A 56123-nucleotide genomic window follows, 5' to 3' on the forward strand; every position below is an offset into this window, starting at 1 on the left:
CTTCAGGCGGTCCACCGAGTGCACCCAGTGGAAGTGCTCGGCGATGGGCCGGGTCTTGTTCGACTGGATGGGGCCGATGAAATGCCAGGTGAGCGCCAGGTCGGCCAGTTCCACCTGCTTGCCGAGGGCTTCCTGCAGGTAGTTCTCGCCGAAATCGTCGAGGCCGGCGGCATGGGCTTCGCGGATGTCGGCGGCGGGCTTGGTCTTGCTCACCGCCAGCAGCACAACGCTGCCCGAAGCCCGCCCGCAAGCTTGCTCCGCCTCACGGATACGCTCGCGAACCTTTGCAATATTCTCTGCTATCGTGGACATTACCTGCGCTCTGAGGCCCGGCTGCTGCAAGTTCAGCGGCATTCTACCTGCTTGCATTGGATTGGGGAGTCCCATGGATATTACCGAGTTGCTCGCCTTCAGCGCCAAGCAAGGCGCTTCGGACCTGCACCTCTCGGCCGGCCTGCCGCCGATGATCCGCGTCGACGGCGACGTGCGCCGCATCAACCTGCCGCCGCTGGAGCACAAGCAGGTGCACGCGCTGATCTACGACATCATGAACGACAAGCAGCGCAAGGATTTCGAGGAATTCCTGGAAACCGACTTCTCCTTCGAAGTGCCGGGCGTGGCGCGTTTCCGCGTCAACGCCTTCAACCAGAACCGCGGCGCCGGCGCCGTGTTCCGGACCATTCCCTCCAAGGTGCTGACCATGGAGGACCTGGGCATGGGCGAAGTGTTCAAGCGGGTTTCCGACGTGCCGCGCGGGCTGGTGCTGGTGACCGGGCCGACCGGTTCGGGCAAGTCCACCTCGCTTGCGGCGATGCTCGACTACCTGAACAACACCAAGTACAGCCACATCCTCACCGTCGAAGACCCGATCGAATTCGTCCACGAATCGAAGAAGTGCCTGGTCAACCAGCGCGAGGTGCACCGCGACACCCTTGGCTTCAACGAGGCGCTGCGCTCGGCCCTGCGTGAGGACCCGGACATCATCCTGGTCGGCGAGATGCGCGACCTGGAGACCATCCGCCTGGCGCTGACCGCCGCGGAAACCGGCCACCTGGTGTTCGGCACCCTGCACACCACCTCCGCGGCCAAGACCATCGACCGTATCGTCGACGTGTTCCCCGCCGAGGAGAAGGCCATGGTCCGTTCCATGCTCTCCGAATCGCTGCAGGCGGTGATCTCCCAGACCCTGCTGAAGAAGATCGGCGGCGGCCGGGTGGCGGCCCACGAGATCATGATCGGCACCCCGGCGATCCGCAACCTGATCCGCGAGGACAAGGTGGCGCAGATGTACTCGGCCATCCAGACCGGCGGCGCGCTGGGCATGCAGACCCTCGACATGTGCCTCAAGGGCCTGGTCGCCAAGGGCCTGGTGACCCGCGACGCGGCCAAGGAAAAGGCGAAGATCCCGGAAAACTTCTGATTCTCCCCGGGCCTGGTGCCCGGCCAGGCGGCACGGCACACGCACGGGCGGCCTGGATGACAGTCGAATCGCACAGTGCGTGAACGAATCAGGTTGGATCGATCATGGAATTCGAGAAGCTTCTGCGGCTGATGGTGGAGAAGGGCGCCTCGGACCTCTTCGTCACCGCCGGCGTGCCCCCGTCGATGAAGGTAAACGGCAAGGTGCTGCCGGTGACCAAGACCCCGCTGTCGCCCGAGCAGACCCGCGAGACGGTGCTGGCGGTGATGAACGAGCAGCAGCGCCGCGATTTCGCCGAGCACCACGAGTGCAACTTCGCCATCAGCGCCCGCGGCATCGGCCGTTTCCGCGTCAGCGCCTTCTACCAGCGCAACCTGGTGGGCATGGTGCTGCGCCGCATCGAGACCAACATCCCGACCATCGAGGACCTCAAGCTGCCGGAGATCCTCAAGAAACTGGCCATGACCAAGCGTGGGCTGGTGATCTTCGTCGGCGCCACCGGCACCGGCAAGTCTACTTCGCTGGCGGCGATGATCGGCTACCGCAACAAGAACTCCACCGGGCACATCATCTCCATCGAGGACCCGATCGAGTACATCCACCAGCACCAGGGCTGCATCGTCACCCAGCGCGAGGTGGGGCTGGACACCGACACCTTCGAGGTGGCGCTGAAGAACACCCTGCGCCAGGCGCCGGACGTGATCATGATCGGCGAGGTGCGCTCGCGCGAGACCATGGAGCATGCCGTGGCCTTCGCCGAGACCGGCCACCTGTGCCTGGCCACCCTGCACGCCAACAACGCCAACCAGGCGCTGGAGCGGATCATCCACTTCTTCCCGGCCGACCGGCACCAGCAGATCTGGATGGACCTGTCGCTGAACCTCAAGGCCATCGTCGCCCAGCAGTTGGTGCCGACCCCGGATGGCAAGGGCCGCCGCGCGGTGATCGAGGTGCTGCTGAATACCCCGCTGGCCGCTGACCTGATCCGCAAGGGTGAGGTGCATGAGCTGAAGCCGCTGATGAAGCGCTCTACCGAGCAGGGTATGCAGACCTTCGACCAGGCGCTGTATCAGCTTTATTCCCAGGGGGAGATCACCTATGAGGATGCGCTGGCCTATGCTGATTCGGCCAACGATCTGCGGTTGATGATCAAGCTTGGGTCGGAGACCGATGCCGATCACCTGTCGAGCATGACTCAGGGGCTGACCCTGGAGCTGAGCGACGACGATCCGAACCGTCGTTTCCGCTGAGCCGCTCCCCCCTAGCTTTCTCCCGGAAGGCGAGGGGGGCTGTTCTGAGCGGCTTGTAGGTCAGGCACTGTCCTCCCACCTCCGTCATTCCCGCGAACGCGGGAACCCAGAGACTTTTGGGTTGGGTTCGGTGTAGCGCGCCGCTCCGAGTCTGCGGAGATTTTTTGTTTCGCCCCCTCGGGCGAGTCCCTTTTGTCAAACGCCACAAAAGGAACCAAAAAGGCTTGCCCCAACATACGGGCCTGATGGAGCCGGGCTACCCTCACGAACTCCCCCGCCACGGAGGCCCGCCCCGAGGGTACGTCCCTGTAGCCCACGGGGCTCTCGCGACATCCATGTCGCATGACCTCCTGAGCGCGGGTTTCGCTCGGCCTTCTGAAGGGGCGTTTCGGTGCGCTCGGATGTTTCTCTGGAAGTCCAAGAGTAAACGCGCTTTTGCTTTTGCTTTTCGTAGGAGCGAGCTTGCTCGCGAACCCCGCAGTCACTGGGTTCCCGCGTTCGCGGGAATGACGAGGGTAGATAGGGGTATCAGGATGACTCTGGACTCGCCGTTGGCTCCGAACAGCCCCCTCTCCCTCCGGGAGAGGGCTGGGGTGAGGGAGCGGAGCCAGCCCTGGGCACCTTCGCCGACCCACCGCATCGCTTGAATGAACAGTATTACGTTCTCGGATGGGCTTTTGCCGTCCGCGGCTTTGTATTCCCCACAACTTTTCTTACAGTGGTGACAAACCCGCCGCGACCGCGCCGGTCGAATCCAGGAATCCCCGCCAAGGAGCGCTCCATGCCCAATACCCCCGACACCCACAGCAAGGTCATCGGCTACCTGCTGTGGATCTTCGGCTTTACCGGTTCGCACCGCTTCTACTATGGCAAGCCGGTCAGCGGGACCATCTGGTTCTTCACCCTCGGGCTGTTCTTCATCGGCTGGATCATCGACCTGTTCCTGATCCCCTCGATGGACGACGAGGCCGACCTGCGCTACCGCAGCGGCGCCCTGGACTACAACGTGGCCTGGATACTGCTTACTTTCCTCGGCGTGTTTGGCGTGCACCGCATGTACATGGGCAAGTGGCTGACCGGCATCCTCTACCTGTTCACCGGCGGCCTGTTCTTCATCGGCGTGCTCTACGACTTCTGGACGCTCAACGCCCAGGTTTCCGAGCGCAACGGCCCGCAGCGGCTGTAAGCGTTCCTTGCCAGAAAGCCCGCCCACCGGCGGGCTTTTTCGTCAGCCGGCATGGCGACGGGCGCGTCGCCGGCCTATGGTCAGGAAGACCATAAAGGCGCGCCGCCGGGCGATCCCCGCGGCGCCGACAAGGAGTGGATGCCATGAGCAACGAACTTCGTCCTGCCGTACTCGACCTGATCGGCAACACGCCGCTGGTGCAGGTCAGCCGCTTCGATACCGGCCCCTGCACCCTGTTCCTCAAGCTGGAATCGCAGAACCCCGGCGGCTCGATCAAGGACCGCATCGGCGTGGCCATGATCGAGACCGCCGAGCGCGACGGCCGCCTGCAGCCCGGCGGGACCATAGTCGAGGCCACCGCCGGCAACACCGGCCTGGGCCTGGCCCTGGTGGGCCGCGCCAAAGGCTACCGGGTAGTGCTGGTGGTACCGGACAAGATGTCCAGCGAGAAGGTCCTGCACCTCAAGGCCATGGGCGCCGAGGTGCACATCACCCGCTCCGACGTCGGCAAGGGCCACCCGGAGTACTACCAGGACGTGGCCGCGCGCCTGGCCGCGGAAATTCCCGGGGCCTTCTTCGCCGACCAGTTCAACAATCCGGCCAACCCCCTGGCCCACGAAACCAGCACCGCCCCGGAAATCTGGCAGCAGACCGGCCACGACCTGGATGCCATCGTCGTTGGCGTCGGCTCGGCCGGCACCCTCACCGGGCTGACGCGCTTCTTCCGCCAGGTGCAGCCGAACCTGGAGATGGTCCTGGCCGACCCGGTGGGCTCGGTGATGGCCGGCTACGTGCGCGACGGCACCCTGGGCGAGGTCGGTTCCTGGGCGGTGGAAGGCATAGGCGAGGACTTCATCCCCTCCATCGCCGACCTTTCCAGCGTGCGCCACGCCTATTCCATCAGCGACGAGGAAAGCTTCGCCCACGCCCGCGAACTGCTGCGCGCCGAGGGCATTCCCGGCGGTTCCTCCACCGGCACCCTGCTGGCCGCCGCCTTGCGCTACTGCCGCGAGCAGACGCAGCCCAAGCGCGTACTCAGCTTCGTCTGCGACACCGGCACGCGCTACCTGTCCAAGGTCTACAACGACCAGTGGATGACCGACCAGGGCCTGCTGCAGCGCAAGCGCTACGGCGACCTGCGCGACATCATCGCGCGGCGCTTCGAGGAGGGCCGGGTGATCAGCGTGGGGCCGGACGACACCCTGCTCACCGCCTTCCAGCGCATGCGCCTGGCCGACGTCTCGCAGCTGCCGGTGCTGGCCAACGGCAGGCTGGCCGGGGTCATCGACGAATCCGACATCCTGCTGGGCGTGCACGCCGACGCCAGCCACTTCCGCCAGCCGGTGGCCAGCGCCATGACCACCCGCCTGGAAACCCTGGCCCCGGACGCCAGTCTGGCCGAACTGCAGGCCGAGCTGGACCGCGGCCTGGTCGCCATCATCGCCGACGCCTCGGGCTTCCATGGCCTGATCACCCGTTTCGACTTGCTCAACCACCTCCGGAGAACGCTCCCATGAGCCAGGATTCCAAGGCCCCCCGTGGTTTCGCCACGCGGGTCATCCACGCCGGCCAGGCGCCCGACCCCTCCACCGGCGCGCTGATGCCGCCGATCTACGCCAACTCCACCTACCTGCAGGACAGCCCCGGGGTGCACAAGGGCCTGGACTACGGGCGCTCGCACAACCCCACGCGCTGGGCCCTGGAGCGCTGCGTGGCGGACCTGGAGGGCGGCAGCAAGGCCTTCGCCTTCGCCTCCGGGCTGGCAGCCATCTCGGCCACCCTGGAGTTGCTCGATGCCGGTTCGCACATCGTGTCCGGGAACGACATCTACGGCGGCACCTTCCGCCTGTTCGAGCGCGTGCGCCGGCGCAGCGCCGGGCACGAATTCAGCTTCGTCGACCTCACCGACATCGGCGCCATCGAAGCCGCGCTGCGCCCCGAGACGCGCATGGTGTGGATCGAGACGCCGAGCAACCCGCTGCTGCGCCTGGCCGACCTCGAGGCCATCGCCCGCCTGTGCCGCAGCCGCGGCATTCTCTGCGTGGCCGACAACACCTTCGCCAGCCCGCGCATCCAGCGCCCGCTGGAACTGGGCTTCGACGTGGTGGTGCACTCGACGACCAAATACCTGAACGGCCACTCCGACGTCATCGGCGGCATCGCCGTGGTCGGCGACAACCCGGAACTGGCCGAGCGCCTGGGCTTCCTGCAGAACGCCGTGGGCGCCATCGCCGGCCCCTTCGATGCCTTTCTCACCCTGCGCGGAGTGAAAACCCTGGCCCTGCGCATGGAACGGCACTGCGCCAACGCCCTGGAGCTGGCCCAGTGGCTGGAGCGCCAGCCACAGGTGTCGCGGGTGCACTACCCGGGCCTGCCCTCGCACCCGCAGCACGAGCTGGCCAAGCGGCAGATGAACGGCTTCGGCGGGATGATCTCGATGGACCTGGCTACTGACCTGGCCGGCTCGAAGCGCTTCCTGGAGAACGTGCGCATCTTCGCCCTGGCCGAGAGCCTGGGCGGGGTGGAGAGCCTGATCGAGCATCCGGCGATCATGACCCATGCCACCATTCCGCCGGCTACCCGGGCCGAGCTGGGGATAGGCGATGCGCTGGTACGGTTGTCGGTGGGGGTGGAGGATGTCGAGGATCTGCGTGCGGATTTGGCGCAGGCGTTGGCGACTATCTAGGGGCGGGGGCTTTTTTGTAGGAGCGAGCTTGCTCGCGAACGGTGCCTCCCGGCGATGCTGTGCATGAGGTTACCTCCGTTCCCTCTCCCCAGCCCTCTCCCTGAAGGGAGAGGGGGCTTGTCCGTGCCGAGAGGAGGAATGGTTTCAACTGGAAACCGCCGAGACAGCCGGCTGACGCCAGCACATCCAACTCTGCCCAACGGTCCCCTCTCCCTTCAGGGAGAGGGTTAGGGAGAGGGCGCTCTAAAGCCCAGCCCCGAAAGCTCCCGGCAAGCCCCCTTCGCGAGCAAGCCCCCTTCGCGAGCAAGCCCCCTTCGCGAGCAAGCCCCCTTCGCGAGCAAGCTCGCTCCTACAGGAAAAGAAAAAGCCCGCCAGATGGCGGGCTTTTCTTCATGCCTGGGCAACTCAGATGGCATGCACGATATGCCCATCCACCAACGTGCAGCGCACCGCGCCCGGCAGGCAGTGGCCCATGAACGGGCTGTTCTGCCCGCGGGAGTACCAGGTCTCGCCGGCCAGGGTCTGGCCCTCGGCCTCGAACAGCACCAGGTCTGCCGCCTCGCCCACCGCTATGCGGCCAGCCGGCAGGCGCAGCGCGGCGGCCGGGCCGGTGGTCAGGCGCGCCAGCAGGGTCGGCAGGTCGAGCAGGCCGTCCTGTACCAGGGTCATGGCCAGCGGCAGCAGCAGTTCGACGCTGCTGATGCCCGGCTCGGTGTCGGCGAAGGGGGCGTTCTTGGCGTCCGCTTCGTGGGGCTGGTGGTGGCTGGCGATGGCTTGTATCACGCCGCTCTTCACCGCCTCGCGCAGGGCGTCGCGGTCCTTGCGCGAGCGCAGCGGCGGCTGCACGTGGTAGAGGCTGGAGAAGTCGGCCAGGGCCTCGTCGGTGAGGATCAGCTGGTACAGCGCCACGTCGGCGGTCACCGGCAGGCCGCGGGCCTGGGCCTGGGCGATCATCTCCACGCCGCGGGCGCTGGTCAGCTGGCTGAAGTGCGCGCGCACGCCGCTCTGCTCCACCAGCAGCAGGTTGCGGGCCAGGGCCACGGTCTCGGCGCTCTCGGGGATGCCGGCCAGGCCGCGGAAGCTGGCGGTGGGGCCGTCGTGGGCCAGGCCGCCCTGGGCCAGTTCGGCATCCTGGGAGGTGAAGATCACCGTCAGGTCGAAGGTCGCCGCGTACTCCAGCGAGCGCAGCAGCACGCGGTTGCTGGCCAGCGGCGCCAGGCCGTTGCTGAAGGCCACGCAGCCGGCGTCGCGCAGGGCGGCCAGCTCGGACAACTGCTCGCCGGCCAGGCCGCGGGTCAGCGCGCCTATGGGGAAGACCTTGGCATTGCCGGCCTCGCGGGCGCGGTCGAGGATCAGTTCGGCCACCGCCGGGGTGTCCAGCACCGGCTTGGTCTGCGGCGGGCAGCACAGGCTGGTGACGCCGCCGGCGCTGGCGGCGCGGGTTTCGCTCTCGATGTTGCCCTTGCGGCTGTAGCCCGGCTCGCGCAGGGCCACATTCAGGTCCACCAGGCCGGGCGCGGCGATCAGCCCGGCGGCGTCCAGCTCCTGGGCGGCGTGGAAATCGGCCGGGGCCTGGCCCAGGGCGATGATCCTGCCGGCTTCTATATGGACGTCGCAGACCTGGTCCAGGCCGCTGGCCGGGTCGATGACGCGGGCGCCGTGAATGCTGACGGTCATTGCGCGTCCTCCTGTTCCAGCTGGCGTTGGGCGTTCTGCCCGCTCATGGCCATGGACAGCACGGCCATGCGGATGGCGATCCCGTAGGTCACCTGGTTGAGGATCACCGACTGCTCGCCGTCGGCCACCGCGGATTCGATCTCCACGCCGCGGTTGATCGGCCCCGGGTGCATGACGATGGCGTCCGGCTTGGCCAGCTTCAGGCGCTTCTGGGTCAGGCCGTAGAGCTTGAAGAACTCGCCTTCGCTGGGCAGCAGGCCGCCCTGCATGCGCTCGCGCTGCAGGCGCAGCATGATGACCACGTCGACGTCCTTGAGGCCTTCGTTGGCGTCGGTGAACACCTTCACCCCGTAGACCTCCTCCAGGCCGATCGGCAGCAGGGTGCGCGGGGCGATGACGCGGATGTCCGGGCAGCCGAGGATCTTCAGCGCCAGCATGTTCGAGCGCGCCACCCGCGAGTGCAGGACGTCGCCGACGATGGCCACCGAGAGGTTCTCGAAGCTGCCCTTGTGGCGGCGGATGGTGAGCATGTCGAGCATGCCCTGGGTCGGGTGCCCGTGGCGGCCGTCACCGCCGTTGATCACCGCCACTCTGGGGCTGACGTGCTCGGCGATGAAGTGCGCCGCGCCCGAGTCGCTGTGGCGCACGACGAACATGTCGGCGGCCATGGCCTCGAGGTTGCGCAGGGTGTCGGTGAGGGTCTCGCCCTTGCTGGTCGAGGAGGTCGACACGTTCAGCGTGATGACGTCGGCGGACAGGCGCTGGGCGGCCAGTTCGAAGGTGGTGCGGGTGCGCGTGGAGTTCTCGAAGAACACGTTGCACACGGTCTTGCCGCGCAGCAGCGGGACCTTCTTCACCGCGCGCGCGCCGACTTCGAGGAAGGAGTCGGCGGTGTCGAGGATTTCGGTCAGCAGCTCGCGGGGCAATCCGTCGAGCGAGAGGAAGTGGCGCAGCTGGCCCTGGTCGTTGAGCTGCAGCGGGCGCTTGGCGTCTGTCGGCATGGGGCAGGCCCTGAAATGTGGAGAGGTGGCGCGCGCGTTCAGAGCGCGCTGATAAGGGTGCGCTCGAGGACGAGTGGTGCGGGACCGCGCAATTTTACCCTTTCATTGGGGGCCAGCGACAGGGTCTGACCGACCACGTCGGGACGGATCGGCAATTCCCGGGCGTTCAGGTCCAGCAGGCAGACCAGGGTCACGCTGGCCGGGCGGCCGTAGTCGAACAGCTCGTTGAGCGCAGCGCGGATGGTGCGGCCGCTCATCAGCACGTCGTCGACCAGGACCAGGTGCTGGCCGTCGATCTCGAACGGCAGTTCCGACGGACGGACCTGCGGGTGCAAGCCGCTGCGGGTGAAGTCGTCGCGGTAGAAGGAGACGTCGAGGATGCCGAGGATCTCCTCGCTGTGCAGTTCCTTGAGCAGGGCCTGGGCAACCCAGATGCCGCCGGTGTGGATGCCGACGAAGCGCGGCGTGTCTATGCCGCGCTCGGCGAGGTGGTTGCGCAGGTCGGTGGCCATGCGCGGCAGGAGTTCGGCGGGACTGGGCAGGTTCATGACATCTCCTGGATGACTCGTGGCGGTCCAGGCTGGGCCGCCGTGGATTCCTCGGGCGCCCGTGTGCGGCGGGTACCCGCTCAAGATTAGCGCGTGTGCCGCGGCCGGCACTGCCGCAGGTCAAGCGCCGCCGTGGGCCTCCAGCCAGCCCTCGAGCAGCAGGGCCGCGGCCAGGGCATCCACCGGGCGTTCGCGGTAGCCGTCGCGCTGGCCCTGGGCCAGGCGCTCGCCCTTGGCGGCGTAGGTGGTCAGGCGCTCGTCGTGGGTGTGCACCGGCAGGTTGTAGCGGCCGTGCAGGCGGCGGGCGAACTTCTCGGCGCGCTCGCTCATCTCGCTGGGCGTGCCGTCCATGTTCAGCGGCAGGCCGACGACGATGGCGTCCGGCTGCCATTCCTTGATCAGCGCCTCGACGCGGTTCCAGTCCGGCACGCCGTTCTGCGCCTTGAGCACGCAGAGTTCGCGGGCCTGGCCGGTGACCGCCTGGCCGACGGCGACGCCGATCTGCTTGGTGCCGTAGTCGAAGCCCAGCAGCAGGCGCGGCGCGGCCATCAGGCGTGCCCGGCCTGGGCGGTGAGCAGGCTGAGGTTGATCCCCAGGCGCTGCGCAGCGGCGGCCAAGCGCTGCTCGGCGGGCACGTCGAAGAGCACTTCCAGGTCCGCCGGGCAGGTCAGCCAGGCGTTGTCGGCCAGCTCGGCCTCCAGCTGTCCGGCTTCCCAGCCGGCGTAGCCGAGGGCGATGACGCTCTGCGCGGGGCCGCTGCCGTCGGCGATGGCGAAGAGCACGTCCTGGGACGTGGAAAGGTTCAGCTCGCCCAGCTCCAGGGTGGCCTGGAACAGTTGCCCGGCCGGGTGCAGGACGAAGCCGCGGTCGGTCTGCACCGGGCCGCCGCTATAGACGGTGATGCCCTGGCAGCGCGCCGGCGGCAGGGGCTCGGGGCGCAGCTGTTCGAGCACGTCGCTGAGGTTCAGGCCGCTGGGGCGGTTGATCACCAGGCCCATGGCGCCCTGCTCGTTGTGCTCGACCAGGTAGGTCAGGGTCTGGGCGAAATGGGGATCGGCCATGTGCGGCATGGCGATCAGGAAATGGTGCTTGAGGTAGGTGGGCGCTGTGTTCATGGCGCTAGTTTCAGGCTTGGACGCGCGGCCTGCAAGCCGCCCGGAGGGGCTATCGACTCGACAGGCGGTCGCCGCGCTCGAAGCGCCAGGTGCGGATGATTTCCAGGCGGTCGATGTCCGCCAGGTCGCCGCTGAACGGGGCGAAGGGCGCGGCGAGGCGGACGATGCGCTGGGCGGCCTGGTCGAGCAGCGGCTGCCCGGAGGACTCCAGCACCTGCACCTCGTACAGCGAGCCGTCGCGGTTGATCGACACCAGCATCCGCAGGCTGCCGTAGATGCGCTGGCGGCGGGCCTCGTCGGGGTAGTTGAGGTTGCCGATGCGCTCGATCTTCTTGCGCCACTCCTCCTTGTACCAGGCGCCCTTGTCGCGCATGGTCGAGGCGGCGGTCAGGCGGTGGATGCGCGGGCGCTTGGCGTAGGCCTGGCGCTCCTTGGCCAGGTCCGCCTCGAGGCTGGAGATTTCCGCCGACAGCTGGCTGGAGTCGAACTGCGGCGCCGGCTGGGCGACCTGCTCGGCCTTGGGCTTCTGCGGCTTGGCCTGGACCTTCTGCGGCTTCGGCGCCTTGGTGGCCACGGCGGTCTTGGGCGATTCCGCCTCCTTGGCCTGCTTCGGCGTCGGCGGCGGGGCGACCTTCTTCGCCTCGCTGTCCTGGAACGGCGCCTGCTCGGTGGTCTTGGGGATGGCCTTGTGCTCGAGGGTGCCGCTGCCTTCCTGGTTCATCTGCGCCAGGTAGTCAGCCTTCTCCGGCTTCTTCTCGCTCTTGAAGGTGGCCAGGGTGATTTCCAGCGTCTTGCTCAGCTGGCTCGGGTGGGGCATGGAGAAGCCCACGCCGAGGATCAGCGCCACATGCAGCACCGCCGCCACGAACAGGGTGAAGCCCAGGCGGTCCGCCGGGCGGACGCCGGAGGACGGGAAGGCTTGGGGGGAGGTTGCAGCGTTCATTGCATATAGGGTTGGCCGGGGTGGGCGAAGTCTGCTTTCCCCGGCCGCCGCCTGCAAGCGGCAAGCGTCAAGTTGTCGGCTGCGTCAAACTTGCGCCGCCGCCGCGCGGGCCTTGAGCTTGCCCTCGATGGCGTCCATCAGGCGCTCGCCGATGCGGGTGTCGTAGGCCTTGTCGATCTCGCGGATGCAGGTCGGGCTGGTGACGTTGATCTCGGTGAGGTAGTCGCCGATCACGTCCAGGCCGACGAACAGCAGGCCGCGCTCGCGCAGCTGCGGGCCGACCTGCTGGGCGATCCAGCGGTCGCGCTCGGTCAGCGGCTGGGCCACGCCGCGGCCGCCGGCGGCGAGGTTGCCGCGCGTCTCGCCCTGCGCCGGGATGCGTGCCAGGCAGTACTCCACCGGTTCGCCGTCGATCATCAGGATACGCTTGTCGCCATCCTTGATCTCCGGGATGTAGCGTTGTGCCATGATCTGCTGGTGGCCGTGCAGGGTCAGGGTCTCGAGGATCACCGAGAGGTTCGGGTCGCCCTCGCGGTGGCGGAAGATCATGGTGCCGCCCATGCCTTCGAGGGGTTTGAGAATGATGTCACGATGTTCGGCGGCGAACTCGCGCAGAATGTCGGCGCGCCGTGTGACCAGTGTCGGCGGCGTGCACTGCGGGAACAGCGTGGCGAAGAACTTCTCGTTGCAGTCGCGCAGGCTCTGCGGGCGGTTCACCACCAGGGTGCCGGCGCGCTCGGCCTGTTCCAGCAGGTAGGTGGAATAGATGTACTCGTTGTTGAAGGGCGGGTCCTTGCGCATCAGGATCACGTCCAGCTCGGCGAGCGGCAGGTCGATCTCCTGGTCCAGCTCGTACCAGCGTTCGGCGTCGTTGAAGACCTTCAGGGGGCGGATCTTGGCCCGTGCGGCGTTCGCTTTCTGGTAAAGATCCTGTTGTTCCATGTAGAAGAGCGACCAGCCACGTGCCTGGGCCGCCAGCAGCATCGCCAGGGAGCTGTCCTTCTTGAAGTTGATGCTGGCGATGGGGTCCATCACGATGCCCAGGCGTACGCTCATGGGGAAGTCCTCCGAAAGGGGCTGGTGCGGCGACAAACCGCGCCGAAAAGGGCGGAAAAGGATGCTCAGGGTGGCGCCGGATATGTGCCCGGTCAAGGAAAAAGCCAGCGCATCCGGGGTGTTATGGATGGATGCGGGAGAGTGTGCTAAAAGACTCCGACGATTGGGTCGCAGCCCGAACGGTGGCAGGGCGTCAGCGCACTGAATATAAGACAGTAACGATTCACCGAGATGGTAAAAGGGCGAACATGGAACAGCATTCCGATGGTTTGAAGGTCATGGTCATCGACGATTCCAAGACGATCCGTCGTACCGCCGAAACCTTGCTCAAGAAAGTCGGCTGCGATGTCATCACGGCCATCGATGGCTTCGACGCGCTGGCGAAGATCGCCGACACCCATCCGAACATCATCTTCGTCGACATCATGATGCCGCGCCTCGACGGCTATCAGACCTGCGCCCTGATCAAGAACAACAGCGCCTTCAAATCCACCCCGGTGATCATGCTGTCCTCCAAGGACGGCCTGTTCGACAAGGCCAAGGGTCGCATCGTCGGTTCCGATCAGTACCTCACCAAGCCTTTCAGCAAGGAAGAGCTGCTCGGCGCCATCAAGACCCACGTGCCCGACTTCACCCCGGTGGAGCAAGCTTCCTGATGTCCGGCCCTGCGTGCCGGTGATGCCTTTTCCTGGGGGACCCCAATGGCTCGAATCCTCATTGTTGATGACTCTCCGACCGAGATGTACAAGCTGACCGCGATGCTGGAGAAGCATTCGCACCAGGTGCTCAAGGCCGAGAACGGCGCCGACGGCGTCGCCCTGGCCCGGCAGGAGAAGCCGGACGTGGTCCTGATGGACATCGTCATGCCCGGGCTGAACGGCTTCCAGGCCACCCGGCAGCTGTCCAAGGACCCGGAGACCAGCGCCATCCCGGTCATCATCGTCACCACCAAGGACCAGGAGACCGACAAGGTCTGGGGCAAGCGTCAGGGCGCTCGCGACTACCTGACCAAGCCGGTCGACGAAGAAACGCTGCTCAAGACCATCAATGCGGTACTCGCCGGCTGATGCCGGGCGGGGCCCGAATAACTATTAGAAAAGGCCAGGGCCGGCATGTCTGAAGTCCAGAGTCCCTTCCAGCTTCTCGTCGAGATCGACCAGCGCTGCCGTCGCCTGGCTGCCGGCCTGCCGGCGCAGCGCGAGGTCGTGCAGAGCTGGAACGGCATCGGCTTCCGTATGGCCGGCCGCCTGTTCGTGGCGCCCATGGGGGAGGTCGGCGAAGTGCTCCACGAGCCGCGCTACACCCTGTTGCCCGGCGTGCGCGAGTGGGTCCGGGGCGTGGCCAACGTCCGCGGTCGGCTGCTGCCGATCATGGACCTGTGCGGATTTCTCGGCGCGGAGCTGTCGCCGTTGCGCAAGCAGCGCCGCGTGCTGGTGGTGGAACACGGGGAGGTGTTCGCCGGGCTCATCGTCGATGAGGTCCTGGGCATGCAGCACTTCCCGGTGGATGCCTTCAGCGAGCAGTTGCCACCCCTGGAGGCGGCGCTGCAACCCTTTGTTCATGGCGTATTCCATCGAGAGCAGCCCTGGCTGGTATTCAGCCCGCATGCCCTGGCGCAGCACCCGGGCTTCCTCGACGTCGCCAGCTAGTTGAAACCGGTTGGGTCGGGAACTTCCGGCCCGTGTCGTGACATGGAAACCGAAATCGTGGTGGGTCCAGGCGGGGGCCGTATATGAAGAAAATCAAGACAGGCAATCTCTTTGCGGGAGCGCGCAGCAGTTCACTGATCGCGGGGCTGTTCATCGTCCTGATCGTCTCGATCGTGCTGCTGTTCGCCAACTTCGCCTACCTCAACACCCAGTCGAACCACGACAAGCAGTACATCGGCCACGCCGGCGAACTGCGCGTGCTGTCGCAGCGGATCGCCAAGAACGCCACCGAAGCGGCGGCGGGCAAGAGCGAGGCGTTCAAGTCGCTGAAGGACGCCCGCAACGACTTCGAGAAGCGCTGGAACGTGCTGCTCAAGGGTGACGAGAGCACCGGCCTGCCGCCGAGCCCGGCCGACGTCCAGGTGCCGATGGCCGACGTGCAGAAGGACTGGGACCTGCTGCGCAAGAACACCGACTCCATCCTCGCCAGCGAGCAGACCGTGCTCTCGCTGCACCAGGTGGCCGCGACCCTCGCCGAGACCATCCCGCAGCTGCAGGTGACCTACGAGGAAGTGGTGGACATCCTTCTGGAAAGCGGCGCGCCGGCCGACCAGGTCGCCGTGGCCCAGCGCCAGTCGCTGCTTGCCGAACGTATCCTCGGCTCGGTGAACAAGGTGCTCGCCGGCGACGAGAACTCGGTGCAGGCCGCCGACAGCTTCGGCCGCGACGCCAGCCTGTTCGGCCGCGTGCTCAAGGGCATGAAGGAAGGCAACGCGGCGATGAGCATCTCCAAGGTGACCAACGCCGAGGCCGTCGATCGCCTCAACGAGGTTTCCGAGCTGTTCGAGTTCGTTTCCGGCTCGGTGGACGAGATCCTCGAGACCTCGCCGGAACTGTTCCAGGTCCGCGAGTCCGCCAACACCATCTTCAGCAGCTCGCAGACCCTGCTGGACAAGGCCTCCAAGCTGGCCGACGGCTTCGAGAACCTGGCCGGCGGCCGGCACCTGAACCAGGTGGCGAGCGTCGCGCTGGGCATCCTCGCCCTTGGCTCGATCATCCTCATCGGCCTGGTGATGGTCCGCGAGACCAACCGCCGGCTGGCCGAAACCGCCGAGAAGAACGAACGCAACCAGGCGGCGATCCTGCGGCTGCTCGACGAGATCGCCGACCTCGCCGACGGTGACCTGACCGTGGCCGCGACCGTGACCGAGGACTTCACCGGCGCCATCGCGGACTCCATCAACTACTCCATCGACCAGCTCCGAGAGCTGGTGGAAACCATCAACCTCACCGCCGTGCAGGTGGCCGCCGCCGCCCAGGAAACCCAGGCCACGGCGATGCACCTGGCCGAGGCCTCCGAGCACCAGGCCCAGGAAATCGCCGGCGCCTCCGCGGCGATCAACGAAATGGCCGTGTCCATCGACCAGGTATCGGCGAACGCCAGCGAATCCTCCGCGGTGGCGGAACGTTCCGTGGCCATCGCCAACAAGGGCAACGAGGTGGTGCACAACACCATCACCGGCATGGACAACATCCGCGAACAGATCCAGGACACCTCCAAGCGGATCAAGCGCCTGGGTGAGTCGTCCCAGGAGATCGGCGACATCGTCAGCCTGATCAACGACATCGCCGACCAGACCAACATCCTCGCCCTGAACGCCGCGATCCAGGCGTCCATGGCCGGTGACGCGGGCCGCGGCTTCGCCGTGGTGGCGGACGAGGTACAGCGCCTGGCGGAACGTTCCTCCGCCGCGACCAAGCAGATCGAGGCGCTGGTGAAGACCATTCAGACCGACACCAACGAAGCGGTGATCTCCATGGAGCAGACCACCTCCGAAGTGGTCCGCGGTGCCCGCCTGGCGCAGGACGCCGGTGTGGCCCTGGAAGAGATCGAGAAGGTATCCAAGACCCTGGCGGCGCTGATCCAGAACATCTCCAACGCCGCCCGTCAGCAGGCGTCGTCCGCCGGCCACATTTCCAACACCATGAACGTGATCCAGGAGATCACCTCGCAGACTTCCGCCGGTACCACCGCCACTGCGCGCAGCATCGGCAACCTGGCGAAGATGGCGAGCGAGATGCGCAACTCGGTATCCGGCTTCAAACTGCCGGACCTGGCAGAACAGGCCTGAGCGGAGGTGCGCGGGGCTGAAGGGCACCGCGCACGACAGTCTTGAGCGAGAGGCGCGACATGCAGGCAACTGGCGTCTGGTCGTTGCAGCCGTTGGCCGACATGTCGGCGGCGGAGTTCCGCGACTGGCAGGCTCTGCTGGAAGAACGCACCGGCGTTGTAGTCAACGAACAGCGCCGGACCTTCCTGCAGACCAGCCTGGGCGCGCGCATGCGCGAACTGGGCATCGGCGACTACGCCAGCTACTACCGCCAGGTCACCGACGGCCCGCGGGGCGCGGTGGAGTGGTCGAACCTGCTGGACCGCCTGACCGTCCAGGAAACCCGCTTCTTCCGCCACCTTCCGTCCTTCGAGCTGCTCGCCGGCTACGTCCGCGAGCGCCTGCCGGCGCTGGGGCGGCCGCTGGCGCTGTGGAGCGTGGGCTGTTCCAGCGGCGAGGAGCCGTACTCGCTGGCCATGGTGGTCGCCGAGGCGCTGCGCGAGCTGGAACTGCCGTCGCTGTACGGGGTGAGCGGCACCGATATTAGCCTCAGCGCCCTGGGCAAGGCCCGCGAGGCGCTGTACCCGGCGCGCAAGCTGGCGGATGTCGAGGACGAACTGCGGCAACGCTATTTCCGGGAAGAGGCCGACGGCCGCTACCGGGTTCGACCCGAGCTGGCCGAGCGGGTGTGCTGTACGCGATTGAACGTGCTGGACCTGGGGCAGGCGCCCATGTCCGGCCTGGACGTGATCTTCTGTCAGAACCTGTTGATCTACTTCCGCCGCTGGCGGCGCCGGGACATCCTCAACCGCCTGGCCGAGCGCCTGGCGCCGGGTGGGCTGCTGGTGATAGGCGTTGGCGAGGTTGCCGAATGGCAGCACCCGGACCTGGTGCCGGTGGCCGACGAGCGGGTTCTGGCCTTTACCCGGAAGGGATGACACAGACACATGAGTGGAGTGGCTATGGGTGATCGGCACGATTATGTCGCCCTGGAATGGGTGAAAGGCGAGATCGCCGAGACCCTCAAGCAGGCGCGGCAGGCCCTGGAGGCGTTCGTCGAGAATCCGCAGGACCCCACGCGCATGGGTTTCTGCCTGGCCCACGTCCACCAGGTGCGGGGCACCCTGCAGATGGTGGAGTTCTATGGCGCCGCCCTGCTCGCCGAGGAAATGGAGCAGCTGACCCAGGCGCTGATCGACCAGCGCGTGCCCAGCCAGGGCGAGGCCCTGGAAGTGCTGATGCAGGCCATCCTGCAGTTGCCGGTGTACCTGGACCGTATCCAGAGCGCGCGCCGCGACCTGCCGATGGTGGTGCTGCCGCTGCTCAACGACCTGCGCGCCGCCCGCGGCGAGAAACTGCTCTCGGAAACCAGCCTGTTCGCCCCCGACCTGTCCGGCGGCAAGCCGCTGCTGCCCCACGACGCCCTGGCGCGCCTGCGCACCTCCGAGCTGCCGACGCTGCTGCGCAAGCTGCGGCAGATGCTGCAGGTGGCGCTGGTCGGGGTGATCCGCAACCAGGACCTGCCGACCAACCTGGGCTACATGGCGCGGGTCTTCGCCCGCCTCGAATCGCTGTGCAAGGAGGCCCCGCTGGGCCGCCTGTGGACCATCGCCTCGGCCATGGTCGAGGGCCTGGCCAACGGCAGCATCGCCAATGGCACCACGGTGCGCAACCTGCTGCGCCAGGTCGACCGCGAGTTCAAGCGCCTGGTCGAGGAGGGCGCCGACGGGATGAACCAGGCGGCGCCCGACGAGTTGGTGAAGAACCTGCTGTTCTATGTGGCCAAGGCGTCCGATCAGTCGCCCAAGGTGCGCGAGGTCAAGGACGAGTACCGCCTCGACGAGGCGCTGCCCGGCGCCGCCGTGGTGGACGAGGAGCGCGCCCGCCTGGCCGGCCCGGACCGCGACGCCATGCGCTCGGTGGTCGGCGCCCTGTGCGAGGAACTGGTGCGGGTCAAGGACAGCCTCGACCTCTTCGTGCGCAGCGACCGCTCCGCGGTGGCGGACCTCCAGGCCCTGGTGACGCCGCTCAAGCAGATCGCCGACACCCTGGCGGTGCTCGGCTTCGGCCAGCCGCGCCGGGTGATCCTCGACCAGCTCGAAGTGGTCGGCGCCCTGGCCGACGGGCGTCGCGAACCCAGCGACGCCACCCTGATGGACGTCGCCGGCGCGCTGCTCTACGTCGAGGCCACCCTGGCCGGCATGGCCGGGCCCAGCGAGGAACATGGCGACGAGGAGAGCCGCCTGCCGACCACCGACGTGGCGCAGATCCACCAGGTGGTGATCAAGGAGGCGCGCAACGGCCTGGAGCTGGCCAAGGACGCCATCATCGAGTTCATCGCCTCGCAGTGGAACCACGAGCACCTGGCGCGGGTGCCGGAATTGTTGACCCAGGTCCGCGGTGGCCTGGAAATGATCGACCAGGGGCGCGCGGCCCGGCTGCTGGAGGCCTGCAACCGCTACATCCAGGAACAGCTGCTGGTGCGCCAGGCGGTGCCGGACTGGCACAGCCTGGACACCCTGGCCGACGCCATCACCGGCGTCGAGTACTACCTCGAACGCCTCTCCGAGGACCAGGGCAGCTCCGGCGAGCTGATCCTCGACGTCGCCGAGGAGAGCCTGGAACAGCTGGGTTACCCACTCAAGCCGCAGCCTTCCATCCTCGACACGCCGACGCCCGACGCCCAGGCGGACGAGGCGCTGGCGGAAATCGACCTGCTGGCGAGCAGCGCCGCCGCCGACGTGCTGGCGGAGCAGGGCGCCGTCGACGAACTGCAGGCGCCGGACGACATAGTGCCGGAGGCCGTGCAGGCCTTCGCCGCCGAGCCCGGCTGGGAGCCGGCCAATGCCGGCGATCTCGCCCAGCCCGGCGACGAGCTGGCGTGGGACCTGCCGGCCACCGAGGAAGCGGCGCCGATCCGCGAGGACGTCGAGGCGCCGCTGTTGGTCTCCGACGACAACTGGACACTGGCCGAACCCGAGACGCCGGCGCTCGACGATGCCGGCGTCGACTTCAGCCTGGATGCGCCGCTGGAATCGCCCGCCGATCCGGTGGAGCCGAGCTGGTCGCTGGACGAGAGCCTGTCCCTGGACAGCCTGGAGCCGCTGCCCGGCTCCGAAGTGGCGCCCGCAGCCCCGGGCCTGGCGGCCGCAGGCGATTCCTGGACCCTCGACGACCTGCCGGCCCTGGATGCCGCCGCGAGCCCCGCAGCCGCGGAAGGCGAAATCCAGTGGACGCTGGACGAAGAAACCCCCTCCACCTCCGACACCTCGTGGAGCCTGGAGGACCTGCCGTCACTGGATGCCGGTGCCGAGCCGGAAGCCACTCCGTCGGCGCCGGCCAGCGAACTCGAATGGGACCTGGCGTTCGACGCGCCGCAACCCGGTGATAGCGCACCGGGCCTGGGCGAGTGGAGCCTGGAACCCCTCGCCGACGAGCCGCCGGCGAGCGACGAACTGTCCGCGCTGGAGCTGGATGCCCCGTTCGATGCGCCTGAGTCATCTCTGGAAGAGCTGCCCGAGCTAGCGGCCCTGGACCTCGACGAGGCTCCGGCCAGCGAGCAGCCCAGCGCCGCGGACCAGGCCTGGGAAGACCTGGACATGGCCGCGCTGGACCTGCCCGAGGTCGAGCTGCCGTCACCGCCGATCGAGCCCGAGGCCGAGCCGGAGGAGGCGAAGCCTCTGTCCCTGGCCGAGGTGATGGCCACCCCGGCCCAGGCGATCAACCCGCCGGCCCGCGAGGTGCCGCCCAGCCTGCTGCCGCCGCCGGCCGACGAGGAACCGGTGGACGAGGAGCTGCGCGAGGTCTTCATCGAAGAGGCCGGCGAGGTCCTGGAAACCATCAACGAATACCTGCCGCGCTGGCAGGCCGACGTCGACGATCGCGAAGCGCTGACCGAGATCCGCCGCGCCTTCCACACCCTCAAGGGCAGCGGGCGCATGGTCCGGGCGCTGGTGGTCGGCGAACTGGCCTGGTCCATCGAGAACCTGCTCAACCGCGTGCTCGACCGCAGCATCGCGGCCAGCGCGCCGGTGCTGCAGGTGATCGGCGACGTGGTGGCCCTGATGCCGTCGCTGGTGGACGAGTTCGCCGCCAGCGCGCAGCGTCAGCGCGACGACGTCGACCAACTCGCCGCCACCGCCCACGCCCTGGCCAAGGGCGAACCGGTGCCGCCGCCGGAAGGCGGGGAAACACCGGCGATCGAAGGAGTGGCACTGGAGCCGGCGGTCGAAGCCGCGGCCCTGGACGAAGGCCTCGACCCGCAGCTGCTGGAAATCTTCCGCAACGAGGCCGAGACCCACCTGGAAACCCTCGGCGGCTTCCTCGCCGACTGTGACCGCGAGCTGCCCCAGCCGGTCACCGACGACCTGCAGCGTGCCCTGCATACCCTCAAGGGCAGCGCGCACATGGCCGGCATCCTGCCGATCGCGGAAATCGCCACGCCGCTGGAGCGGCTGGTGAAGGAGTTCAAGACCAACCTGCTGCAGGTCGACCTGCGCGAGGCCGAGCTGCTGCGCGAGGCCGAGCGCCTGCTCAGAGTGGGTCTGCAACAACTGGACGCCGGCCGTCCGCTGGCGCACATCGACGGCGGCGACGAGTTGCTGCAGCGCATCGCCCAGGTCCAGCAGGAGCGCCTGGAGGCCGCGGAGGCCAAGCGTCGCGGCGAAAGCGGCGAGAGTGGCGGCGATCCGCAGATGCTCAGCCTGTTCCTCGCCGAGGGCATGAACATCCTGCTGGACGCCGAGGACCTGCTCGGCCGCTGGCGCGAACACCCCCACGAAGGCCAGGAGCTGGGCGCCCTGCACGAGGAGCTGGCGACACTGGCCAAGGGCGCGCAGCACGCCGAGCTGCCGCAGATGGCCGAACTCTGCGAGGCGCTGCTGGCCGTCTACGGCGCGGTGCAACAGGGCCGGCTGGCGGTGAGCGACGACTTCTTCGGCGCCGCCGAAGATGCCCACGAGGCGCTGATCGGCATGATGGACCAGGTGGCCGCGGCGTTGCAGGTCAGCGCCTGCCCGCAACAGGTCGAGGCCCTGCAGCGCCTGCTCCAGGCGCCCGCCGTGGAGGCCGATGAGGCACCCGAGCCGGTGCAGGCGGAGGCCGACGGCGAGAGCGATTTCATCGACCTCGACCAGCTCACCGCCGACGACTTCCCGCTGGAGGACGAAGAGCTGCTGCTCGACCGTCCCACCGCGCCGGAAGACCTGCCCGAAGACTTGCAGTGGCAGGCGCCTTCGCCCGCAGAGGCGCAGGAGCCCACGCCGGTCGAGCCGGAAGACGTTCGCGCGGCCAACCCCGTGCAGACGCTGGACGAGGAAATGGTGGCGATCTTCCTCGAAGAGGCCGTGGACATCCTCGACAGCGCCGGCCAGACCCTGACGCAGTGGAGCCAGGCCCCGGAGACGCCGGCCCCGCTGTCCACCCTGCAGCGCGACCTGCACACCCTCAAGGGTGGCGCGCGCATGGCCGAGATCCGCGAGATCGGCGACCTGTCCCATGAACTGGAATCGCTCTACGAAGGCCTGCTCGACCAGCGCTTCCAGGCCGGCCCCGGCCTGGCCGGGCTGCTCCAGGCCTGCCACGACTGCCTGGCGCAGCAGCTCGACCAACTGCAGGCCGGGCAGCCGCTGACCGACCCGGACGCGCTGATCCAGCGTATCCGTGCCTTCCGCCAGAACCCCGAGACGGCCTTGACCGCCGCGCCGGCCGAGCCGCAGCCTGAAGCCGAAGCCGAAGCCGAAGCCGAAGCCGAAGCCGAAGCCGAAGCCGAAGCCGAAGCCGAAGCCGAAGCCGAAGCCGAAGCCGAAGCCGAAGCCGAAGCCGAAGCCGAAGCCGAAGCCGAAGCCGAAGCCGAAGCCGAAGCCGAAGCCGAAGCCGAAGCCGAAGCCGAAGCCGAAGCCGAAGCCGAAGCCGAAGCCGAAGCCGAAGCCGAAGCCGAGCCGCTGGTGGACGAGCCGCCGCTGCCGATCGTCGACGAGAGCGAATCCGAGCCTGAGCCCGAAAGCACGGCGCCCGAGGCGGTCGACCCGGTGCTGGAGGAAATCGACCTCGCCACCTTCCTCCATGAGGCGGAAAGCGATCCCAGCGCCCAGGCCCTGGAGCAGTCCGACGACGTCGAGCCCGCGGCGGAACCGGCGTTCGAACCACTGGAAGTGCACGACCAGGAACTGGTGGACATCTTCCTCGAAGAAGGCTTCGACATCCTGGAAAGCGCGGCTGGTGCGCTGCAACGCTGGATGGGCAACGTCGACAACGGCGTCGAGCTCGAAGCCCTGCAGCGTGACCTGCATACCCTCAAGGGCGGCGCGCGCATGGCCGAGATCCGCCCCATCGGCGACCTCGCCCACGAACTGGAGTACCTCTACGAAGGCCTTTGCGGCGGACGCCTGCGCGCCAGCGACGGGCTCTTCGCCCTGCTCCAGCGCTGCCACGACCGCCTGGCGGAAATGCTTGAGGCGGTGCAGGGCCGGCGGCCGGTTCCCGAGGGCGAGTCGCTGATCGCGGCGATCCGCGACTTCCGCGCCAACCCCGACGAACAGCTGAGCATGCCCAGCAGCGTCAGCCTGCAGCCGCTGGTGCCGTCGCTGCTGGCCGGCGACGAGCCGGCGGCGGACATCATCGACATCTTCCTGGAAGAGGCCGACGACCTGCTCGAAGGCATGGAGCACGCCCTGGGCCGTTGGGACGCCGATGGCGACCACGGCGCCCTCGACGAGCTGCTGCGCATCCTCCACACCCTCAAGGGCGGCGCGCGGCTGGCCGGGCAGAACGCCCTCGGCGACCTCGCCCACGACCTCGAGGAACACCTCACCGAAGCCCAGCGCCAGGGCGCGCCCTGGCCGGACAGCCTGCTGCTCGACGTGCAGTCCGGCTTCGACGGCCTGCAGAACGAAGTGGACCACCTGCGCCAGCAGATCGGCGAGGCCGATGCCGCCGCGGAAAGCGCCGCGGCCGTCACGCCGCCGCCCGCCAGCGAGCCGGAGCCGGTCGAGCCGCTGCCGGTCCTGGCCGCCGGCGCCATCATGGCCGTCGCCGAGCCGCCGCGCAGCGAAGCGCCCAAGGTGCTGCCCTTCGTCCAGCGCGCCCAGGAGGCCGCACAGCAGGCCGCCGCGCGGCGCGCCCCGCAGGAACTGGTGAAGGTCCCGGCGCCGCTGCTGGAGAACCTGGTCAACCTGGCCGGCGAAACCTCCATCTTCCGGGGCCGCGTCGAGCAACAGGTGAGCGACGTCGGCTCCACCCTCACGGAGATGGACGCCACCATCGAGCGGGTGCGCGACCAGTTGCGCCGCCTCGACACCGAGACCCAGGCGCAGATCCTCTCGCGCCACCAGGCCGACGCCGAGCGCGCCGGCTACGAAGACTTCGACCCGCTGGAGATGGACCGCTACTCGCAGCTGCAGCAGCTGTCCCGCGCGCTGTTCGAGTCCGCCTCCGACCTGTTCGACCTCAAGGAAACCCTGGCCGCGAAGAACCGCGACGCCGAGACACTGCTGCTGCAGCAGGCGCGGGTCAACACCGAGCTGCAGGAAGGCCTGATGCGTACCCGCATGGTGCCCTTCGACCGCCTGGTGCCGCGCCTGCGGCGCATCGTCCGGCAGGTCGCCGGCGAGCTGGGCAAGCAGGTAGAGTTCATCGTCGGCAACGCCGAAGGGGAAATGGACCGTACCGTGCTGGAGCGCATAGTCGCGCCCCTGGAGCACATGCTGCGCAACGCCGTCGACCACGGCATCGAATCCGCCGACGCGCGCCGCGCCGCCGGCAAGCCGGAGGCCGGCAGCATCCGCCTGGAGCTGGGCCGCGAGGGGGGCGACATCCTCCTCAGCCTGGCCGACGACGGCGGCGGCATCCGCCTCGACGCGGTGCGCCGCAAGGCCGTCGAACGCGGGCTGATGGCCGCTGACGCCGAGCTTTCCGACCACGAGGTGCTGCAGTTCATCCTCGAAGCCGGCTTCAGCACCGCCGAGAAGCTCACGCAGATTTCCGGGCGCGGCGTCGGCCTGGACGTGGTCAATGCCGAGGTCAAGCAGCTCGGCGGTTCCATGAGCATCCAGTCGGAGCCGGGCAAGGGCACGCGCTTCGCCATCCGTCTGCCCTTCACCGTGTCGGTGAACCGCGCGCTCATGGTGCTTTCCGGCGAAGACCTGTACGCCGTGCCGCTGAACACCATCGAGGGCATCGTCCGCGTCTCGCCCTACGAGCTGGAGGCCCTCTACGAGGAAGGCGGCAGGCAGGGCCATGCGCCGCACTTCGAATACGCCGGGCAGGACTACGAGCTGAAATACCTGGGCGACCTGCTGAACAACGGCCAGCAGCCCAAGCTGGTGGGCCAGTCGTTGCCGCTGCCGGTGATCCTGGTGCGCTCCGCGGAACATGCGGTGGCGGTGCAGGTGGATGCCCTGGCCGGCTCCCGCGAGATCGTGGTGAAGAGCCTGGGCGCGCAGTTCGCCGGGGTCAGCGGCATCTCCGGGGCGACCATCCTCGGCGACGGCCGCGTGGTGGTGATCCTCGACCTGCTGGCGACCATCCGCGCCCGTCTGGCCAGCCTCGCCCTGCATGCCCAGCCGCGCCGCGCGCTGCCCAATGCGCCGCAGGCGGACAGCGAACAGCAGCGCCCGACCCTGGTCATGGTGGTGGACGACTCGGTCACCGTGCGCAAGGTCACCAGCCGCCTGCTGGAGCGCAACGGCATGAACGTGCTGACCGCCAAGGACGGAGTGGACGCCATCGCCCAGCTGCAGGAACACAAGCCCGACATCATGCTGCTGGACATCGAGATGCCGCGCATGGACGGCTTCGAGGTGGCCACCCTGGTGCGCCACGACGAGCGCCTGAAGGACCTGCCGATCATCATGATCACCTCGCGCACCGGCGAGAAGCACCGCGAGCGGGCCCTGGCCATCGGCGTCAACCGCTACCTGGGCAAGCCCTACCAGGAGTCCGAGCTGCTCGACAGCATCCAGGCGCTGGTGACCGCCCATGCCTGAGCAGAGCGGCGCAAGGATCGCGATCATCGCCGACACCTCGCTGCAGCGCCACGTGCTGCAGCAGGCGCTGGCCGGGCATGGCTACCAGGTGGTGCTCAACGCCGACCCCGGGCGTCTGGATGAAGCTCAGCTGGCCGCCTGCGAGACCGACCTGTGGCTGGTCGACCTGGCCCAGCAGGAAGACACGCCGCTGCTCGACAACCTGCTGGAGCAGGCCCAGGTGCCGGTGCTGTTCGGCGAGGGCCATGCCCCCGAGCGGCTTTCCGAGCACTACCCGCGCTGGGAACGGCGCCTGGTGGGCAAGCTGCGGCGCCTGGTGGGCGACCCCAGCGCCAATGTCGGCCAGAGCCTGGAGGCGCTGCTGAGCGAGGCCCAGCGGCCCAACCGCATCGCCTTGCCCGATGGCCTGGCGGCCTCGCCGCTGCAGGTGGGCGAGCCGGCGCGCCAGGTCTGGCTGCTGGCCGCGTCCCTGGGCGGCCCGGCGGCGGTCAAGGCGTTCCTCGATGCGCTGCCGGGCGGCCTGCCGCTGGCCTTCTTCTATGCCCAGCACATCGCCCCGTCGTTCGAGCAGAGTCTGCCGCAGGCGGTGGGGCGGCATAGCCAGTGGCGCGTCAACCTCGCCCGCGACGCCGACTGGCTGCGCTGCGGCGAAGTGGTGGTGGTGCCGGTGCAGCATGAGCTGGGCTTCGCCGAGGATGGCCGCATGCGCCTGGGTCAGCGGGCCTGGCCGGAGCCCTACAGCCCGTCCATCGACCAGATGATGCTCAACCTCGCCCAGCAGTTCGGCAGCCGCTGCGGGGTGATAGTCTTCAGCGGCATGTGCAGCGACGGCAGCGCCGCGGCCGCCTACGTGCGCCGCCAGGGCGCCGAGATCTGGACGCAGCGCGCGGACGGCTGCGCCTGCTCGAGCATGCCCGACAGCCTGCGCGAGGGCGGCTACAGTACCTTCACGGCCGATCCGCGCGAGCTCGCCGCGGCCTTGGTCGAATACCTGGCCGCGCAGTGTGCGGCCACTGGAGTGGAGTCATGAGTGATCTTTCCTTGCCGCAGGAAGCCCCTGTGAACGGCACCCCGGCCAATCTCGGCGGCGACGAGGCACCCGCCAGCCTGACCGGGCTGCTGGTGCCCCTGGCCGACCGCACCCTGCTGCTACCCAACGTGGCCGTGGCCGAACTGATCGCCTACCGCGCGCCCCAGGCGCAACCGGGCCTGCCGGCCTGGTACCTGGGCCAGGTGGCCTGGCGCGACCTGCGCCTGCCGCTGTTGTCCTTCGAGGCGGCCTCCGGCGGCGCGGCCCAGGTCGGCCCGGGGGCGCGGGTCATCGTCCTCAACGCCCTGGGCGGCCGGCCCCACGTGAAGTTCCTGGCGCTGCTGGCCCAGGGCATTCCGCGTTCGCTCAAGGTCGGCCCCGAGCTGCCCCGCGCCGAGGCCGAACTGGCGCCGCTGGAGCTGGCGGCGGTGAGCGTCGGCGACGACCTGGTGCGCATCCCCGACCTGGTGGCGCTGGAGCAGAAGCTCGCCGACGCCGGGCTGATCTGAGCCCCGGCCATGGCGCTGCGTCACGCCTGGCTGGGCGATGGCTGCGAAGTGGCCAGCGCGGCGCTGAGCGGGCACCGCTTCGACAAGCACAGCCACGACGAATTCGTCATCAGCGCCAACCTCTGCGGCAGCGAGGATATCTGGCTGGACGGCCGCAGCTTCCAGGCCGGCGCCGGCGACATCACCCTCTACAACCCGGGGCAGATCCAGGGCGGCGGCGCCGCCGACGGCCAGCCCTGGCGCTTCGTCAGCCTCTACCTGCCGGAAAGCGTGCTGGCCGAGAGCCTGGGCCTGCAGCGCCTGGCTTTCGAGCGGCCGCTGCTGGCGCATCCGCAGTTGGCGGGGGAACTGGCCCGTGCGGTGGAACTGGCCCTTTCCGGCGACACCTTCCTGCGCGAACGTGGCGAGGAGTGCCTGACCCTGGCGCTGGCCGAACTGGCGCGGCACGCGGGTACCCGGCCGCCGCAGACGGCGGCCTTGGGCCGGCGTCCGGTGGAGCGCCTGCAGGAACTGCTTGCCGCCAACCTCGCCGAACCACTGAGCCTGGAGGCCATGGCGCAGCAGGTGCAGGTCTCCAGGTTCCATCTGCTGCGGGCCTTCAAGCAGCACACCGGGATGAGCCCGCGGCAGTGGGCCATGCAACTGCGCACCCGGCGGGCCCTGGCGCTGCTGCGGGCAGGCGTCGCCGTGGGCGATGCAGCCCATGCCCTGGGCTTCGCCGACCAGAGCCACCTGACCCGCCACTTCCGCAGCGCCTACGGCATCAGCCCCGGTCGCTACCAGCGCACGTTGCGCGGCTGAAGCGGCGCAATCCGGTTCAAGTTTTTCCGCCATCGTCTGGGGAGAATGGGCGCATTCCCGCTTTCCGGAGTTCCGCCCCATGCTCGCCATCTTCCTTGCCGCCCTGCTGTTCGGCTTCGCCTTCAATATCTCGCCGGGGGCGGTGTTCAGCGAAACCCTGCGCCGTGGCCTGACCGGCGGCTTTCGCCCGGCGCTGCTGGTGCAGTTGGGGTCGTTGATCGGTGATGCGGTCTGGGCGCTGCTGGGGCTGACCGGCTTGGCGCTGCTGCTGGCCCACGAACAGGTGCGCGTGCCGCTGACCCTGGCCTGCGCCGGCTACCTGGCCTGGCTCGGCATCCAGGGCCTGCGCGACGCCTGGCGCCCGCCGCTGGACGACCTGGAGGCAGCCACCAGCGCCGGCAATGCCTTCGCCTCCGGGGCGGCCATCTCGCTGTCCAACCCGAAGAACGTGGTCTACTGGGGCGCGCTGGGCAGCGCCCTGGCCGGTATCGTCGAAGGCGCCCCGAGCCAGGCGCAGTCGCTGGTGTTCTTCGCCGGCTTCATGCTCTCGTCGCTGATCTGGTGCTTCCTCTGCGCCGGCCTGGTGGACTGGCTGCGGCGCAACACCTCGCTGTTCTGGCACCGCGTCAGCTACGCCGGCTGCGGCCTGCTGCTGCTCGGCCTGGCCGGATTGGCGCTGCGCGGGCTTTGAGGGCGCGCGTCTGGCGCGCAAATCGCGGGCAGGGCCCGCTCCTACATCACCGGTTGGCAGCGCTTTTCGTGCTCGCGAACAAACACGGTGCCATGCGGTTCGCGAGCAAGCTCGCTCCTACCGCTCCAGGAATGCACGGTCGTAGCTGTGGCGATGGGTATCGCTTCGCTCAACCCATCCTACGCCATCGTCGTCGGGCACCGGTGCCTCGGCCAACGGCACGCTCTACAGGGTGGCGCCAAGCTGCTCTTCGTAGGAGCGAGCTTGCTCGCGAATGAGCCCCGCAGCGGAGTCTGTTCGCGAGCAAGCTCGAGCTGTGCCGGGCTTTGGCCGTTCCGGCGGCTACCTCAGGGACGTTATCCGCCGTTTGGCCTTGGCTTCAGGCGGCTGCGGGGATGAGCCTGGCGAAGATTCCGGGCGGTTCCGGGCTCGACCTCGGCGTTGCGCCAGGGGGCGGTGTATCGGCGTATAACCGCGAACGGTTATACGCCCTACGGGCGGCATGGTCGTTTGTCCGCGAGAGCCGAAGGTTCCGGCGGCTACCTCAGAAATCGCCCCACAGCTGCTGCGCCACGCTCAGCGCCACCACCGGAGCGGTCTCGGTGCGCAGCACCCGCGGGCCCAGGCGGGCGGCGTGGAAGCCGGCGGCCTTGGCCTGTTCCACCTCGGCGTCGCTCAGGCCGCCTTCCGGGCCGATGAGGAAGGCCAGGCTGCCCGGGCGGGTGTGGCTGGCCAGGGGCTCGGCCACCGGGTGCAGCACCAGCTTGAGGTCCGCCTCGGTGGCTTGCAGCCATTCTGCGAGGCTGACGGGCGCGTCTATCTGCGGCAGCACCGAGCGGCCGCACTGCTCGCAGGCGCTGATGGCGATCTGGCGCCAGTGGGCGGTGCGCTTGTCGGCGCGCTCGTCCTTCAGGCGTACTTCGCAGCGTTCACTGACGATCGGGGTGATCCGCGCGGCGCCCAGTTCGGTGGCCTTCTGGATCGCCCAGTCCATGCGCTCGCCGCGCGACAGGCCCTGGCCCAGGTGCAGGCGCAGCGGCGACTCGGCCAGGCCGGCGAAGCTTTCGCGCAGCTCCACGCGCACGTTCTTCTTGCTGACCTCCACCAGCTCGCCGAGGAACTCCTGGCCGGAGCCGTCGAACAACTGCACGGCATCGCCGGCGGCATGCCGCAGCACGCGGCCGATGTAGTGGGCCTGGGCCTCGGGCAACTCGTGCTGGCCGAGGGAGAGGGGGGCGTCGATGAAGAAGCGGGAAAGGCGCATAGGAAACAAAGCCGCTGAAGGCTGGAGGCTGAACGAAGAGCGGCATGGTGCAGCCCGCTTTGCATTTCGTCCAGCCTTCGGCCTCCAGCGCTCTTCTCGGCTCTCAGCCGCTAGCCTGGATCCCGGTGATCCGGATACAGCCCGCTGACCGCCACGCTCACCGAGTCCCGGCAGGCGATGTCGATGCCTTCGCTGGCCACTTCGGCGAGGAAGTCGATTTCCTCCGGGGTGATCACGTAGGGCGGCAGGAAGTACACCACGTTGCCCAGCGGGCGCAGCATGGCGCCGCGTTCCAGGGCGTGCTGGTAGACCTTCAGGCCGCGGCGTTCCTGCCAGGGGTAGGCCGCGCGGCTGGTCTTGTCCTGGACCATCTCGATGGCCAGGGCCATGCCGGTCTGGCGGACCTCGGCCACGTGGGGGTGGTCGGCCAGGTGCGCGGTGGCCGAGGCCATGCGCGCGGCCAGGGCCTTGTTGGCCTCGATCACGTTGTCCTGCTCGAAGATGTCGAGGGTCGCCAGGGCCGCGGTGCAGGCCAGCGGGTTGCCGGTGTAGGTGTGCGAATGCAGGAAGGCGCGCAGGGTGGCGTAGTCGTCGTAGAAGGCCTGGTAGACCTTGTCGGTGGTCAGCACCGCGGCCATCGGCAGGTAGCCGCCGGTCAGCGCCTTGGACAGCACCAGGAAGTCCGGGGTGATGCCGGCCTGCTCGCAGGCGAACATCGTGCCGGTGCGGCCGAAGCCGACGGCGATCTCGTCGTGGATCAGGTGCACGCCGTAGCGGTCGCAGGCCTCGCGCAGCAGCTTGAGGTACACCGGATGGTACATGCGCATGCCGCCGGCGCCCTGGATCAGCGGCTCGACGATGACCGCGGCGACTTCCCGGTGATGCTGCTCCAGGGTCCGTTCCATGTGCTCGAACATGGCCCGCGAATGGGCTTCCCAGCTCTCGCCCTCGGCGCGCAGGTAGCAGTCCGGGCTGGGCACCTTGAGGGTGTCGAGCAGCAGCGACTTGTAGGTCTCGGTGAACAGCGCCACGTCGCCCACCGACATCGCCGCCACGGTTTCGCCGTGATAGCTGTTGGTCAGGGTGACGAAGCGCTTCTTCGCCGGCTGGCCGCAGTTCTGCCAGTAGTGGTAGCTCATCTTCAGCGCCACCTCGATGCCGGAGGAGCCGTTGTCGGCGTAGAACACCCGCGACAGGCCCTCGGGCGTGAGGCGCACCAGGCGCTCGGACAGCTCGACCACCGGTTGGTGGGTGAAGCCGGCGAGGATCACGTGCTCCAGCTGGTCGACCTGGTCCTTGATGCGCTGGTTGATGCGCGGGTTGGCGTGGCCGAAGACGTTCACCCACCAGGAGCTGACCGCGTCCAGGTAGCGCTTGCCCTCGAAGTCCTCCAGCCATACGCCCTCACCGCGGCGGATGGGGATGACCGGCAGGCGCTCGTGGTCTTTCATCTGGGTGCAGGGGTGCCAGAGCACCTCCAGGTCGCGCTGCATCCACTCGGCGTTCAGGCCCATGGAAGGTCTCCTCTTGAAGTCGTCGGGCAAGCCTATGCAATGGGACATGGACGGACAAGGCGCGCGCCGCGACACACGGCAGAGGGTGGCATCTGGCCGGCCACTGGGCGCTGGCGTATGCTGCGCGCCTTCGTACCATGTTGGGGGATGCACGATGAAGATTCGATGGCTGCGCGCGGCCTCGCTGCTGGCGCTGGCGGCGTTCAGCGCGTTCGCGTTGGGCAAGGACAAACAACCGACCGCGATCGTGGTCGGCGGCGGGCTGGCGGGCCTCAGCGCCGCCTATGAACTGCAACAGTCGGGCTGGCAGGTCACCCTGCTGGAGGCCAAGCCGCAGATCGGCGGGCGCTCGGGCCTGGCCACCAGCGAATGGCTGGGCAACGCCAAGGCCCAGCCGACCCTCAACGGCTACCTGGACACCCTCAAGCTGAAAGCGGTGCCGGCGCCGGAATTCGTGCGTACTCCCAGCTACCTGATCGACGGCGTCTACTACAGCTCCGCCGACCTGAAGCAGAAGATGCCCGCCGTGGCCGCCGACCTGGAACGCTTCGAGAAGTCGCTGAACGATCTCTCGGCGTCCATCGACGACCCGCTCGACCCGCTGGCCAACAAGACCCTGTTCGCCCTCGACCAGCTCAACGTCGCCCGCTGGCTGGACAAGCTGAACCTGTCGCCGACCGCGCGCCTGCTGGTCAACCAGCGTATCCGTTCGCACTACGACGAGCCGTCGCGCCTGTCGTTGCTGTACCTCGCCCAGCAGGGCCGGGTGTACCGCAACGTCGATGACCGCGACCTGCGCGCCGAGCGCCTGCCGGGCGGCAGCCAGGTGCTGGCCGAGGCCTTCGTCAAGCAACTGAAGACCATCAAGACCAACGCCCGCGTCAGCGCCATCGTGCAGGACAAGGACGGTGTCACCGTCAAGGCCGGCAGTTCCGGCTACAGCGCCGATTACGCGGTGATCGCGGTGCCGCTGCGCGCCCTCGGCCAGATTCAGCTGACCCCGGGCCTCAACGCCAAGCAGCAGGAAGCGCTGAAGAACACCAACTACGGCTGGCGCGACCAGATCCTGCTGAAGTTCAAGCGCCCGGTGTGGGACGACAAGTCGCGCCTGTCCGGCGAGATCTACAGCGACCAGGGCCTGGGCATGATCTGGGTGGAGCCCGCGCTCAAGGGCGGCGCCAACGTGCTGATCAACCTCTCCGGCGACAACGCCCGCGTGCTGCAGGCCTTCGGCGATCGGCAGATGGTCGACCAGGTGCTGATCCGCATGAACAAGTACTACCCGAAGATGCGCGGCGCCTATTCCGGCTACGAAATGCGCCGCTACAGCACCGACGTCAGCACCGGCGGCTCCTACCTGGCCTATGGCCCGGGGCAGATCAGCCGCTTCTGGCGCGCCTGGGAGCAGCCGCTGCCGCGCGTCGCCTTCGCCGGCGAGCACACCGATGCGCTCTACCCGGGCACCATCGAGGGCGCCCTGCGCAGCGGCAAGCGCGCCGCCGCGCAACTGCGCGACCTGGCCGACGGAAAGACCGTCAGCATCCCCGCGCCGGCCAAGGCCAGCGAAGTGCCGGCGGCGCCGGCCGCGGGCGAGGGCAAGAAGAAGGGCGCGTTCTCCTGGTTCACCGACATGTTCTGAGCCGTGGCGCCCGCCATTGCCTGTGAAAAGGGGCGCCTTCCAGCGCCCCTTTTTCTTTTGCGTCGAATAATTCCCGCACCCGGGGTGTTATCTCGAAAGAGGCACAGAAGGCTCTGGAATGGTCGTTAGCCAGCAAAGCTATCTTGTGAATCGATGTTTCAAAGCAGTAATTTCCACTTTTATCCGATCGTTTTGCCGCTAGTCTTGACGCTCCGGCTTTATCAGGAAACCTCTCGATGCAATGGCGTAATTCGCCCTCCCGTTACGGTCTGGTCAGTCTCTTCCTCCACTGGGGCAGCGCCCTGGTGGTCTTTGGCCTGTTCGGCCTGGGCCTGTGGATGCGCGAGCTGGACTACTACGACACCTGGTACCACCGCGCCCCGGAAATCCACAAGAGCATCGGCATCCTGCTGGCCATCGCCCTGATCGTGCGCATCGCCTGGCGCTTCCTCAGCCCGCCGCCGCCGGCCCCGGCCAACCATGGCGCGCTGACGCGCAAGGCCAGCAAGCTCGGCCACCTGGCGCTGTACGGGCTGCTGATCGCGGTGATAGTCGCCGGCTACCTGATTTCCACCGCCGAGGGCAAACCCATCAGCGTGTTCGGCTGGTTCGACGTGCCGGCGACCCTGAGCGGGCTGCCCGAGCAGGCCGACACCGCCGGCGCCATCCATCTGTACCTGGCCTGGGCCCTGGTGGTCTTCGCCGTACTGCACGCCCTGGCGGCGCTCAAACACCATTTCCTCGACCGCGATGCGACCCTCACGCGCATGCTCGGCCGTTCCACGGATTGACCCCACCTAGCACCCTATGGAGATCACCATGCTGAAGAAGACCTTCGCCGCCCTGGCCCTGGGTACCGCCCTGTTCAGCGTCGGCCAGGCCATGGCCGCCGACTACAAGATCGACAAGGAAGGCCAGCACGCCTTCATCGAGTTCCGCATCAAGCACCTGGGCTACAGCTGGCTGTACGGCCGCTTCGACGACTTCGACGGCGCCTTCACCTTCGACGAGAAGAACCCGGCCGCCGACAAGGTCAAGGTCACCATCAACACCAACAGCGTGAACACCAACCACGCCGAACGTGACAAGCACCTGCGCAGCGGCGACTTCCTCAACGTCTCGAAGAACCCCACCGCGACCTTCGAGTCCACCGGCGTCAAGGCCGACGGCAAGAACGCCGAGATCACCGGCAACCTGACCCTCAACGGCGTGACCAAGCCGGTCACCCTCAAGGCCGAGCTGATCGGCCAGGGCGACGACCCGTGGGGCGGCTACCGCGCCGGCTTCCTCGGCACCACCACCCTGAAGCTGAAGGACTTCAACATCCAGCGCGACCTCGGCCCGGCTTCCCAGGAAGTCGAGCTGACGCTGTCGGTGGAGGGTGTGCGTCAATAAGACGCGGTTGCAGCGAAACGCCGGCGCAAGCCGGCGTTTTCGTTACTGCGGCAGCTCTTCCTGGGCGTCCAGGCAGCGTTGCAGCAGGTGCGCCATACAGCGCTGCTCCTCGGCATCCAGCGGTGCAAAGAGCCTGTCATGGGTGCATGCGAGAATCGCCTGGGCCTGGGCATGGACGACCTTGCCGGCCTCGGTGAGGAACAGCTGGAAGCTGCGCTGGTCCCCCGGGTTGCGCTCGCGGCGGACCAGGCCGCGGCTCTCCATCTCGCGGACCTTGCGGGTGATCAGCGCCTTGTCGCGGCACATCTGCCGGCCGACGTCCTGCAGGTTGATGAGGCCCTCGGCCTCGGCGATCAGCTCCAGCAGGCGGATGTCCGGCGGCGCCAGGTCGATGCCCTGGGCGAGCAGGCCCATCTGCAGCTGGTTGCGCAGATGCTCGAAGAGCGCCATCAGGTTCTGTGGCAGGTCGGGATTCACGGGACGGGTCATGGCCTGGACGGGGTAAACGGAATGTAAAGCCGATTGATCGGCCGATTCATTTTCCTTATTTTAGTTGACGCTATCAACTTTATGACAAGCCGCTCACGCCGAACGGGAATCGTCTGAAGCACCCGCCATGGGCTAAAACGTTTCAGTTGGTTACCGACAAGGCTTTCGGTCGTTTACAAACAAACCTGAATGTAAGTATTTTGCCAGCCTTTCCGGCCCGGCTGCCGCCGTGGTGCCGGATGCTTTCGCTTACGAGGACAACGATATGCAACGAACGCCAGCCAAGCGCGCCCTGGTTCCGGCCCTGCTCGTCGCCATGGCTACCCTTGCCGGTTGCGGCAAGAACGAGGCCCCGCAGCAGGCGCAGACCCCCGAGGTCGGTGTGGTGACCCTGCAGGCCCAGACGGTGCCGCTGAGCACCGAGCTGCCCGGCCGCACCACGGCGTTCCGGGTGGCCGAAGTGCGGCCGCAGGTCAACGGCATCATTCTCAAGCGCCTGTTCAAGGAAGGCAGCGACGTCAAGGAAGGCCAGCAGCTGTACCAGATCGACCCGGCCACCTACGAAGCCACCTACCAGAGCGCCAAGGCCAACCTGATGTCCACCCAGCAGCAGGCCGAGCGCTACAAGCTGCTGGTGGCCGACGAGGCGGTGAGCAAGCAGCAGTACGCCGATGCCCAGGCCGCCGCGCTGCAGGCCAAGGCCTCCGTCGACCAGGCGCAGATCAACCTGCGCTACACCAAGGTGCTGTCGCCCATCTCCGGGCGCATCGGCCGTTCGGCGGTGACCGAGGGCGCGCTGGTGACCAACGGCCAGGCCACCGCCATGGCCACCGTGCAGCAGCTCGACCCCATCTACGTCGACGTCACCCAGCCCTCCACCTCGCTGCTGCGCCTGCGCCGCGAGCTGGCCGCCGGCAACCTGCAGAAGGCCGGCGACAACGCGGCCAAGGTCAAGCTGTTCCTCGAGGACGGTTCGGCCTATCCGCTGGAAGGCAAGCTGGAGTTCTCCGAGGTCTCGGTGGACCAGGGCACCGGCTCGGTGACCGTCCGTGCGGTGTTCCCCAACCCCAAGCATGAATTGCTGCCGGGCATGTTCGTGCATGCCGTGCTGCAGGAAGGGGTGAAGGACAAGGCCATCCTCGCGCCCCAGCAGGGCGTGACCCGCGACCTGCGTGGCCAGCCCACCGCCCTGGTGCTGGGCGCCGACGACAAGGTCGAGCTGCGCAACATCAAGACCGACCGCACCGTGGGGGCCTACTGGCTGGTCACCGAGGGCCTGAAGCCCGGCGACCGCCTGATCACCGAAGGCCTGCAGTACGTCCAGCCCGGCGCCAAGGCCAAGGCCGTGCCGGCGAAGAACGTCGCCCCCGCGCCGGAGGCCGGCAAGCCCGCCGCCTCGGACAGCCAGGGTTAACCAAGGGGTTTCGCAATGTCGAAGTTTTTCATTGACCGGCCTATCTTCGCCTGGGTTATAGCCCTGGTGATCATGCTGGCGGGCGGGTTGTCGATCCTCTCGCTGCCGGTGAACCAGTACCCGGCCATCGCCCCGCCGGCGATCGCCATCCAGGTCAGCTACCCGGGCGCTTCCGCGGAAACCGTGCAGGACACGGTGGTCCAGGTGATCGAGCAGCAGATGAACGGTCTCGACCATCTGCGCTACATCTCCTCGGAGAGCAACTCCGACGGCAGCATGACCATCACCGTGACCTTCGATCAGGGCACCAGCCCGGACATCGCCCAGGTCCAGGTGCAGAACAAGCTGCAGCTGGCCACGCCGCTGTTGCCGCAGGAAGTGCAGCAGCAGGGCATCCGCGTGACCAAGGCGGTGAAGAACTTCCTGATGGTCGTCGGTATCGTCTCCGAAGACGGCAGCATGACCAAGGAAGACCTGTCGAACTACATCGTCTCCAACATCCAGGACCCGCTGTCGCGGACCGCGGGTGTGGGCGACTTCCAGGTGTTCGGTTCGCAGTACGCCATGCGCATCTGGCTGGACCCGGCCAAGCTCAACAGCTACCAGCTGACGCCCAACGACATCGTCACCGCGGTGCAGGCGCAGAACGTGCAGATCTCCTCCGGCCAGCTGGGCGGCCTGCCCGCGTTGCCGGGACAGCAGCTCAACGCGACCATCATCGGCAAGACCCGCCTGCAGACCGCCGAGCAGTTCGGCGACATCCTGCTCAAGGTCAACACCGACGGCTCCCAGGTGCGCCTGAAGGACGTCGCCCGGGTGGCGCTCGGCGGCCAGGACTACAGCATCAACGCGCAGTTCAACGGCAAGCCGGCCTCGGGTATCGCCATCAAGCTGGCCACCGGCGCCAATGCGCTGGACACCGCCAAGGCGATCCGCGCCACCATCGGCCGCCTGCAGGAGTTCATGCCCGAGGGCATGAAGGTGGTCTACCCGTACGACACCACCCCGGTGGTCTCCGCTTCCATCCATGAAGTGGTCAAGACCCTCGGCGAGGCGATCCTCCTCGTGTTCCTGGTGATGTACCTGTTCCTGCAGAACTTCCGTGCCACCCTGATCCCGACCATCGCCGTGCCGGTGGTGCTGCTGGGCACCTTCGGCGTGCTGGCGGCGTTCGGCTTCTCGATCAACACCCTGACCATGTTCGGTATGGTGCTGGCCATCGGCCTATTGGTGGACGACGCCATCGTGGTGGTGGAGAACGTCGAGCGGGTGATGGCCGATGAAGGCCTGCCGCCCAAGGAGGCGGCGCGCAAGTCCATGGGCCAGATCCAGGGCGCGCTGGTGGGCATCGCCATGGTGCTCTCGGCGGTGTTCCTGCCGATGGCGTTCTTCGGCGGCTCCACCGGGGTGATCTACCGGCAGTTCTCCATCACCATCGTCTCGGCCATGGCCCTGTCGGTGCTGGTGGCGCTGATCCTCACCCCGGCGCTGTGCGCCACCATGCTCAAGCCCATCGAGAAGGGCGACCACGGCGAGCACAAGCGCGGCTTCTTCGGCTGGTTCAACCGCAAGTTCATCGACACCACCCACGGCTACGAGCGTGGCGTGACCTCGATCCTCAAGCACCGCTCGCCGTACCTGCTGCTGTACGTGGTCATCGTCATCGGCATGGCCTGGCTGTTCACCCGCATCCCCACGTCCTTCCTCCCCGACGAGGACCAGGGCGTGCTCTTCGCCCAGGTGCAGACGCCGCCGGGTTCCACCGCCGAGCGCACGCAGAAGGTGGTCGACCACATGCGCGAGTACCTGCTGGACAAGGAAGGCCAGGCGGTCAGCTCGGTGTTCACCGTGACCGGCTTCAATTTCGCCGGCCGCGGCCAGAGCTCGGGCATGGCCTTCATCATGATGAAGCCCTGGGAAGAGCGCCCCGGCTCGGAGAACAGCGTGTTCGCCGTGGCCGAGCGCGCCCAGCACTACTTCTTCAGCATCAAGGACGCGATGGTCTTCGCCTTCGCCCCGCCGGCGGTGCTGGAGCTGGGCAACGCCACCGGTTTCGACATCTACCTGCAGGACCAGGCGGGCGTCGGCCACGAGGCGCTGATGCAGGCGCGCAACCAGTTCCTCCAGCTCGCCGCGCAGAACCCCGTGCTGCAGCGCGTGCGCCCCAACGGCCTGAACGACGAGCCGCAGTACCAACTGCTGATCGACGACGAGAAGGCCAGTGCGCTGGGCGTTTCGCTGGCGGACATCAACAACACCATCTCCATCGCCTGGGGTTCGAAGTACATCAACGACTTCATCGACCGCGGCCGGGTGAAGAAGGTGTACGCCCAGGGCGAGCCCGGTGCGCGCATGAGCCCGGAAGACCTGGCCAAGTGGTACGTGCGCAACAGCAGCGGCGAGATGGTGCCCTTCACCGCCTTCGCCACCGGCAAGTGGGCCTACGGCTCGCCGAAGCTGGCGCGCTACAACGGCGTGCCGGCCATGGAAATCCTCGGTGAGCCGGCCCCGGGTCGCAGTACCGGCGAGGCCATGGCGGCGGTGGAAGAGATCGTCCAGCAACTGCCCAAGGGCGTCGGCTATTCCTGGACCGGCCTGTCCTACGAGGAGCGCCTGGCCGGCTCGCAGACCACCTCGCTGTTCGTGCTCTCGGCCATCGTGGTGTTCCTCTGCCTGGCGGCGCTGTACGAGAGCTGGTCGATCCCGTTCTCGGTGATGCTGGTGGTGCCCCTGGGGATCATCGGTGCGCTGCTGGCCACCTCGATGCGCGGGCTGTCCAACGACGTGTTCTTCAAGGTCGGCCTGCTCACCACCATCGGCCTGTCGGCGAAGAACGCCATCCTTATCGTGGAGTTCGCCAAGGAACTGCACGAACGCGAGGGCAAGCACATCGTCGACGCGGCCATCGAGGCCTGCCGCATGCGTCTGCGCCCGATCGTCATGACCTCGCTGGCCTTCATCCTCGGCGTGGTGCCGCTGGCGATTTCCAGCGGCGCCGGCTCCGGCAGCCAGCACGCCATTGGTACCGGCGTGATCGGCGGCATGGTCACCGCGACCGTGCTGGCGATCTTCTGGGTGCCGTTGTTCTACGTGGTGGTCAGCACCCTGTTCAAGGACAAGGCGTCCAAGGAACAGGCGACCACCGAGAAGGGGCATTGATATGAGAAAGTCCTTACTCAGCCTGGCCCTGGCGACCGCCGCGCTGTCCGGCTGTTCGCTGATCCCGGACTACCAGCGCCCCGAGGCGCCGGTAGCCCAGGCCTACCCCCAGGGCCCGGCCTATGCCGGCGCCCAGGGCGGCGGCGCGACCGCCGCCGCGGACCTCGACTGGCAGAGCTTCTTCAGCGACCCGCAGCTGCGCCGCCTGGTCGAAGTGGCCCTGGGCAACAACCGCGACCTGCGCGTCGCCGCGCTGAACGTCGAGGCCTACCAGGCGCAGTACCGCATCCAGCGTGCCGAGCTGTTCCCGGCGGTGAGCGCCGACGTGAGCGGTTCGCGCCAGCGCCTGCCGGAGCGGGTGTCGACCACCGGCAACGACATGATCAGCAGCCAGTATGGCGCCACCCTGGGCGTCACCGCCTGGGAAGTGGACCTGTTCGGCCGCCTGCGCAGCCTGCGCGATGAGGCCCTCGAGCAATACCTGGCGACCGAAGAGGCGCGCCGCAGCACCCAGACCGCGCTGGTGGCCAACGTCGCCAACGCCTACCTGACGCTGCGCGCCGACCAGGCCCAGCTGCAGCTGACCCGCGACACCCTGGCCACCTACCAGAAGAGCTACGACCTGACCAAGCGCAGCAACGAGGTCGGCGTCGCGTCGGCCCTGGACCTGCGTCAGGCGCAGACCTCGGTGGAAAGCGCGCGGGCGACCCTGGCGCAGTACACCCGCCTGGTGGCTCAGGACCAGAACGCCCTGACCCTGCTGCTGGGTTCCGGCGTGCCGGCCGACCTGCCGCAAGGCATGGACCTGGAGCAGCAGGTGCTGGCCCAGGTGCCGGCGGGCCTGCCCTCGGACCTGCTGCAGCGGCGCCCGGACGTGCTGGAAGCCGAGCACCAGCTCAAGGCGGCCAACGCCAACATAGGCGCGGCGCGCGCGGCCTTCTTCCCGAGCATCAGCCTGACCGCCAACGCCGGCAGCCTGAGCCCGGACCTGTCCGGCCTGTTCGACGCGGGTTCCGGCACCTGGCTGTTCAAGCCGTCCATCAGCCTGCCGATCTTCAACGCCGGCAGCCTGAAGGCCAGCCTGGACCTGGCCAAGGTGCAGAAGAACATCTACGTCGCGCAGTACGAGAAGGCCATCCAGACCGCCTTCTCGGAAGTCGCCGACGGCCTGGCCGCACGGGGCACCTATGGTGAGCAGCTGACCGCCCAGCGCGCCCTGGTCAAGGCCAGCGAGGACTACTATCGCCTGGCCGAGAAGCGCTACCGCACCGGCGTGGACAACTACCTGACCCTGCTCGACGCCCAGCGCTCGCTGTTCAGCGCCCAGCAGCAGCTGATCACCGACCGCCTGAACCAGCTCACCAGCGAGGTGAACCTGTACAAGGCGCTCGGAGGCGGCTGGCAGGAAAGCACCGCGCAGAAGCAGTCGCAGCCACAGCCCAAGGGCTGAGGCCTCGGCCCACGGAAACGCCGCCCCTCGGGGCGGCGTTTTCGTTTGTGGAGCCCAGCGATTTTCGTAGGAGCGGATTTATCCGCGATTTTCGTGCATGGGATCGGCCCATCGCGGACGGAGTCCGCTCCTACGATCGTGCCTCCCAGGAATTGTAGGAGCGGGCCCTGCCCGCGATTCGCGCGCAGGGCGCGCTCCTACAGGGGGAGTGGCGCGGGTAGGGTTGCGTAGGAGCGGATCTCATCCGCGAATCGCGCCGGGACGTCCGGCCATCGCGGACAAGGTCCGCTCCTACGGGGGAATGGCGCGGGTGGGGTTGCGTCGACATCGTAGGATGGGTTGAGCGGAGCGATACCCATCGCCATGGTCCGATGGGTATCGCAAGCTCAACCCATCCTACGAAGAGCGTCCCTGCACGGTTGGTGTACAACCGCGAACGGTTGTACGCCCTACAACACGGCGCCTTGCCCGGCCGGGCGGATGTCGTGGTCGGCCAGCCAGTCCAGGGCGCATTCGCGCAGGCGTTCGGACTGGTAGTCGTACCAGGCCTGGAGCAGGTCCGGGTAGCCCATGAGCACGTGGCGGAAGGCCTTGAACGGCTTGCGGCCTTCCAGGGCCGAGGCCATGGCGGCGTAGGCGTGGGGTTCGCCGACTTCGCGGAGGAAGTCGCGCATCAGCTCCAGGGATTCGCGGCTGCTCAGCGGCTCGATCGGCAGCAGGCGCTCCGGGTCCTGCTCCAGCAGGAGCAGCAGGTCCGGGTCGGGGGAGTCGCTCAGCAGCGGCACCACCTGGCCGCTGCCCAGGTCCAGGTAGTGCTCTATGTCGCTGGTGTCGAGGGCGACGGCGAGTTCGTCGAGGTCGATGGTCAGCGGGCGCATGGTCACTCTCCGGTTGGGCGAGAGCCCAGCCTATCCCATGCGCGGCCTTCCTGTCCGCTGCAATCCTGTTACAGGCGGAAGCGCCCGACCTGGCTCTGCAGGTCGCTGCCCAGGCGCGCCAGTTCGTTGCTCGAGGCGGCGGTCTGCTGGCTGGCGGCGGCCGATTGCTCGGCGATGTCGCGGACCTGGCCGACGCTGCGGCTGATCTCGGCGGCGACGCTGCTCTGCTGTTCGGCGGCGGAGGCGATCTGCAGGTTCATGTCCTGGATCTGTGCCACGCTGCGGGCGATGGCGGCCAGCGCGTCGCCGGCGCGGCGCGTCAGCTCGACCGAGTCGCCGGTCAGCTCGCGGCTGTCGTCCATGCATTGCGCGGCGTCCTCGGCGCCGCGCTGCAGGGCGGCGATCAGCGCCTCGATCTCGGCGGTGGACTGCTGGGTGCGCTGGGCCAGCGCGCGCACTTCGTCGGCGACCACCGCGAAGCCGCGCCCGGCCTCGCCGGCGCGGGCCGCTTCGATGGCGGCGTTGAGGGCCAGCAGGTTGGTCTGCTCAGCCACCGACTTGATCACGTCGAGCACGCTGCCGATCTTCCCGCTGTCGCCGCGCAGGCGCGCCATGGCCTGGGTGGAGCGTTCCACCTCGGCGGCCAGCTGGTCGATGCGGGCGATGGCCTGGCCGACCACCTGCTCGCCGTCGCGGGCCTGGGCGTCGGCCTGGCGGGCGGTGCCGGAGGCCTGCTCGGCGTTGCGCGCCACTTCCTGCACGGTGGCGGCCATTTCCTCGATGGCGCTGGCCACCTGCTCGGTTTCCAGGCGCTGGCTGTCGACGCCGGCGCGGGTCTGCTCGGTGACCGCCGACAGCTCGTCGGCGGCGGTGGCCAACTGACCGACGCTGCCGCCGATGTGGCCGATCAGCTCGCCCAGGCTGTCGCGCATGCGCAGCATGGTGCGTTGCAGCTGGCCCAGCTCGTCGCGGCGCTGCAGGTGCAGGTCGCCGCCCAGGTCGCGGGACAGGTCGCCCTGGGCGATGTGCTCGGCCAGTTCGAGGGATTCGTGCAGCGGGCGGACGATCTGGCGGTTGATCGCCCACACCGAGAGGGCGCCGAAGAACAGCGCGAACAGGGCGGTCAGCGCCTGGTGCCATTGTGCCTGGCCGGCTGCCGCGTCGCGCTGTTGCAGGCCCTCCTCAAACAGGGCGCCGCTGGCGCGGAACAGGGTTTCGGCACGGCTGTCGAGGCTGGGGTTGGCTTGGGCGCGTTGTTGCTGGTCGGCGCGCAGCAGGTCGTCGGCAGCCTGGGCGTAGTCGGCAAGGGCCTGGCGCAAGGCGTCGAGACGGGGCCCGGCGAAGCCGTCGCGGGCCAGGCGTTCGCTGCCGGCCTGCAGCTCGCCCAGTACCGAACGCAGGCGCTGGGCCTGCTCCGCGCTGCCTTCGAGCTGGTAGCGCAGGCGCGCCAGTTCCGCCTGGCGGGCGCCGCCGTCGAGCTGGCCGATGTGCGTCAGGCGTTCGCTGTAGGCGCCCTGTTCGTTCAGGCCCTGGATGCCGCCGAGCAACACCAGCAGGGTCAGCAGCAGGCAGATGCCGAAGCCCACGGTGAGCTTGAGGCTGACGTTCATGCGGCCGAGCTGAAGGACCAGCCAATCGTACATGTCGAATACTCCAGGCAGACGAGGCCGCGGGACGGGCCCGAAGCCGGAAATGCAGGCTGTTTTGTCGTTCTTCTTGTCGTGCAGGCGAGGGACTTTTTCGGGACGCATCTGTGTGCGCCAAAGCTTATCGGCGATTTTGTCTGAAACTTCAGTGCCAAATTCGTAATTTTTCGTACGTCGGCAAAGGCCCGCCAGGACGGCGGGCCGGAGGGGGAGGACTCAGAGGCGGAAACGGCCGACCAGGCCCTGCAGCTCGGTGCCCAGGCGCGCCAGCTCGACGCTGGAGGCGGCGGTTTCCTCGCTGGCGGCGGCGGTCTGCTCGGAGATGTCGCGCACGCTGAGCACGCTGCGGTTGATCTCCTCGGCCACCGCGCTCTGTTGCTCGGCGGCGGCGGCGATCTGCTGGTTCATCGACTGGATGCCGGAGACGGTGCGGGTGATGGCCTCCAGCCGCTCGCCGGCGCGGCGCGCCAGTTCCAGGGTGTTGTCGGTGAGTTCGCGGCTGCTCTCCATGCGCTGCACGGCCTGCTGGGTGCCGCTGTGCAGGCCGGCGATCAGTTCCTCGATCTCCTCGGTGGACTGCTGGGTGCGGCGGGCCAGGGCACGCACCTCGTCGGCGACCACGGCGAAGCCGCGCCCGGCGTCGCCGGCGCGGGCCGCTTCGATGGCGGCATTGAGGGCCAGCAGGTTGGTCTGCTCGGCCACCGCCTTGATCACGTCGAGCACGCTGCCGATCTTCTCGCTCTCGCGCTTGAGCTGCTGCACCGCTTCGTTGGAGCGGCCCACCTCGCCGGCCAGGCGGTCCATCTGCCCGACCGCCTCGCTGACCGCCTGGGCGCCGGCGCCGGCCTCGCGGTCCGCGGCGCTGGCGGCTTCCGAGGCTTCCTCGGCGTTGCGCGCCACTTCCAGCACGGTGGTGGCCATCTCGGTCATGGCCGTGGCCACCTGGTCGGTCTCGCTCTTCTGGTTGTTCACCCCGGCGCTGGTCTGCTCGGTGACCGCCGAGAGTTCCTCCGCGGCGCTGGCGATCTGGGTGACGCCGTCGTGGATGCGGCCGATCAGCTCGCGCAGCGACTGGCTCATGCGCTGCATGCTGGCCTGCAGCTGGCCCAGCTCGTCGCGGCGCTCGACGCGCAGTTCCTGGCTGAGGTCGCCGTCGGCGATGCGCGCGGCGGCGGCCAGCGACTGGCGCAGCGGCAGGACGATCTGGCGGGTGATCAGCCAGGCCGCCAGCACGCCCAGCACCAGGACCAGCAGCGAGGCCAGGGCCAGCAGTTGCCTGGCCTGGCTGGCGTCTTCATCGCGCTTGGCCGTCTGGCCGTCGCTCAGTTCGGCGCTGAGTTTCTCGATCAGCAGGCCGCTGTCGCGCATCTGGTTGCGCGCCTGCTGGCTGTTGTTGACTTCGTTGCGGTAGCGGTCCAGCGCCTTGCGGTAGTCGCGCAGGGCGTTCACCACGGCCTGGTAGTTGGCCTGCTGCTCCGGCACGGCGGCCTGGGCGTGCTGTTCCACGGTGGCGGTGACCTGCTCCAGGGCGCTGATCGCGCCCTGTTCGAGGCTGGGGTCTTCGTTGGCGGTGTAGCTGAGCACCTGGAAGCGGGCGTCCATCAGCTGGCGGCCCAGCTCGGAGACGTCGGCGATGGCCTTGAGGGAGTCGACGCTGCCGCTCTCCACCAGGTGCTGCTCCACCAGTTCCAGCCCCTGGGTGACCACCGAAGCCTTGCGGATCAGCGTCTTGCGCGCGCTGTCGCGGCTGTCGAAGGACTTGTGCAGGCCTTTGAACAGGGTGCGGTACTGGCTGGTGAGCTGGCGTTGCCGCTCGACCTTCTCCAGGTCCGAGGAGGCGACGAGCAACTGGCCGACGCGCTGTTGCTGCTGGTCCAGCTCGTTGATGCTCTGTTCCACCAGCTTGGCGTCTTCCGCGGTGCGGCTGGACTGGTATTTCAGGCGGGTGGTGCGCAGGTCCTTGGTCATGGCGAGCAGCTTGGAGATTTCGCCGATCTTGTCGCCCCGGGATATCAGGCTGTTCAGGTTGAGCGCGCCGGTCAGCGCGATGAGCAGGGTGAGCAGCAGCACCAGGCCGAAGCCGATGGCGAGTTTCCAGTTGACCGTGAGATTGCTGAACCAGCGGGACATGAACGCGGCGCTCCAGGGGACGATGGGGCTGCGGCTGCCGCGGGGGCGGCCGCCGATTGACCAATGCCTGTCATATCGGCGAGGCGACACGAATCTGAAATTTCTTTAGTAAATTTCTGACCGACGATTCCCGGTGGGGCTGCCGAGAGGGTTCGGGTCAGAACAGTCGGGCCAGCAGGGCGGTGACCGCGGTTTCCACGCGCAGGATGCGCTCGCCCAGTTGCACCGGGGCCAGCCCGGCCTCGCGCAGTTTCTCGACCTCGTAGGGAATCCAGCCGCCCTCGGGGCCGATGGCCAGGGTCACGGCCTGCTCGACCGCGCGCGGGCAGGCCGGCCAGGGCCCGGGATGACCGATCAGGCCCAGGCTGCCGGCGGCCAGGGCCGGCAGGCGGTCCTCGACGAAGGGCTTGAAGCGCTTTTCGAGGGTCACCTCGGGCAGCACGGTGTCGCGGGCTTGTTCCAAGCCGAGGACCAACTGCTCGCGGATGGCCGCGGGTTCCAGGAAGGGCGTCTGCCAGAAGCTCTTTTCCACCCGGTAGCTGTTCAGCAGCACCAGGCGCGGCACGCCCATGGCGGCCACGGTCTGCAGCACGCGGCGGAGCATCTTCGGCCGCGGCAGGGCCAGCAGCAGGGTCAGCGGCAGCTTGGCCGGCGGCGCCTGGGTGAAGCTCACCTGCAGCTCCGCCTCGTCGCGGGAAAGGCTCAGCAGGCGGCCTTCGCCCATCAGCCCGCCCAGGCGGCCGACGCGCAGGCTGTCGCCGCTTTCGGCGCGGTGCACTTCGTGCAGGTGGGTGAGGCGGCGGTCGCGCAGCAATACGCGGTCCGCCGCGACGAAGTCGGCGTCGTCGAGCAGCAGCAGGTTCACGGGCGCGTCGCTGGCGGCTGGTCGCCTTTCTCTTCGGGTTGCGCATCCTCGTCGCGGTTGCGCTTGCGGATCAATCGACTGAACAGCACCCCGGCCTCGAACAGCATCCACATGGGCACGGCCAGCAGCGTCTGCGACATCGGGTCCGGCGGGGTGAGGACCATGCCGACCACGAAGCAGCCGATGATGACGTAGGGGCGGATCTTCTTCAGGTAGGCCACGTCGACCACCCCGATCCACACCAGCAGCACCGTAGCCACGGGGATTTCGAAGGCCACGCCGAAGGCGAACAGCAGGGTGAGGAAGTCCAGGTAGCTGTTGATGTCGGTCATCGGCGTCACCCCTTCCGGGGCCTGGCCGAGGAAGAAGTGGAACATCAACGGGAACACCAGGAAGTAGGCGAAGGCCATGCCGGTGTAGAACAGCACCACGCTGGAGGCCAGCAGCGGCAGGGCCACGCGCTTCTCGTGCTTGTACAGGCCGGGGGCGATGAAGCCCCAGATCTGCGCCAGGATCACCGGCATGGCCAGCAGCACGGCGACGATCATGGTCAGCTTCAGCGGCGCGAGGAACGCCGACGCCGGGTCGATGGCGATCATGGTCGCGCCTTCCGGGAGGAAGCGGCGCAGCGGCGCGGAGGCCAGGGCGTAGATCTTCTGCGAGAAGTACAGCAGGCCGATGAAGATCACGAAGATCGCCACCACGCAACGCAGCAGGCGCGTGCGCAGCTCGGTCAGGTGCGAGACCAGGGGCATTTCCTGGTCGTTTTCGGGCTGTTCGGGTTTTTCGTCGCTCATGGGGTACGCGGCGTCTCGGACGGAGGGGCGGCGGCCGGCGCGGCCGGGGCCTCGGGCGCGGCTGGCGCGGCGGGTGCCTCGGGTGCGGCCGGGATACCGACGCCGGGCATGTTGGCCAGGCGGCTGTTCGGGGCGATGGTCGGCGGCGCGGGCGCTGCCGTGGGCTCGGCCTGCGCGGCGCTATCGGCCGGCGGCTGCTGGCCGGTGAGCGGCGCCATCAGCTTCTGCGCTTCACGTTCCATCTGCAGGATGTGCTCGTTGTGCAGTTGCCGGCGGATCTCGTCGGCGCCCAACTCGCGCTCCACTTCCTGCTTGATGGCGTTGAAGCTGCGTTTCAGCCGGCCGATCCACAGGCCCGCGGTGCGCGCGGCGCCGGGCAGGCGCTCGGGGCCGAGCACCAGCAGGGCGACCAGGCCCACCAGTAGCAGTTCGCTGAAGCTGATTCCGAACATGGCGTTCTTCCCATCAGTCCTTGCGCTGCGGCTCTTCGACCTTCTGCGCCTGGGCGTCGATGGTGTGCGGCTGGTTCAGCGGCGGGTTGGCCGGCGGCTGCTGCTGGGGTTTCTCTTCCTCTTCGGTGTTCATCGCCTTGCGGAAGCCCTTGACCGCCTCGCCGACGTCCGAGCCCAGGGTCTTCAGGCGCTTGGTGCCGAATACCAGCACCACCACGATCAGGATGACGACCCAGTGTTTCCAGTCAAAGATGCCCATCTTGTTCTCCTCGAAGTAATCGGGTTCAGGCCGACGGCTGGCGCGCGGCTTTCTCGTCGTGGCCGGAGAGGCCGAAACGGCGCTCCAGTTCGTCCAGCACCGCCTGGGGATGCTGGCCGAGGGCGGCGAGCATGACCAGGGAATGGAACCAGAGGTCGGCGGTTTCGTAGATCAGGTCCGTGCAGTCGCCGCTCTGCGCGGCGTCCTTGGCGGCGAGGATGGTTTCCACCGATTCCTCTCCGACCTTTTCCAGGATCTTGTTCAGTCCCTTGTGGTACAGGCTGGCCACGTAGGAGCTTTCGGGGGCGGCGTTCTTGCGCCCCTCCAGCACCTCGGCCAGGCGCGCGAGGGTGTTGTCACTCATGGCTGTGCCCCGGCTTGTCGTAGATGGCGTGCGGGTCCTTGAGCACCGCGTCGACGACCTTCCAGCCGCCGTCCTGGTAGACCCGGTAGAAGCAGCTTTCGCGGCCGGTGTGGCAGGCGATGCCGCCGACCTGCTCGACCATCAGGATGACGACGTCGGCGTCGCAGTCCAGGCGCAGTTCGTGCAGCTTCTGCACGTGACCGGACTCCTCGCCCTTGCGCCAGAGCTTGCCGCGCGAGCGCGACCAGTAGATGGCGCGGCCCTCGGCAGCGGTCAGGGCCAGGGATTCGCGGTTCATCCAGGCCATCATCAGCACGCGGCCCGTCTTGTGGTCCTGGGCGATCGCCGGCACCAGGCCGTCGGCGTTCCAGTGAATTTCGTCCAGCCAGTCTTTCATCTTCGCTTCCGTACAGCGGGCGTTCTCGCGCCCCGCGGCAGTTTCATCAACGACCAAGTGTGCCAGCAGTGGCGACGACTGGCTATCGGCGCAGAATCAGATACAGACCACCGGCCAGCATGGCCCAGGCCGGCCAGGCCTCGATACTGTGGGTGGCCAGGCCGATCTGGGTGGCGCCGGCCACCAGCACTGCGCCGATCAGTCGCGGCACCCAGGCGCCGGCCAGGGACTGGGCGCCGGTCGCTTGCGGCTCCTGGGGCTGCGCCAGGCGCTCCAGGGTGTCGCGGGTCATCTGCGCCAGGTGCGGCAGTTGCTCGACGTGCTGCTGGGCGTTGCGCAGCAGCTGGGCGGGGCTCATGCGCTCGCGCATCCAGCGTTCCAGGTAGGGCTGGGCGGTGCTCCACAGGTCCAGCTCGGGGTAGAGCTGGCGGCCCAGGCCCTCGATGTTCAGCAGGGTCTTCTGCAGCAGCACCAGTTGCGGCTGCACTTCCATGTTGAAGCGCCGCGCGGTCTGGAACAGGCGCAGCAGCACCTGGCCGAAGGAGATGTCCTTGAGCGGCTTCTCGAAGATCGGCTCGCACACCGTGCGGATCGCCGCCTCGAAGTCGTTGACGCGGGTTTCCGCCGGCACCCAGCCGGAGTCGATGTGCAACTGGGCGACCTTGCGGTAGTCGCGCTTGAAGAAGGCGATCAGGTTGCGCGCCAGGTAGTCCTGGTCCTCGTCGGTGAGGCTGCCGACGATGCCGCAGTCCACCGCGATGTACTGCGGGCTCCAGGGCGTGCGGGTGCTGACGAAGATGTTGCCCGGGTGCATGTCGGCGTGGAAGAAGCTGTCGCGGAACACCTGGGTGAAGAAGATTTCCACGCCACGCTCGGCCAGGGCCTTGAAGTCGGTGCGCTGGTCGCGCAGGGTGTTCAGGTCGGTGACCGGGATGCCGTAGATGCGCTCCATCACCAGCACCTTGGGCCGGCACCAGTCCCAGTACACCTGGGGCACGTAGAGCAGCGGCGAGCCGTCGAAGTTGCGCCGCAGCTGGCTGGAGTTGGCCGCCTCGCGCAGCAGGTCGAGTTCGTCGTAGATGGTCTTCTCGTAGTCGCTGACCACTTCCACCGGGTGCAGGCGGCGGGCGTCGGCGGAGACGCGCTCGGCCAGGCGGGCGAGGATGAACAGCCAGGACATGTCGGCGCGGATCACGGGCTTGAGGCCCGGGCGGATCACCTTGACCACCACTTCCTCACCGCTTTTCAGCTGCGCGGCATGCACCTGGGCCACCGAGGCCGAGGCCAGCGGCTCGCGCTCGAAGCGGGCAAAGACCTGCTCGACCTTCGCCCCCAGCTGCTCCTCGATCAGCGCCACCGAGGCTTCCGGCGGGAACGGCGGGACCTTGTCCTGCAGGCGCGCCAGCTCATTGGCGATGTCGTCGGGCAGCAGGTCGCGGCGGGTGGAGAGGATCTGCCCGAACTTGATGAAGATCGGCCCCAGGCCTTCCAGGGCCAGGCGGATGCGCTCGCCGCGGCTCAGTTCCAGCTTGCGCCGCGGCAGCCAGCGCCAGGGCAGCAGGCCGCCGAGCAGGCGCAGGTACCAGGGCAGCATCGGCAGTTCGAGGATGAGGTCGTCGAGGCGGTAGCGGATCACCACGCTCTGGATGCGCAGCAGGCGGCGGAAGGCGAGCAGCTTCATGCGTCGGGTTTCAGCTTCTTGGACAGGCGCGCCAGGCGCGCGTCGAGGCGATCGAGGGCGATCTTCAACTGGTCGAGTTCGGCGAAGCGCGCTTCGGCCTCGTTGCGCCCGACCAGGGTGCGGCTTTCCTCGGCGAGGTAGTCGGCCAGGCTCAGGCGCAGGCTTTCCAGGCTGTCGCCGGCCCAGCGCGCGCCGCCGCGCAGGCGGCTGCCGAGCAGTTGCGCGGGCAGCGGGCCGAGCCAGCGCTGCACTTCGTATTCCCAGTCCAGCTCCAGGCTCTGGAGGATGTCGGCCAGCTCCAGGAGCAGGGCGCTATCGCCGCCCATTTCCACTTCCGGGCTGTGCAGCACGCTGGTCTTGTCGGCGGCCAGGGCCAGCTGCAGCAGGCGCCCGGCCGGGGCGCGCAGGGTGCAGTCGACCGCGGCCTCGTGGTGCGCGGCCAGGTGCAGGCCATCGGCGTCGGGGAGGATGAACAGGCGCAGCGGCGGCGCCTGGCAATCCACTTCCAGGACCCGCCCGGCGAGCCGGGCGAGGCGCTGCAGGGCCACGCCGTCCAGGCGCAGCACGCGGTTCACGCCGGCTTCGGCGCTGGCCAGCAGCGCCTGGGTCAGGAGCGCCATTTCAGGGCTTGATGCCGCGGTGCAGGGCGACCACACCGCCGGTCATGTTGTGGTAGGTGACGCGGTCGAAACCGGCCTCGACCATCATCGACTTCAGGGTTTCCTGGTCCGGGTGCATGCGGATCGACTCGGCCAGGTAGCGGTAGCTCTCGGCGTCGTTGGTGACCAGCTTGCCCATCAGCGGCAGCAGGGTGAAGGAGTAGGCGTCGTAGGCCTTGGACAGCAGGCTGCTGGTGGGCTTGGAGAATTCCAGCACCAGCAGGCGCCCGCCCGGCTTGAGCACCCGCAGCATGGAGCGGATGGCCGCGTCCTTGTGGGTGACGTTGCGCAGGCCGAAGGCGATGCTCACGCAGTCGAAGTGGTTGTCCGGGAAGGGCAGCTTCTCGGCGTCGGCCTGGACGAACTTGACGTTGCCGGCCACGCCGCTGTCCAGCAGCTTGTCGCGGCCGACCTTGAGCATGGAGGCGTTGATGTCCGCCAGCACCACCTCGCCGGTGGGGCCGACCAGGCGCGAGAACTGGCGGGTCAGGTCGCCCGTGCCGCCGGCGATGTCGAGCACGCGGTTGCCGGCGCGCACGCCGGACAGCTCGATGGTGAAGCGCTTCCACAGGCGGTGGACGCCGCCGGACATCAGGTCGTTCATCAGGTCGTACTTGGCGGCGACCGAGTGGAACACTTCGGCGACCTTCTCGGCCTTCTCGCTCTCGCGCACGGTCTTGTAGCCGAAGTGCGTGGTGGGGTCGGCGGGGCCCTGGTCCCCGGCGGGTTTGCGCGGCTCGCTCATGGCGTTTCTACCCTGGAAGTCAGTGGCGGGCATTCTAACAGGATGTGGGAAAAACGCCGCCCCGGGGCGCGGGGTGCGGCGAAACGTCGTGCGGCGTATCATCCACCGGTCTGTCATTCCGGAGTCGCCCATGTCCCGCATCCACGTCGAACGTCCCCATTGCCTCGGCCGCGAAGCCGCCCGCGAGAAGGCCCAGAAGCTGGCCGAGAAGCTCGCCCGCGAGCACGGCGTGAGCTACGAGTGGCAAGGTGACGTGCTGGCCTTCAAGCGCAGCGGCGTGGACGGGCGCATCGAGGTGGGCGAGGACCGCGTGGCGGTGGAGGTCAAGCTGGGCCTGCTGCTGTCGGCCATGGGCGGGATGCTCAAGGGCGAGATCGAGCGCGCGCTGGACAAGGCGCTGGCCTGACCGGGCCGCACTCGCACTTTGTAGGAGCGAGCTTGCTCGCGAACCCTTCGGTTCCCTTCCAGCTTCCAATATCGTCATCCCCGCGAACGCGGGGAACCAGAGGCTCTGGGCTCCCGCGTTCGCGGGAGTGACGTCTGCGATTTTTGGCGCGGGTGGTGGTTCGCGAGCAAGCTCGCTCCTACGCAAAGCGGTTCGGCAGGTCTGCCGGCTGGTATGTGTTTTCTAATTTTCCCCGATACCTTGCACTCAAGCTCGCAACGCTGCGGGCCTCTACGGACCCCCGAGAACAGTGTGAGGAAACCATCATGGCCAAGGTCGCCAGCAAGAAGAAAGTCGAGAAAGCCGTCAGCGAGTCGTCCCTGATCACCGACGTCAAGCACTACGCCCGCCAGATCTGGCTGGCCGGCCTGGGCGCCTATGCGCGCGTCGGCGCCGAAGGCACCGAGTACTTCAAGTCGCTGGTGAAGGAAGGCGAAGGCCTGGAAACCAAGGGCCGCCAGCTGGTGACCGAGCAGGTCGAGTCGGCCAACGACAGCGTCAAGAGCAGCGTCTCGCTGGTGAAGGACAAGTTCGAGGTGCAGCTGGACAAGGTCGAGAAGGCTTTCGACAGCCGCGTGGCCTCCGCGCTGAACCGCATGGGCATTCCGTCGCGGCAGGATGTCGAGGCGCTCTCTGCTAAGCTTGATGAGCTGAGCGCGGTGCTCGAGCGTGTCGCGAAAACTCATTGAGGAGAGCGGGATGGCTGGCAAGAAAACTACCGATAAAAAAGAGTCCAGTTGGGTCGGCGAGATCGAGAAATACTCGCGGCAAATCTGGTTGGCTGGTCTGGGGGCTTACTCGAAGGTCAGCAAGGACGGCAACAAGCTGTTCGAGACCCTGGTCAAGGATGGCGAGAAGGCCGAGAAGCAGGCCCGGACCGAAGTCGATAAATCCGTCGGCGCGGTGAAGTCCACCGCCCGTTCGGCGCGTTCCAAGGTCGACGAGGTGAAGGACCGCGCCCTGGGCAAGTGGGGTGAGCTGGAGGAGGCGTTCGACAAGCGCCTGAACAGCGCCATCTCGCGCCTGGGCGTGCCGAGCCGCAACGAGGTGAAGGACCTGCATGCGAAGGTCGAGACCCTGACCAAGCAGATCGAGAAACTCACCGGCGTCAGCGTCAAGTCGGTGGCCAAGCCCGCCGCCGCCAAGGCCGCTGCCAAACCTGCGGCCAAGGCTGCAGTGAAGCCCGCGGCCAAGCCGGCTGCCAAGACCGCGGCGGCCAAGCCCGCTGCCAAGGCTGCTGCGAAACCGGCTGCGAAACCGGCTGCGAAGCCGGCGACCAAACCGGCTGCGGCCAAGGCCGCGGCGAAGCCTGCCGCCAAGCCTGCTGCTGCGAAGGCCGCGGCGAAACCGGCTGCGAAGCCGGCCGCCAAACCGGCTGCCGCCAAGCCTGCGGCGAAACCGGCTGCTGCGAAACCGGCTGCCAAGCCGGCTGCGGCGAAGAAGCCGGCGGTGAAGAAGCCCGCAGCGCCCAAGGCGGCCAAGCCTGCTGCAGCGGCCACGCCGGCCGCGGCTCCGGCTCCGGCGGCCACCCCGGCGCCGGCTGCGGCAGCTCCGGTCGCTCCGGTAGCGGCTCCGGTCACGCCGCCGACCCAGGCCTGACGCGTTACCCGTGGTACCCGACGCCCGGCCTCGTGCCGGGCGTCTTCATTTCGGCTGCGCCTCAGGCGTTCAGGTAGCGCTGCGCCAGGCGCTCGGCTGTGAGCCGCGAGTCGCCGCGCAGGTGCGGCGCCACCAGCATCATCACCTGGTAGACCACCAGGCGTATCTCGCCTTCGCGGCCGAGGATGCGCTGGTAGTCCAGGGAGAACAGCAGGGTCAGGGTGATCTGCTCCACCAGTTGGCCGAGGGCGTCGGTGTCGCTGGTCAGCTCGCCGTCGGCCTTGAGCCGGGCGAGCAGGGCGGCCAGGGTGCGCTTGAGCGCGTTGAGCCAGCTGCGCATGCCGCGGGCCAGCTTGGGCAGGCGCCCGGCCAGGTTGGAGAGGTCCTGGAAGAGGAAGCGGTAGTGCGCCAGGCGCTCGACGATCAGGTGCAGGAACAGCCAGTAGTCCTCGGCCCCCAGGTGCGCGTCGGCGGGCGGGTCGAGCAGCGGCTGCAGCTCTTCCTCGAAGCGGGCGAACAGGGCCAGCACCAGCGGCTCCTTGCCGTGGAAGTGGTAATACAGGTTGCCGGGGCTGATGCCCAGCTCGGTGGCGATCTCCAGGGTGGAGACGTTGGGTTCGCCCTGCTCGTTGAACAACAGCAGGGCGCATTCGAGGATGCGGTCGCGGGTTTTCATCCGTGTGCTGGTTCTGGCCTCGGGAGGTTCGACGATAGCCGGGGCGGGGCGCGCCGGCCAGTCCCTCGAAAGCGTGAGGGGGTGGGTTTTTCGTGGGAGATCCGGCTATCGCGGACAGAGTCCGCTCCTATCGTACGGGCGGGTACGGCTTCTCGTAGGAGCGAGCTTGCTCGCGAACACACTCCGCTGCGGGGCTCGTTCGCGAGCAAGCTCGCTCCTACGAAGAGCATCCCGGCTGCACCGAAGTGCCTTTCGTAGGATGGGTATCGCTTCGCTCCACCCATCCTACGGGGTGTCGTGTCAGGACGTGCAACGGCTGTTCACCGCTCGTGCACGTAAGTCCCCGGCGCCGCTTCCATCGGCGGGTGCTCGGCGTTGCCCAGTTCGAAGCTCACCGGCCGGCGTTCGCCCGAGCGTTCCTGGATCCACGCCAGCCACACCGGCCACCAGCTGCCTTCCTGGCGCTGGGTGTCGTAGTACCAGGCGCGCGGGTCGGAGGCGAGCTTGCCGTTCTCGAAGTAGCAGGCCTTGGGGTTGCCCGGCGGGTTGAGGATGCTCTGGATGTGCCCGCTGTTGGACAGCATGAAGCGGCTGTCGCCACCCAGCAGCAGGGCCGAGCGGTAGACCGCGTCCCAGGGGGTGATGTGGTCGGTGATGCCGGCGACGTGGAAGTTGTCCACCGCCACCTTCTTCAGGTCGATGGGCGTGCCGCAGATTTCCATGGCGCCGGGGCGGGCCAGCGGGTTGTGCTTGAAGAAGTCGAGGAAATCGCCGTGCAGCGCCGCCGGCAGGCGGGTGTTGTCGTTGTTCCAGTAGAGGATGTCGAAGGCCGGCGGCAGCTTGCCCAGCAGGTAGTTGTTGACCCAGTAGTTCCACACCAGGTCGTTGGGGCGCATCCAGGCGAACACCTTGGCCATGTCCTTGCCCTCCAGCACGCCGTGCTGGTAGGAGCGGCGCTTGGTGCTTTCCAGCGTCTGCTCGTCGGCGAACAGCGCCGCCGGGGTCTCCACCTGGCTGTCCAGCAGGCTCACCAGGTAGGTGGCGCTGCTGATTTTGCGCAGTTGCCGGCGCGCCTGCAGGTGGCCTTGCAGCGCGGCGATGGTCAGGCCGCCGGAGCAGGCGCCCATCAGGTTGACGCTGCGGCTGCCGCTGATCGAGCGGACCACCTCGATGGCCTCGTCCAGGGCCTTCACGTAGGTCGACAGGCCCCATTCGCGGTGGCGCGCATCGGGGTTGCGCCAGCTGACCATGAACAGCTGCAGGTTGTTCTTCAGGGCGTACTGGACGAAGCTCTTTTCCGGGCTCAGGTCGAAGATGTAGTACTTGTTGATCTGCGGCGGGACGATCAGCAGCGGCTTGGCGTGCAGGTGCTCGCCCAGGGGCTTGTACTGGATGAGTTCGAGCATCTCGCTGCGGAACACCACGGCGCCCGGGGTGGTGGCCAGGTTGCGGCCGACCTCGAAGGCGTGCTTGTTGACCTGGCTGGGCATGCCGCCGTTGTGCAGCAGGTCGTCGAGCAGGTGGCGGCCGCCCTTGAGCAGGCTCTGCC

At 68.0% G+C, this 56123-nt stretch carries 49 protein-coding genes and 1 pseudogene (2 of these 50 cut by a window edge); 24 read left to right on the forward strand and 26 right to left on the reverse strand.

Going from position 1 to position 56123, the window contains the following annotated elements; all coding sequences use genetic code 11:
- Positions 1 to 312 carry the beginning of a YggS family pyridoxal phosphate-dependent enzyme gene (locus ACTWJ5_RS02510; RefSeq protein ID WP_444437402.1) on the reverse strand. The gene continues 378 nt to the left of window position 1, outside the view, so 312 of the gene's 690 nt are visible here — the first part of the coding sequence; it begins with the start codon at positions 310 to 312; its stop codon lies beyond the left edge, outside the window.
- A 73-nt stretch (positions 313 to 385) separates the two neighbouring features.
- Here ACTWJ5_RS02510 and pilT point away from each other — a divergent pair, with 73 nt between their 5' ends.
- The 5 genes from pilT (at position 386) to ACTWJ5_RS02535 (ending at position 6542) form a co-directional block, all read left to right on the forward strand.
- The gene (gene pilT / locus ACTWJ5_RS02515; RefSeq protein WP_009615237.1) at positions 386 to 1420 is read left to right on the forward strand and encodes a type IV pilus twitching motility protein PilT; all 1035 of its coding nucleotides are present in this window, start codon (positions 386 to 388) and stop codon (positions 1418 to 1420) included.
- Positions 1421 to 1524: 104 nt separating this feature from the next.
- Positions 1525 to 2670, forward strand: coding sequence for a type IV pilus ATPase PilU (gene pilU, locus ACTWJ5_RS02520; protein ID WP_074977840.1), 1146 nt, complete (start codon positions 1525 to 1527; stop codon positions 2668 to 2670).
- A gap of 781 nt (positions 2671 to 3451) precedes the next feature.
- On the forward strand, positions 3452 to 3856 hold the full coding sequence (locus ACTWJ5_RS02525) for an NINE protein (RefSeq protein ID WP_074986418.1): 405 nt from the start codon (positions 3452 to 3454) through the stop codon (positions 3854 to 3856).
- A 143-nt stretch (positions 3857 to 3999) separates the two neighbouring features.
- On the forward strand, positions 4000 to 5373 hold the full coding sequence (locus ACTWJ5_RS02530) for a pyridoxal-phosphate dependent enzyme (RefSeq protein ID WP_253391848.1): 1374 nt from the start codon (positions 4000 to 4002) through the stop codon (positions 5371 to 5373).
- Positions 5370 to 6542: a cystathionine gamma-synthase gene (locus ACTWJ5_RS02535; protein WP_444437403.1), complete on the forward strand. Its 1173-nt coding sequence runs from the start codon at positions 5370 to 5372 to the stop codon at positions 6540 to 6542. Before ACTWJ5_RS02530 ends, ACTWJ5_RS02535 begins: the two co-directional genes overlap by 4 nt.
- Before the next feature lie 405 nt (positions 6543 to 6947).
- On the opposite strand, the gene ACTWJ5_RS02540 is transcribed toward ACTWJ5_RS02535, so the two are convergent.
- From ACTWJ5_RS02540 to gshB, 7 genes are all read right to left on the reverse strand, one after another.
- Positions 6948 to 8219 (reverse strand): dihydroorotase, encoded by a 1272-nt coding sequence (locus tag ACTWJ5_RS02540; RefSeq protein ID WP_043269493.1) that lies wholly within the window; start codon positions 8217 to 8219, stop codon positions 6948 to 6950.
- Complete coding sequence (locus tag ACTWJ5_RS02545; protein ID WP_061560518.1) at positions 8216 to 9220, reverse strand: aspartate carbamoyltransferase catalytic subunit; 1005 nt, start codon at positions 9218 to 9220, stop codon at positions 8216 to 8218. The genes ACTWJ5_RS02540 and ACTWJ5_RS02545 overlap by 4 nt, the downstream gene beginning before the upstream one ends.
- Positions 9221 to 9258: 38 nt before the next feature.
- Positions 9259 to 9768, reverse strand: coding sequence for a bifunctional pyr operon transcriptional regulator/uracil phosphoribosyltransferase PyrR (gene pyrR, locus ACTWJ5_RS02550; protein WP_009615244.1), 510 nt, complete (start codon positions 9766 to 9768; stop codon positions 9259 to 9261).
- Positions 9769 to 9888: 120 nt separating this feature from the next.
- Positions 9889 to 10317 (reverse strand): Holliday junction resolvase RuvX, encoded by a 429-nt coding sequence (gene ruvX, locus ACTWJ5_RS02555; protein WP_074986425.1) that lies wholly within the window; start codon positions 10315 to 10317, stop codon positions 9889 to 9891.
- On the reverse strand, positions 10317 to 10883 hold the full coding sequence (locus ACTWJ5_RS02560) for a YqgE/AlgH family protein (protein ID WP_444437404.1): 567 nt from the start codon (positions 10881 to 10883) through the stop codon (positions 10317 to 10319). The genes ruvX and ACTWJ5_RS02560 overlap by 1 nt, the downstream gene beginning before the upstream one ends.
- Before the next feature lie 49 nt (positions 10884 to 10932).
- The gene (locus ACTWJ5_RS02565; RefSeq protein WP_253408015.1) at positions 10933 to 11826 is read right to left on the reverse strand and encodes an energy transducer TonB; all 894 of its coding nucleotides are present in this window, start codon (positions 11824 to 11826) and stop codon (positions 10933 to 10935) included.
- A gap of 84 nt (positions 11827 to 11910) precedes the next feature.
- A complete protein-coding gene (gshB, locus tag ACTWJ5_RS02570; RefSeq protein ID WP_444437405.1) occupies positions 11911 to 12882 on the reverse strand; it encodes a glutathione synthase in 972 nt (323 codons plus the stop codon).
- A gap of 248 nt (positions 12883 to 13130) precedes the next feature.
- Here gshB and pilG point away from each other — a divergent pair, with 248 nt between their 5' ends.
- The 10 genes from pilG (at position 13131) to ACTWJ5_RS02620 (ending at position 28657) form a co-directional block, all read left to right on the forward strand.
- The gene (gene pilG, locus ACTWJ5_RS02575) at positions 13131 to 13538 is read left to right on the forward strand and encodes a twitching motility response regulator PilG (protein ID WP_009615249.1); all 408 of its coding nucleotides are present in this window, start codon (positions 13131 to 13133) and stop codon (positions 13536 to 13538) included.
- A gap of 45 nt (positions 13539 to 13583) precedes the next feature.
- Positions 13584 to 13949, forward strand: a complete 366-nt coding sequence (gene pilH, locus ACTWJ5_RS02580; protein WP_009615257.1) for a twitching motility response regulator PilH — start codon at positions 13584 to 13586, stop codon at positions 13947 to 13949.
- A 45-nt stretch (positions 13950 to 13994) separates the two neighbouring features.
- Positions 13995 to 14531, forward strand: coding sequence for a chemotaxis protein CheW (locus tag ACTWJ5_RS02585; RefSeq protein WP_009615258.1), 537 nt, complete (start codon positions 13995 to 13997; stop codon positions 14529 to 14531).
- 83 nt (positions 14532 to 14614) lie between these two features.
- Positions 14615 to 16663: a methyl-accepting chemotaxis protein gene (locus tag ACTWJ5_RS02590; protein WP_444437406.1), complete on the forward strand. Its 2049-nt coding sequence runs from the start codon at positions 14615 to 14617 to the stop codon at positions 16661 to 16663.
- Positions 16664 to 16722: 59 nt separating this feature from the next.
- Positions 16723 to 17580, forward strand: coding sequence for a protein-glutamate O-methyltransferase (locus tag ACTWJ5_RS02595; protein WP_074986431.1), 858 nt, complete (start codon positions 16723 to 16725; stop codon positions 17578 to 17580).
- A gap of 24 nt (positions 17581 to 17604) precedes the next feature.
- Positions 17605 to 25626, forward strand: coding sequence for an Hpt domain-containing protein (locus tag ACTWJ5_RS02600; protein ID WP_444437407.1), 8022 nt, complete (start codon positions 17605 to 17607; stop codon positions 25624 to 25626).
- Entirely contained in the window at positions 25619 to 26656 is a 1038-nt protein-coding gene (locus tag ACTWJ5_RS02605) for a chemotaxis protein CheB (protein ID WP_444437408.1), read from the forward strand. The genes ACTWJ5_RS02600 and ACTWJ5_RS02605 overlap by 8 nt, the downstream gene beginning before the upstream one ends.
- Positions 26653 to 27165, forward strand: a complete 513-nt coding sequence (locus ACTWJ5_RS02610; protein ID WP_301503016.1) for a chemotaxis protein CheW — start codon at positions 26653 to 26655, stop codon at positions 27163 to 27165. Before ACTWJ5_RS02605 ends, ACTWJ5_RS02610 begins: the two co-directional genes overlap by 4 nt.
- Before the next feature lie 9 nt (positions 27166 to 27174).
- The gene (locus tag ACTWJ5_RS02615) at positions 27175 to 27966 is read left to right on the forward strand and encodes an AraC family transcriptional regulator (RefSeq protein WP_444437409.1); all 792 of its coding nucleotides are present in this window, start codon (positions 27175 to 27177) and stop codon (positions 27964 to 27966) included.
- 79 nt (positions 27967 to 28045) lie between these two features.
- Positions 28046 to 28657, forward strand: a complete 612-nt coding sequence (locus ACTWJ5_RS02620) for a LysE family translocator (RefSeq protein WP_043269477.1) — start codon at positions 28046 to 28048, stop codon at positions 28655 to 28657.
- 544 nt (positions 28658 to 29201) lie between these two features.
- Here the strand turns inward: ACTWJ5_RS02620 and ACTWJ5_RS02625 are convergent.
- Positions 29202 to 29921: a 16S rRNA (uracil(1498)-N(3))-methyltransferase gene (locus tag ACTWJ5_RS02625; RefSeq protein ID WP_444437410.1), complete on the reverse strand. Its 720-nt coding sequence runs from the start codon at positions 29919 to 29921 to the stop codon at positions 29202 to 29204.
- A gap of 110 nt (positions 29922 to 30031) precedes the next feature.
- The gene (locus tag ACTWJ5_RS02630; protein WP_444437411.1) at positions 30032 to 31435 is read right to left on the reverse strand and encodes an adenosylmethionine--8-amino-7-oxononanoate transaminase; all 1404 of its coding nucleotides are present in this window, start codon (positions 31433 to 31435) and stop codon (positions 30032 to 30034) included.
- A 154-nt stretch (positions 31436 to 31589) separates the two neighbouring features.
- Here ACTWJ5_RS02630 and ACTWJ5_RS02635 point away from each other — a divergent pair, with 154 nt between their 5' ends.
- The 3 genes from ACTWJ5_RS02635 (at position 31590) to ACTWJ5_RS02645 (ending at position 34469) form a co-directional block, all read left to right on the forward strand.
- Positions 31590 to 33074 (forward strand): flavin monoamine oxidase family protein, encoded by a 1485-nt coding sequence (locus ACTWJ5_RS02635; RefSeq protein ID WP_444437412.1) that lies wholly within the window; start codon positions 31590 to 31592, stop codon positions 33072 to 33074.
- 236 nt (positions 33075 to 33310) lie between these two features.
- Entirely contained in the window at positions 33311 to 33865 is a 555-nt protein-coding gene (locus ACTWJ5_RS02640; protein WP_009615275.1) for a cytochrome b, read from the forward strand.
- A gap of 28 nt (positions 33866 to 33893) precedes the next feature.
- Entirely contained in the window at positions 33894 to 34469 is a 576-nt protein-coding gene (locus ACTWJ5_RS02645) for a YceI family protein (protein WP_444437413.1), read from the forward strand.
- Positions 34470 to 34511: 42 nt separating this feature from the next.
- Here ACTWJ5_RS02645 and ACTWJ5_RS02650 read toward each other — a convergent pair whose 3' ends face one another.
- Positions 34512 to 34958 (reverse strand): MarR family transcriptional regulator, encoded by a 447-nt coding sequence (locus ACTWJ5_RS02650; RefSeq protein WP_074984235.1) that lies wholly within the window; start codon positions 34956 to 34958, stop codon positions 34512 to 34514.
- Between the two features lie 265 nt (positions 34959 to 35223).
- On the opposite strand from ACTWJ5_RS02650, the gene mexA reads away from it, so the two are divergent.
- Genes mexA through ACTWJ5_RS02665 form a run of 3 tightly spaced genes read left to right on the forward strand, consistent with a single transcriptional unit; the run spans position 35224 to position 40981 of the window.
- Positions 35224 to 36372, forward strand: a complete 1149-nt coding sequence (gene mexA, locus ACTWJ5_RS02655; protein ID WP_074984233.1) for a multidrug efflux RND transporter periplasmic adaptor subunit MexA — start codon at positions 35224 to 35226, stop codon at positions 36370 to 36372.
- Positions 36373 to 36387: 15 nt separating this feature from the next.
- A complete protein-coding gene (locus ACTWJ5_RS02660) occupies positions 36388 to 39531 on the forward strand; it encodes an efflux RND transporter permease subunit (RefSeq protein WP_116425518.1) in 3144 nt (1047 codons plus the stop codon).
- A gap of 1 nt (position 39532) precedes the next feature.
- Positions 39533 to 40981 carry an AdeC/AdeK/OprM family multidrug efflux complex outer membrane factor gene (locus ACTWJ5_RS02665; protein ID WP_444437414.1) on the forward strand — a complete coding sequence of 483 codons (1449 nt, stop codon included), beginning with the start codon at positions 39533 to 39535 and terminating at the stop codon, positions 40979 to 40981.
- A gap of 449 nt (positions 40982 to 41430) precedes the next feature.
- Here the strand turns inward: ACTWJ5_RS02665 and ACTWJ5_RS02670 are convergent, their stop codons facing one another.
- The 13 genes and pseudogenes from ACTWJ5_RS02670 to ubiE form a co-directional block, all read right to left on the reverse strand.
- Positions 41431 to 41859 (reverse strand): UPF0158 family protein, encoded by a 429-nt coding sequence (locus ACTWJ5_RS02670; protein WP_444437415.1) that lies wholly within the window; start codon positions 41857 to 41859, stop codon positions 41431 to 41433.
- Positions 41860 to 41927: 68 nt separating this feature from the next.
- The gene (locus tag ACTWJ5_RS02675) at positions 41928 to 43502 is read right to left on the reverse strand and encodes a methyl-accepting chemotaxis protein (protein WP_444437416.1); all 1575 of its coding nucleotides are present in this window, start codon (positions 43500 to 43502) and stop codon (positions 41928 to 41930) included.
- 219 nt (positions 43503 to 43721) lie between these two features.
- Positions 43722 to 44594: a methyl-accepting chemotaxis protein gene (locus ACTWJ5_RS02680; protein WP_444439517.1), complete on the reverse strand. Its 873-nt coding sequence runs from the start codon at positions 44592 to 44594 to the stop codon at positions 43722 to 43724.
- A gap of 30 nt (positions 44595 to 44624) precedes the next feature.
- Positions 44625 to 45635 (reverse strand): annotated as a pseudogene (locus ACTWJ5_RS02685) (methyl-accepting chemotaxis protein); the annotation flags it as partial.
- A 157-nt stretch (positions 45636 to 45792) separates the two neighbouring features.
- Complete coding sequence (locus ACTWJ5_RS02690) at positions 45793 to 46500, reverse strand: 16S rRNA (uracil(1498)-N(3))-methyltransferase (RefSeq protein WP_444437417.1); 708 nt, start codon at positions 46498 to 46500, stop codon at positions 45793 to 45795.
- Complete coding sequence (tatC, locus tag ACTWJ5_RS02695) at positions 46497 to 47297, reverse strand: twin-arginine translocase subunit TatC (protein ID WP_074984215.1); 801 nt, start codon at positions 47295 to 47297, stop codon at positions 46497 to 46499. The genes ACTWJ5_RS02690 and tatC overlap by 4 nt, the downstream gene beginning before the upstream one ends.
- The gene (gene tatB / locus ACTWJ5_RS02700) at positions 47294 to 47749 is read right to left on the reverse strand and encodes a Sec-independent protein translocase protein TatB (RefSeq protein ID WP_253392509.1); all 456 of its coding nucleotides are present in this window, start codon (positions 47747 to 47749) and stop codon (positions 47294 to 47296) included. The genes tatC and tatB overlap by 4 nt, the downstream gene beginning before the upstream one ends.
- Positions 47750 to 47762: 13 nt before the next feature.
- Positions 47763 to 48008 carry a twin-arginine translocase TatA/TatE family subunit gene (locus tag ACTWJ5_RS02705; protein WP_043319122.1) on the reverse strand — a complete coding sequence of 82 codons (246 nt, stop codon included), beginning with the start codon at positions 48006 to 48008 and terminating at the stop codon, positions 47763 to 47765.
- A 25-nt stretch (positions 48009 to 48033) separates the two neighbouring features.
- Positions 48034 to 48372: a phosphoribosyl-ATP diphosphatase gene (locus ACTWJ5_RS02710; RefSeq protein ID WP_009615404.1), complete on the reverse strand. Its 339-nt coding sequence runs from the start codon at positions 48370 to 48372 to the stop codon at positions 48034 to 48036.
- Entirely contained in the window at positions 48365 to 48769 is a 405-nt protein-coding gene (gene hisI / locus ACTWJ5_RS02715; RefSeq protein ID WP_009615405.1) for a phosphoribosyl-AMP cyclohydrolase, read from the reverse strand. The genes ACTWJ5_RS02710 and hisI overlap by 8 nt, the downstream gene beginning before the upstream one ends.
- 82 nt (positions 48770 to 48851) lie before the next feature.
- On the reverse strand, positions 48852 to 50450 hold the full coding sequence (gene ubiB, locus ACTWJ5_RS02720) for a ubiquinone biosynthesis regulatory protein kinase UbiB (RefSeq protein WP_444437418.1): 1599 nt from the start codon (positions 50448 to 50450) through the stop codon (positions 48852 to 48854).
- Positions 50447 to 51070, reverse strand: a complete 624-nt coding sequence (locus ACTWJ5_RS02725) for a ubiquinone biosynthesis accessory factor UbiJ (RefSeq protein ID WP_058487681.1) — start codon at positions 51068 to 51070, stop codon at positions 50447 to 50449. Before ACTWJ5_RS02725 ends, ubiB begins: the two co-directional genes overlap by 4 nt.
- A gap of 1 nt (position 51071) precedes the next feature.
- Complete coding sequence (gene ubiE, locus ACTWJ5_RS02730) at positions 51072 to 51854, reverse strand: bifunctional demethylmenaquinone methyltransferase/2-methoxy-6-polyprenyl-1,4-benzoquinol methylase UbiE (protein ID WP_301502022.1); 783 nt, start codon at positions 51852 to 51854, stop codon at positions 51072 to 51074.
- 130 nt (positions 51855 to 51984) lie between these two features.
- Here ubiE and ACTWJ5_RS02735 point away from each other — a divergent pair, with 130 nt between their 5' ends.
- The 3 genes from ACTWJ5_RS02735 (at position 51985) to ACTWJ5_RS02745 (ending at position 53898) form a co-directional block, all read left to right on the forward strand.
- Positions 51985 to 52260, forward strand: coding sequence for a polyhydroxyalkanoic acid system family protein (locus ACTWJ5_RS02735; RefSeq protein ID WP_074984207.1), 276 nt, complete (start codon positions 51985 to 51987; stop codon positions 52258 to 52260).
- 305 nt (positions 52261 to 52565) lie between these two features.
- Positions 52566 to 52988: a phasin family protein gene (locus ACTWJ5_RS02740; protein WP_074984204.1), complete on the forward strand. Its 423-nt coding sequence runs from the start codon at positions 52566 to 52568 to the stop codon at positions 52986 to 52988.
- A gap of 10 nt (positions 52989 to 52998) precedes the next feature.
- Positions 52999 to 53898, forward strand: a complete 900-nt coding sequence (locus ACTWJ5_RS02745; protein ID WP_444437419.1) for a phasin family protein — start codon at positions 52999 to 53001, stop codon at positions 53896 to 53898.
- 61 nt (positions 53899 to 53959) lie between these two features.
- Here the strand turns inward: ACTWJ5_RS02745 and ACTWJ5_RS02750 are convergent, their stop codons facing one another.
- Positions 53960 to 54574, reverse strand: a complete 615-nt coding sequence (locus ACTWJ5_RS02750; protein WP_444437420.1) for a TetR/AcrR family transcriptional regulator — start codon at positions 54572 to 54574, stop codon at positions 53960 to 53962.
- Between the two features lie 320 nt (positions 54575 to 54894).
- Positions 54895 to 56123: the 3' portion of a class II poly(R)-hydroxyalkanoic acid synthase gene (gene phaC / locus ACTWJ5_RS02755; RefSeq protein WP_074984197.1), read on the reverse strand. It continues 454 nt past the right edge of the window; the window shows 1229 of its 1683 coding nt (coding positions 455-1683); its start codon lies off the right edge, out of view; the stop codon is at positions 54895 to 54897.

Origin of the sequence: Pseudomonas sp. A6 (assembly GCF_052367875.1) — a bacterium.
GTDB classification, from domain to species: Bacteria; Pseudomonadota; Gammaproteobacteria; order Pseudomonadales; family Pseudomonadaceae; genus Pseudomonas; species Pseudomonas citronellolis.

Coding starts and splice junctions, on each gene's coding strand:
- mexA (WP_074984233.1), top strand. CDS start 35,224: ATGCAACGAACGCCAGCCAAGCGCGCCCTGGTTCCGGCCCTGCTCGTC.
- ACTWJ5_RS02585 (WP_009615258.1), top strand. CDS start 13,995: ATGTCTGAAGTCCAGAGTCCCTTCCAGCTTCTCGTCGAGATCGACCAG.
- ACTWJ5_RS02535 (WP_444437403.1), top strand. CDS start 5,370: ATGAGCCAGGATTCCAAGGCCCCCCGTGGTTTCGCCACGCGGGTCATC.
- ACTWJ5_RS02620 (WP_043269477.1), top strand. CDS start 28,046: ATGCTCGCCATCTTCCTTGCCGCCCTGCTGTTCGGCTTCGCCTTCAAT.
- ruvX (WP_074986425.1), bottom strand. CDS start 10,317: ATGGCCGCGCCGCGCCTGCTGCTGGGCTTCGACTACGGCACCAAGCAG.
- ACTWJ5_RS02710 (WP_009615404.1), bottom strand. CDS start 48,372: ATGAGTGACAACACCCTCGCGCGCCTGGCCGAGGTGCTGGAGGGGCGC.
- gshB (WP_444437405.1), bottom strand. CDS start 12,882: ATGAGCGTACGCCTGGGCATCGTGATGGACCCCATCGCCAGCATCAAC.
- ACTWJ5_RS02705 (WP_043319122.1), bottom strand. CDS start 48,008: ATGGGCATCTTTGACTGGAAACACTGGGTCGTCATCCTGATCGTGGTG.
- ACTWJ5_RS02725 (WP_058487681.1), bottom strand. CDS start 51,070: ATGGCGCTCCTGACCCAGGCGCTGCTGGCCAGCGCCGAAGCCGGCGTG.
- ACTWJ5_RS02625 (WP_444437410.1), bottom strand. CDS start 29,921: ATGCGCCTTTCCCGCTTCTTCATCGACGCCCCCCTCTCCCTCGGCCAG.
- ACTWJ5_RS02745 (WP_444437419.1), top strand. CDS start 52,999: ATGGCTGGCAAGAAAACTACCGATAAAAAAGAGTCCAGTTGGGTCGGC.
- ACTWJ5_RS02670 (WP_444437415.1), bottom strand. CDS start 41,859: ATGCGCCCGCTGACCATCGACCTCGACGAACTCGCCGTCGCCCTCGAC.
- ACTWJ5_RS02750 (WP_444437420.1), bottom strand. CDS start 54,574: ATGAAAACCCGCGACCGCATCCTCGAATGCGCCCTGCTGTTGTTCAAC.
- ubiB (WP_444437418.1), bottom strand. CDS start 50,450: ATGAAGCTGCTCGCCTTCCGCCGCCTGCTGCGCATCCAGAGCGTGGTG.
- ACTWJ5_RS02525 (WP_074986418.1), top strand. CDS start 3,452: ATGCCCAATACCCCCGACACCCACAGCAAGGTCATCGGCTACCTGCTG.
- ACTWJ5_RS02645 (WP_444437413.1), top strand. CDS start 33,894: ATGCTGAAGAAGACCTTCGCCGCCCTGGCCCTGGGTACCGCCCTGTTC.
- ACTWJ5_RS02675 (WP_444437416.1), bottom strand. CDS start 43,502: ATGTACGATTGGCTGGTCCTTCAGCTCGGCCGCATGAACGTCAGCCTC.
- ACTWJ5_RS02615 (WP_444437409.1), top strand. CDS start 27,175: ATGGCGCTGCGTCACGCCTGGCTGGGCGATGGCTGCGAAGTGGCCAGC.
- ACTWJ5_RS02680 (WP_444439517.1), bottom strand. CDS start 44,594: ATGCAGCGCATGAGCCAGTCGCTGCGCGAGCTGATCGGCCGCATCCAC.
- ubiE (WP_301502022.1), bottom strand. CDS start 51,854: ATGAGCGAGCCGCGCAAACCCGCCGGGGACCAGGGCCCCGCCGACCCC.
- ACTWJ5_RS02665 (WP_444437414.1), top strand. CDS start 39,533: ATGAGAAAGTCCTTACTCAGCCTGGCCCTGGCGACCGCCGCGCTGTCC.
- ACTWJ5_RS02650 (WP_074984235.1), bottom strand. CDS start 34,958: ATGACCCGTCCCGTGAATCCCGACCTGCCACAGAACCTGATGGCGCTC.
- ACTWJ5_RS02590 (WP_444437406.1), top strand. CDS start 14,615: ATGAAGAAAATCAAGACAGGCAATCTCTTTGCGGGAGCGCGCAGCAGT.
- pilU (WP_074977840.1), top strand. CDS start 1,525: ATGGAATTCGAGAAGCTTCTGCGGCTGATGGTGGAGAAGGGCGCCTCG.
- ACTWJ5_RS02640 (WP_009615275.1), top strand. CDS start 33,311: ATGCAATGGCGTAATTCGCCCTCCCGTTACGGTCTGGTCAGTCTCTTC.
- ACTWJ5_RS02635 (WP_444437412.1), top strand. CDS start 31,590: ATGAAGATTCGATGGCTGCGCGCGGCCTCGCTGCTGGCGCTGGCGGCG.
- ACTWJ5_RS02545 (WP_061560518.1), bottom strand. CDS start 9,220: ATGCCGACAGACGCCAAGCGCCCGCTGCAGCTCAACGACCAGGGCCAG.
- ACTWJ5_RS02630 (WP_444437411.1), bottom strand. CDS start 31,435: ATGGGCCTGAACGCCGAGTGGATGCAGCGCGACCTGGAGGTGCTCTGG.
- ACTWJ5_RS02540 (WP_043269493.1), bottom strand. CDS start 8,219: ATGACCGTCAGCATTCACGGCGCCCGCGTCATCGACCCGGCCAGCGGC.
- ACTWJ5_RS02595 (WP_074986431.1), top strand. CDS start 16,723: ATGCAGGCAACTGGCGTCTGGTCGTTGCAGCCGTTGGCCGACATGTCG.
- tatB (WP_253392509.1), bottom strand. CDS start 47,749: ATGTTCGGAATCAGCTTCAGCGAACTGCTACTGGTGGGCCTGGTCGCC.
- pilH (WP_009615257.1), top strand. CDS start 13,584: ATGGCTCGAATCCTCATTGTTGATGACTCTCCGACCGAGATGTACAAG.
- ACTWJ5_RS02605 (WP_444437408.1), top strand. CDS start 25,619: ATGCCTGAGCAGAGCGGCGCAAGGATCGCGATCATCGCCGACACCTCG.
- hisI (WP_009615405.1), bottom strand. CDS start 48,769: ATGAAAGACTGGCTGGACGAAATTCACTGGAACGCCGACGGCCTGGTG.
- ACTWJ5_RS02530 (WP_253391848.1), top strand. CDS start 4,000: ATGAGCAACGAACTTCGTCCTGCCGTACTCGACCTGATCGGCAACACG.
- pyrR (WP_009615244.1), bottom strand. CDS start 9,768: ATGAACCTGCCCAGTCCCGCCGAACTCCTGCCGCGCATGGCCACCGAC.
- ACTWJ5_RS02740 (WP_074984204.1), top strand. CDS start 52,566: ATGGCCAAGGTCGCCAGCAAGAAGAAAGTCGAGAAAGCCGTCAGCGAG.
- ACTWJ5_RS02735 (WP_074984207.1), top strand. CDS start 51,985: ATGTCCCGCATCCACGTCGAACGTCCCCATTGCCTCGGCCGCGAAGCC.
- ACTWJ5_RS02600 (WP_444437407.1), top strand. CDS start 17,605: ATGGGTGATCGGCACGATTATGTCGCCCTGGAATGGGTGAAAGGCGAG.
- ACTWJ5_RS02560 (WP_444437404.1), bottom strand. CDS start 10,883: ATGAACACAGCGCCCACCTACCTCAAGCACCATTTCCTGATCGCCATG.
- ACTWJ5_RS02610 (WP_301503016.1), top strand. CDS start 26,653: ATGAGTGATCTTTCCTTGCCGCAGGAAGCCCCTGTGAACGGCACCCCG.
- pilT (WP_009615237.1), top strand. CDS start 386: ATGGATATTACCGAGTTGCTCGCCTTCAGCGCCAAGCAAGGCGCTTCG.
- ACTWJ5_RS02565 (WP_253408015.1), bottom strand. CDS start 11,826: ATGAACGCTGCAACCTCCCCCCAAGCCTTCCCGTCCTCCGGCGTCCGC.
- tatC (WP_074984215.1), bottom strand. CDS start 47,297: ATGAGCGACGAAAAACCCGAACAGCCCGAAAACGACCAGGAAATGCCC.
- pilG (WP_009615249.1), top strand. CDS start 13,131: ATGGAACAGCATTCCGATGGTTTGAAGGTCATGGTCATCGACGATTCC.
- ACTWJ5_RS02660 (WP_116425518.1), top strand. CDS start 36,388: ATGTCGAAGTTTTTCATTGACCGGCCTATCTTCGCCTGGGTTATAGCC.